Raw genomic sequence first — 53450 nt, 5'->3', positions numbered from 1 at the left:
TGAAAAATGCAAAGTATGTCCAATGAGAGAGGGCTGTTATAAAGAAGGCGCAAAAAGTAAAACATATTCTGTCACAATTAAGTCGGATACACATGCCGAACAAGAGGCATTTCAAAATACGGAAGCATTTAAGCAATTAGCCGCAAATCGCTACAAAGTAGAAGCGAAGAATAGTGAATTAAAAAACGGACACGGGTACGATACGGCATCGACTGCGGGTCTATTTGGCATGGGAATTCAAGGTGCTACAACGATATTCGCTGTCAATTTGAAACGGATATTAAAGCTACTAAATGAAAATGAATAAGGAATAGAGACAGAAATAAGGCGCTTCCTGTTCAAAATCGAACAAGAAGTGCCTTATTTTTATCTGAGAAAGGTTCGCTTTTATGAAAACGTAAGTTTTTCAGTGCCCTCACCAAACGGCCATCAGTTTTTTTGAGGAATAAACTCGAGGTTATTTTTTGTTTTTGTTTTTGTTGTTGTTTTTATTTTTACTATGTGAATCCTTTTTTTCTTCTTTTAGCACATTAGTTGTTTTTAAAGCAGTAAAATCTGCTTCATCACCGAACTCCATACTATAGTTTGGATTTCTGTCTATGCGAGTATGATGGTCATGGTCATGATTTAAATCAGGAACAAGATCTTCGTCCTCATCAAATCGCATAATAAGAACAGGTAAGGATACTAGTCCTGCTAATCCAACGAATGCATAAATCCATCGTGATAATACCGCTGTTTGTCCACCGAACAAATAGGCAACTAAATCAAATCTAAAGAATCCTATAAGTCCCCAGTTGATTGCGCCTATGATCACTAACACTAAAGCGATTCTATAAACTACGCTCACGTTTACACCTCCTTCACTTGTAAATACGAAGCAGTAATACACCGGAAGTTCATTCTTCACATGTATAATAAGCGTCGTTCTTGCAAAAAAATTGTCATAACAAGTGGTAAAATTACAAATACTTATTGTGTAAATTAACTCGCTCATTTTGACGGTCTTATTTTTAGCAGTAACCGCTTATTTATACAAAGGCATGCCTAAGGCTAAGTTATATTACAAACAAAGTTGAAGGTAATAAACCACTTTTTTAAAAGCTGCTTATTTACTGTATCTGAAAATTCCAACTCACCTTCTGCATTGTCCTTATTGGTTTACGCCATCATATCCTATTCTTGTTCTTATGGTCTTTGAAAAAATCGAAGAAATACTATCCAAATCATCTACCAATTGGCTATTTAAATAGAGCAGAAAGTTTTATAATTACCAAAAATTTCATAAATCACATATAATATAGGTGAATAGTCTATAAATAAAATTCACTACCATTCTTCTCCAAAAAACATTTGCACTTTAACACAAAAAGAAGGGGAGTATTTTATGAAAAAACTGATAATCATTAGGATTTTAGCATTTTTAGCCGTATCACTAATCCTTTTTGCAGATGGTGTCCAAACAAATGATTTACTTTTTTGTCTTCTATTGTCACTATTCTTTATTGGTATTCCCTGGTACGAATTTTTAAAAAATAAATTTAGGATTAGGGAAAATCAGTAAAAGGTACTTTTATCTAGGGGCAAACTAATAAAATTTTCACACCAAAAAAGCGTGAGACATCAACTTTAGACATTGATTTCTCACACTTTTAAGATTTTGAGCAGAAAAGAGGTTCCAACTATTTCTGCCAATTATTAAGTTCCTTTAACAACTCAGGTAGTTGTAATTTTTTAACATCAATCGGTGGTAACGCCTTGATAAATTCCTTACCATACGACTTTGTTGAAATGCGGCGGTCTAAAACGATAAAGGCTCCTTTATCCTGCGATGAACGGATTAAACGACCAAAGCCTTGTTTAAAACGCATAATGGCTTCTGGTAGTGATAGCTCATTGAAGGAATTGCGACCTTGTGCAGTAATATGCTTTGCGCGCGCCTTAAATACAGGCTCTTCTGGTGAGGAGAACGGCAGGCGTACAACAATAACCGATGCAAGTGCGTCACCCGGAACGTCTACACCTTCCCAGAAGCTGTTTGTACCAAAAAGAACGGCATGGCTAAATTTTTGGAATGATTTCAGGATTCGCATACGGCTACCACCCGTTACACCTTGTGCAAAGAGCATATAGTCATCAAGGAGTTCACTATCTTGAATAAGCTCCACTGTTTTTCGAAGCATGTCCTGTGCGGTAAATAGGACAAAACAACGTCCTTCCGTCATCCGTACTGTACGTGTAATCGCCTGGGCGACCGCTTCAATATATTCATCCTGTGACACATGTTGAATATCGGGCATATCTGTGACAATAAATGCCTTCGCTCCTGCATAATAAGATGGGGGCGCTTGTAGCTTTCTGACTGGCACACTATCAGAAATACCGAGTTGGCGCGTCACAAAACGCTCATTGCCTGGTACAGTCAAAGTACCAGAAGTCCATACTATGCTTGCCTGCTTACGAAGCGGTGCCAGTACTTTTTCAATGATCGGCGTGACATTCACAGGCTTTTTAAAGACTTGTAAGCTACCTGGAACGCTCCGTAAATCGAATTCTAACCACACTGAATTATCATCCTGTGACGCTAGGAAAATTTCCTCCCATTCAGCGATTTTCACTTTTAATTCACGGATCCAATAATGCCATTCCGATAATATATAGAGCTCATTTTTATCTAATTGCTCAATATTATTTTTAAAAGCCTGTCCTACTTCTGTTGCAAGATCAAGCCACTGCTGTGTAATCTTACTTACTTGTAATAGAGGTTCTTTTGCTAGCGTTACATCCTCTAAAAACAAAGTACATTTACTACTAGCTTGTTTCCCTTTTATTTGTTGCTGCATTTTTTGAACAGCTCGCTGAATAGTTTCATCGAATGTCCGTTGTAGACGTATAAATTGTGCATCTAGTCGCTGCAAGCTTTGCATAGAAACACGTTGTTTTTTCTTAGCGGCCTGACTAAATTGCTGGAACAAAGCAGTTTCCTCCATCGTTCCTACTTGACCGAAAATATACTTCCACTGCGTATAGGAGAAGACAACTTCGTCCTGCTGCATGGCAGATTGTATAAATTGATGTGCTTCGTCAATGATCCATCCGTCAATTTTTGTAAAGATCGGTGTTTGACGGACTAAATCACTGAGTACCATAGAATGATTGGTTACAATACAATCAGCAAATTCACTATTTTTTAACGCTTGTTCATAGAAATCAAAACCCTTTGAAGGTTTTTCATCAGGCATTTTGCGGATTTTTTCTAAAAATAGTTGGCCACCACCAGATACATTGAGCTCACTTAACACACCTGTTTCTGTTTTAGTCAGCCAAACGAGAATCTGCAAAATCGTAAAGGTATCATCATAAGTTTCATCAGCATAAGCCATACATTGCTCAAAACGTGCAACGTCAATATAGTGCTGCATGCCCTTAAGAACAGCAATATTTACTTTAGTGCCAACGATTTTTTCAATCTTCGGTAGCTCTTCTTCAACAAGCTGCTCCTGCAAATGTGACGTATATGTGCTAATCGCAATTTTTTTATCGACTGCTCGAGCATATAAAATCGCAGGAAGTAGATAGCCCGCTGTTTTACCAATGCCTGTTGAAGCCTCTATAACGCATTCCCTTTTGTCATTGAGCGCTTGCCAAATAGTGTCCATCATCTCAAATTGCGCCGGTCGTTGCTCAAAGTTCGACATAGCCTTTGTCATTAATGCTGTTTTGTCAGCTGCTGATTGTGGATATGATACAATCTCCTCATGATTTGTATACTTTTTCCTTCCATCACAAATAGCCAAATTGCGATAGTAGGAGACATTCTCATTAGCAGTTACATGCTGTCGTTTAATTTGAAGAGCTTCAAAGAAAAGTTGGGATAAATTTGATTTCAATCTGAATGAACGTTTATGCATTTGTTCAAGAGTTAGCTGAGGGAGGCTGAGTAACTCCTTCCAGCAATGTTTAAAAAGCTCAGCAGTTGCTCGGGCATCGTCATCTGCTCGGTGTGCATTTGTTAGCTCTATATTTAAATCTGCCGCTAAATCACCTAGCTTAAAGCTCAGTGACATTGGGAACAATATTTTGGCAAGCTCAACCGTGTCCATCTTTTTACCTTGCCATTTCGGTAAACCTGCTCGCTTAAATTCTGCTTGTAAAAAGGATAAGTCAAAATCCGCATTATGCGCGACAAATACACAATCAGCAAGCAGTTCGTATATGTAGTCGGCATGTGCCTCAAACGGCAAGGCATCCTTTACATCCTCATCCGTAATATGCGTTAAATCCTGAATGAACGTTGGAATAGCTTTACCTGGATAAATAAACTTCGTAAAGGTGCGCTCAATTTTCCACTCTTTCATAATAACAATTGCTATTTGAATCATTCGGTCCCCATTTGCCGGTGAATGACCAGTCGTCTCTAAATCAACAATTGCATACTTTTGACTTTCCATCATACATCTCAACTCACAGTTCACATTAGATAGATGAATTTTATCACATTTTTCGCTCAACGGCATCCCTTCTCCTCTTTAGATTAAACACAAAAAAAAGCATGTACAATTTGTACATGCTTCCTCTCTATTACATCACCGTTGCTTCTGGCTCATAGGCAATCATTTCTTTAATTATATTACCCTCGCCCATAATAGCTACTGTTGGCTTATGATCTTTTGCCTCTGCATTATCTACGTATACATAAGAAATAATGATCACAATATCTCCACGTTGCACTAGGCGAGCTGCTGCACCGTTCACACAAATAACGCCTGATCCACGTTCCCCTGCAATAATATATGTTTCAAAACGTGCGCCATTGTTGTTATTAACGATATGCACTTTTTCGTTTGGTAGCATCCCTACTGCATCTAAAATATCCTCATCAATCGTAATAGATCCAACATAGTTTAAATCTGCTTGTGTCACTGTAGCACGGTGGATTTTACTATTCATCATCATTCGTAACATATTACAATCCTTCTTTCACATTAAAGATACAATTATCAATTAATCGAGTTTTACCAATATAGACGGCTACAGCTACAAGCACTTGCTCCGTCTCAGCAGTCGCAGGTATTAAATCTGGATATGCTAATAGTTCAATATAGTCGATGTGACCGTGTGTGCGTGCTGCAATGTGTGCCTTTGCTTTTGCAAGCGCATTCGCACCATCACCATTCGTTAAAAAGCTATCACGAGCAAGCTGTAGTGCTTCATTAATTGCTGGCGCCTCAAGACGATCCGCTTCACTTAAATACACATTACGAGAGGATTTCGCTAAACCGTCCTTCTCCCGTACAATGGGTACTACTCGCAATTCCAAAGGGAAATTAAAATCGCGTACCATCGTAGCAATAATAGCAACCTGTTGTGCATCTTTTTGTCCAAAATAAGCTCGTGTCGGCTGTGCTAGGTGAAATAATTTCGATACAACCTGTAAAACGCCATCAAAATGGCCTGGACGGCTCGCTCCACAAAGAATAGTTGCCTGTTCACCCGCATGAATACGAATACCACCATCATGCGGATACATTTCTTCAACACTCGGTGCGAAAATAATATCTACACCGACAGACTCTGCTAAAGCAGTATCCCGTGGTAAATCACGTGGATAGCTTTCAAAGTCTTCGTCTGGCCCAAATTGTGTTGGGTTGACAAAGATACTCATAACGACTAAATCATTTTCGGCACGAGCTGTTTTTGCTAGCGTTAAATGACCCTCATGTAAATACCCCATTGTTGGAACGAGTCCAATTGTTTTTTGAGCTTGCTTAGCTGCCTGGATTTCTACGGTTAATGCTTGGACTGTAGTGACGACTTTCATTACTTTACGCCCCCATATAGCTGATCCAGCGCTTCCTCTTTCATCGTGAAGGAATGCTTAGGCGCAGGGAATGTACCTGCCTTGACCGCTTCTACGTAACTAACGATTCCACGGCTCGCTTCTTGACCCATATTAGCAAACTGTTCCACAAATTTTGGTACATGATGTGAACCGTAGCTTAACATGTCATGATAAACCAACACTTGTCCATCAGCCTCAACACCAGCTCCAATGCCGATTGTTGGAATAATGAGATTAGCGGATACCATCTCTGTTAGCTGATGCGGAATACATTCTAAGACGACTGCACATGCTCCAGCCTCTTGACATTCTTTTGCATCTTCAATGAGTTTCTTTGCCTGTTCAGCTGTTTTACCCTGAACTTTGTAACCACCAAGCACTCCTGCTGATTGAGGTAGTAAACCTAAATGAGCTACCACCGGAATGCCAGCTGACGTTAATTTACGAATTGCTGGTAGAACATCGTCTGCTCCTTCCAACTTTAATGCATCTGCTCCTGTTTCCTGCATCATGGATACGGCCGTTTTCAACGTCTCGTGTACATCACCGTGGTATGAACCAAATGGCATATCCACAATAACAAACGTATCCTTTGCCCCTCGGCGCACTGCTTTTGCATGGTGAACCATATCGACCACTGTTACTGGCATTGTAGAATCATAGCCAAGTACTACCATACCTAGTGAATCTCCCACTAGAATCATATCGACGCTTGCTTCCTCGGCAAATTTTGCAGCAGGATAATCGTATGCAGTGAGCATAACGATTTTCTCACCTGCTGCCTTCATCTTTAAAAAATCTGAAGTCGTTTTCATCATGTAGTCCTCCTTTTTTAAGGAAAGAAAACAGAAAAACCCCTCTGTTCCTAAAATGGACAGAAGGGTAGTGTCGTTCGTCATCAAAAATCACCTCTCGTTTTTGATTAGAGGCCATAACTTAATAAAGGGATAAGGGAATAACTCTCTTTGAGAGAATTGCCCATTCCATTGTATAAAGTTATATTTTTGAACGCTTGTTTTCTTCCGTCCCTGTCATTAAAAGATCAAGGCAGATATTTTTGTAAATTGTACTTGCGTTTTGAAGGTGCCGTTCACAAAAGGATACTGCCCTTCGCACATACTATAACAGATTCTCCTAGTAATCTTCAAATATTATTTTCTAATAATTACGATCAATAACTATTACCAAACTCAAACCATTCGTTTCTGAAAGTTTGATTTTCGATAAACTTCAAACATTGTAAATAGAAACAGAGCAAATAAAAATGTGAATAAACCAGACGTTACATTTGTAGCTGGTACAAAGACATCCCAAAATGAATTAATGAAAGCGTGGAAAATAATACAGAGAAAAATACTTTTAGTAGAGAGGTAAATGATTGTTAATAAAAAGGACAGCGCTAAAGCTGTTTGAGAAAACCATAGGAAATTCATGTTCATTTGATTTGATCCAATGACAAACCATAATGGCAAATGCCAGACTGCCCAAATAACACCCACAATCATTGTACTCGTGAAAGGAGACCATCTTTTTTGTAATGTAGGCTGTAAAAAACCACGCCAGCCAATTTCCTCTAATCCTCCACCAATAATCATGATTGGTAATTCAAGTAACGCCAAATACATTGGATTCTCCATAGTTGCTCCGTCCCATAGCGTTGGTAAAAAACAAGCCATAAATGCCAATCCGATTGCAAATATGTACCAAGATACAGGATGCTTAGGATTTTTCACATTATGGATAAATGATTTGAACTCTTCTTTAGTCGAATATTTCTTTTTCAACCAAATCTCACAAATTGCAGGAGTAATTCCGCCGAGAATAAATAACAGCATTGATATTGCATTACCAAACTTCAGCAAATTTAGCTGTGTTAATAAGGCTAAACTGCCCCATATGATCCAAGACGTTGCAAAGGTATAAAATAGAAATCTTCTTACCTCTATTCCCAACTTTAATCCTCTCCTTCTTTCGAACCCAATAGTAACAATACGGATTTGCAAAGTGTATTCATCAATCGAATCTCATCAAACTGCACTTGATCATTTGAGAACACCCCGTAACATTTTTGCAAGACAACGTCTCTCACAATGCCATCAATGGATGTCATTATAAAGGTAGATAAATCATCTATCGAAATCTCAAGCTGAAAGCATCCTGAAGAAATACCCTCATGGATTGAATGAAAAATTTGTTGCGTAAAATATTGCCCACTTTCATTCTCATAAATGCCAGATAAAATTTTCTTTTCTCTATCTGGATTGTTAGCACATAAAATCGTAAGCTCAAATTGGATTTTGCCCACTGTTGATACGTTTTCCTTCATGTACTCTCCGAGAAAATTAAATAATTTAATGATTGTTTTTGTGGGAGAATCACTCGTATACGTAACTTCATCGATAATATGTTTATAGTCTGCATTAACATTTACTTGATTAATAACCTCAATAAGTATTTCATCCAAGTCTGAATAATAACGATAAATCCCACCCTGACTTACTCCTGACGCTTTAATAATATCCCTCATCGTAATTTCATAAAGTGGCTTGACTTTACATACTGCTATAGCTGCTTCTAAAATGCTGTTTTTCTTTTCCTGTACATATTCATGACTTACCTTTGGCATTATTTCTACCTCCAAACATAAAAATGACACTATTGTCATTTTTATCGTAATCAATTTGCCTTTTATTGTCAACAACATGTTTCTCTTGAGTTTTTTTATGAAAATTGACAATTAATGATATATGTAATATACTTCCACCATACTATATGACGTATAATATGAAACCTTGTATAGGTCTTACATTGTGAGGTGAGGAAAGATGACATTTCAACTTGGCTCAGCTTTACTTGACGCTTGTGTACTCGCCATCGTCGATAAAGAGGATGCTTATGGTTACTCATTAACACAGCAAATACAATCCGTGATGGATATATCAGAATCTACGCTGTACCCAGTATTACGTCGTTTACAAAAAGCAAATTGCTTAACAACCTACGATCAGCCCTATCAAGGCAGAAATAGACGGTATTACCAAATTACCGAGCAAGGTCGAATACGATTACTAGAGCTATTAAAAGAATGGCAACAGTATAAAGAAATGGTTGATTATGTACTTTTAGGAGGGAAATATGATGAATAGAGCAAGCTATTTGAAAAAGCTTCGGGGGAAATTACAACGTCTTCCAGCGCATGAGATTGATGCTGCGCTTGCCTATTATGAGGAATATTTCGATGAAGCAGGAGAGGAAAACGAACAGCGGGTCATTCAACAACTAGGCTCCCCTTCCCATGTTGCATCACAAATAATAGCGGACTATGCATTAAAGGATTTAGAGGCAACCTCAACTTCAACTAAGAAGAATGTGTCTGCGATGTGGCTTATCATTCTAGCAATATTATCTGCCCCACTTTCATTACCGTTACTTGTAGTAGCTATAGCACTTATTTTTTCATTTGGGGCAGTTATATTCAGCGTTATTATTGCCATTATTGCAACCGTACTTAGTATCTTTTTCGGTGGAATCGCTGCACTTATTTCAAGCTTCTTCATTTTAACTCAGGACTGGCCAACAGCATTACTCTTTATGGGTGTTGGCTTTATCATAACAGGTTTGGGCATCCTACTTTTCCCAATCGTTGCTCGTTTGATCAAAACAATCGTTATTGTTTGTGTTGAAGCATTAAGTAAACTATTCCATAAAATAACGAAGAAACGGAAGGAGGGTTACTAATGACTTCCCGACATACCCATATTGCCATTACTATGATCGCTTTAGGCGTACTGTTAGCTTTAGTTGGTTATTTCTCTGGTGGAAAATGGAGTTTTGAGATAAATGATGAAGGTATCCAACTGCCCGAGAACAATAAACTAGTAAACAATTCCTATCAACTAGATGATTTCACTAATCTCAATATTATTAATCACTATGGAGATGTTGAAATTGTTACTAGTGATCGTTATGCATTAGAAACAAATGTTATTAATGATGATGATGTGACGTACAGTATTAAAGATAAGACATTAACTGTTGAAACAAAGAGTAAGAAGAAGAATCGTTTTCAATTCGGATTTGCTAGCTTTAGAACTCCTTCCATTAAAATCTATGTTCCTGCAGATGTAAAACTGGAAACCGTTGTCCTTGATAGTAATTTTGGAGATACAACCATTCGTGGTTTGAAATATCAGGAGTTAAATCTAATTGAAGATTTTGGAAACATATTTTTGAAAGACACTACTGGTGATAAAACAGAGATTACACAATCATTTGGTGATATGACGCTACAACAATTTTCAAGTAATGGCTTTGTTGCCGAAAGTGAACATGGTGATATGGACATTGATGGAACATTAAATGGTCAATCCACTATTACGTCTGACTTTGGGGACGCTACACTGCATTTACAAAATAAAAAAAGTGAATTTGGCTATGAATTACAAACTGACTTTGGGGATCTTACTGTTGATGACGAGGATCAAAACAGCAAGGTATCGAAACCTTATAACGGTGATAACCAACTAAAAGCAACTATTTCACATGGTGACTTACAATTAAGGTTGAAATAAAGTAGGCTACCGATTCAATTTTCTTCACTGATAAGGCAGAATTACATTTTGTGATTCTGTCTTTTTAATAAGATTATTATATGATTACGTTCCTCCCTTTGAATAGTAGTAAGAATTTTCCATTTATTATATAATATTTCTATACCCATATGAATGTATTAGTAAGGGATTTTATTATAGCAATCAGTTCTTGCATGTGAAGGCAGAATCTGAGGTGAATCAGGTCAGTTACGGCATCATCTTTGATATAAAATACGATTATTGAGGTGAGCAATATGAAAATTAGACAAGCAAACATTGAAGATGCTCAAGGAATCGGAAAAGTACATGTTGATAGTTGGCGAACAACATATAAAGGCATTCTTCCAGATGATTTTTTGAATAACTTATCTTACGAGCAGCGAACAATGCTTTGGAAGAAGAATATTTCAGACGCTACGAGCTATGTACTGGTGGCGGAAAATGAACAAGATGAAATAATCGGCTTTGCAACCGGTGGCACAAGAAAAACTAATTCAGTACCGAATGCAACTGATTTAACTTCTATCTATCTTTTAGAAGAATATCATGGAAAGGGAATCGGGAAACAACTTCTTAAAGAAATCTTCACCTATTTTAAACAACAAGGATACGAAAAAGTATTTGTCGAAGTATTAGCAGAAAATAAAACACGTGATTTCTATGAATATTATGGTGCACAATATGTAAATACCATCGACATTAAAATTGGCGGAAAAATAGTAGAAGAGCTTATTTATGTATGGAATGATATAAATAAGGTGATAGAAAAAAGTAAATAAAATTTTTTTATTGGAGGGCAAGTAATGAAAACGATAGCAGGAACAATCTCTTTATCTATTTCTTTTACTTTATTCATTTATTTGTTCGGACTAAAAATGGAGCACTCAGTTAAATATGACTCTGGATTCTTTTTTCTTCCAATAATTTTACTAATACTTTCTCTGATCTTCTTTAGGCAAGACTACAAACGAGAAAAAAATATACACAGCTAAATTGTAATTCTAAAAATGTGAAAGAACGTATATTTTCACATTCGAAAATATACGTTCTTGTTAGTTAAGAGAATGTTTTTGTTTCTATAAAATTTTTATATCTCCAGCATAAATTGTCCGGACTGTGCCATTATCCTCTGTTAGCTGTAGTACACCTTCATCCGTTATCCCACTGGCAATGCCTTCAAAGCGCCCTCGTAAAGTCGTGACTTCAATACGTTGCCCAATAGTACATGACATTTGTTCCCATAGCATTTTAATACTAGCAAACCCTTCCTTCACGTATAAATCGGTGAATTGTTCTAAATATTGAAGAATAGATGCAACAAGGGCTGCACGATTAATTTCCTCACCCGCTTCTAAACGTAAAGACGTAGCTATATTAGCAATTTCTGGGGAGAAATCTGATTCAACCTGGTTTGCATTAATACCAATGCCTACTAGCAGTGCTTGTACACGGTCTGCCTCAGCCTGCATTTCTGTTAATATACCGGTACATTTTTTACCGTTAATGAGCAAATCATTTGGCCATTTAATGGCTGGTTCAATTTGTTTATATAATGTTTTTATCGCCATCGTAACCGCAACTGCTACGACAAGCGTAAACGATGAAGCTTGCTGAGGAGTAACATCCGGTCTCACAATAACGGTCATCCAAATACCTGTGCCATTTGCAGATTCCCATGGACGTGCCATACGACCACGACCAGCAGTTTGCTCCTCCCCGATTATAATCGTGCCATGTGTAGCGCCTTCCTGTGCAAGCTTATGAGCGATTATTTGTGTCGAATCTACAACATCAAAATAATGAATTTCACGTCCAAAACGTTCTGTATTTAAAAATAGTTCAATTTGAGTTGGACTTAAGCTATTAGGCACACCAATCAATACATAGCCCTTTTTCTTTACCGTTTCAAATGTGTAGCCTTCCTCCTGTAGCGATTGCATATGCTTCCATACAGCTGTACGGGATACTCCAAGGGAATCTGCTAGCTCTTGACCCGAAACAGCTTCACCATTAGCAGCTAATATTCTTTTTAAAATTTCATCCTTCATGGAAATACTCATGCTTAAATCAATCCTTTATTAAAATATACTATCACTTATTTTTTATTAAATTGAAAATTTGATGTAAAGACTTACCTTAAGAATCTTGATCCACATCAGTGAATTCTTGATATTGAATTTCTGGAACTACTAACACATTATTTTGTTTATGTATTAACGTTGTTTTCTCATTTTTCTCCAAACATTCCTTCTAAAACGATGACGAAAAAGATAAAGCAAAAGCAAGCGACCTTATTTTAGATGACGTATGGTAATTGGTCACTTTTTGGTCACTTGCTATATTTTCATGAGTTCAAAACTCTTTTAATTCAAGGCTATTCATTCTTCATGGTCATATCCACGTTCAAATCATTTCTTTAAACAAATAGCTGACACTTAATAATAATTATTATCATACTGCATACAGTCACATTTGACCATAATCAATTTTTTAAATAGCTTTTTATAATTTTTCTAATTAAGGATCATCACCAAAACGTGTGGTTGATTTTCGTTCCGACTGGGCGCTTTGTTGCTGTCGCTACGCTTTCGCACAGATAAAACATTTGTAGCTGCCGCTTCGCTTTCGCTACAGAAAACATTTGTTGCTGTCGCTTCGCTTTCGCACAGAGCAAAGCTTCCTGGGGGCGTCCGATGAGCCGCTTTTGGTGTTGCTGTCGCTACGCTTTCGCACAGAAAACATCCGCTGCGCTGCAGGGTCTCGAGCCAACACGATGTTGGTCACGGAGGCGTTATCACAGGATGTGATGCTGTTAGCCTTCGTTCCTCTATCGCTGATCCCCGAGGAGTCGCCCAGTCTCCACTCCAATCAACTATTTACATAGTAGAAGTTTTAACAAAAGTCATCCACAACTTTTGGTGATAAACCCTATTTAATTATATTTTTTGGAGGATTTCACCTTATTATATTTTAACATTTTCTTATCAAATATAAAATCGTATAAAGCTTAAAACTGAAAAACATCAGTATCATGGGATTATCCATAGACAAAACATTACTATGAAATCCTTGTATAAAACAAGGGCTTTTGTTTATTTTTCTTCTGCACTTCTTTGTGTGTACAAATTCAAGAAAATTTACACAAACGTATTAGAAATTATTCAAAAAGTGACCATCCATGAAAATACTCAATGAAACTATCGAAACTCGCACCAGTTAAAGACCTGTTGAAGCACGGAAGCACGAATTAAACAGCTCGACAATGGAATTAGGAAAATTTCTAAGGCACAATAATAAGGCATGAGTCCGATACAATATCGAAACTCATGCCCCAACCGCTGCCTAATGAAATAACTATGTCTAACAACTTCAATAACCGAATTCTTTTAGTTGTTTTTTGGTAACTCTTTTCTAGAATAACTACATTTCAATTTGTAATAATTATAGTAATATTAAGTGTTTTCATGCTTACGAACATACTCACGCTCAAACCAAGCTTTTATTTGATGGTGCTCATTAGCACATTCACCATTCACAACTGCTTCAAGCATCGCCTGCAACGCTTCTTTTACCCATGGCCCACCTTTTATTCCGGACCATTTTAACAAATCTGTACCTTTTACAATAAGCTCCTGTTTATGTCTAATAGGAAGAGCTGTCTGTATTTCAAGTATACTTTGTTGTGGCATTTCAACATCAAGCTGTCTCAATTCCGCAAAATAACAAGCTGCTTCAAGTTCCTGTTGAGTATATAAAAAGTAATCCATTTTCGTCCAGCCATTTTTTAAAGCTTTTAAAGCTTCTAACACAGCTTTTACAAATGCCATCTCCTTATTCGATAAACGATAGTCACCTAGCACTTCTCGCCAATGATCACCCTGTAATACCGCGAAATATGCCCAGCCTAATAACTTGTCCCGCGTGTTAAATTCAGACCAGTCATTCGCTTGAAAAGTACCATTCAAATAATTCACTAAGCTACTTTCCTTAAGCTTTTTTATACCGTTAAAAACATCTTTCCCTACCCATAGCTTATCGAGCTCTGCCTTTATACGCTCTTTCGCGATCCAAGAAATATTATCAGCCTTGTCCTGCATTGCTTTCAAGGTTTCTAATTCAATTAGAAAACCGAGCTGTGCTGAAAAACGTATGGCCCGTAGCATTCGTAATGCATCTTCCGAAAAACGTTTCTGTGCATCACCAACAGCTCGAATTACACCAGCCTCAATATCTTGGCGTCCTCCATAAAAATCAACAAAAGAACCATCACGGCGCATCGCTATGGCATTCATCGTAAAGTCTCGGCGCTGTAGATCTTCTTTTAACGAACGTACAAATTGCACTTCCTCGGGTCTACGGTGATCCGTATATTCACCATCTGTGCGATATGTCGTTACCTCCACCGATCCAGCTGGCACGATAACAAGTACCGTCCCATGCTGAATCCCTATATCAACTGTGCGATCAAAGATAGACTTTACTTCGTCTGGCATGGCATTTGTCGCAACATCTACATCGTGGGCTGGACGACCGAGTATAGCATCTCGTACTGCACCACCGACGATCACTGCCTCAAAGCCTGCGTATTCTAGTTGTTCAATAACTGAATAGGCTGCTTGCCATTCTTTATTGTTTTGCATGATTTCTTTCAGCAACCTTTTCGTACAATTTTTCATATTGTTCTACAATTTTAGATGAATGGAATTTTTCATCAACAGCACGGATAGCTGCTTCTCGGAAATGTTGTAATTTCTCTTCATCCTTCAATAGATTTACAGCATACTCTTTCACTGCATCCGTATCACCTAATTCCACTATATAGCCATCTACCCCATGTTCAATGACTTCTGGAATACCGCCTACAGCTGATCCAATACAAGGTACACCACAAGCCATTGCTTCAAGTAAAACTAGCCCGAATGATTCCTGCTGTGATAGTAATAATTTAAGGTCACTTATCGCATACAATTCAGCTAAATTTTCTTGTTTGCCTAAAAATAAAACATCCTCCATATAAGGACTTTCCTTTACTTGATCCATTACACGATGCTTTTCTGGACCATCTCCTACAAGCAATAGCTTTGCCTTCATGTTCGCACGAATTTTCATAAAGGCGTCTATAATATGCGGAAGATTTTTAATTTTACGGAAGTTAGATACATGAATAATAACTTTTTCATCTTCTTCAATTCCAAACTGTTCCTTTAAGTTTCCTGGATTGCGTGGGAAGTATTCACGTTCATCAACAAAGTTGTAAATCGTGTTAATCGGCTTTACTGTATCAATAAGCTCGTATGTTTGTTGCTTTAATGCCTCTGACACTGTCGTTACGATATCAGATTTGTCAATGCCATACTTAATTGCCTGTGAAAGAGTGGAATCCTGCCCAAGCACAGAAATATCTGTACCGTGTAACGTTGTGACAATCCCAATATCACGACCACTCATTTCACGTGCCAAAACAGCACAGACAGCATGTGGTATTGCATAATGCACATGAAGCACATCTAGTTCTTCATCCTTAATCACGTCCGCCATTTTACTCGCTAATGCTATATCATATGGCGAATATTGAAATACTGAATAATTGCTAACTTCTACTTCATGGAAAAAGACGGTTGGATAAATTTTATTCAATCGAAATGGTACGCTTGAGGTGATGAAATGAATCTCGTGCCCTCTCTCTGCAAGCATTTTTCCTAATTCTGTTGCGATAACACCAGAGCCTCCAACTGTTGGATAACAGGTAATGCCAATTTTAAGCTTTTTCATTCGATTATCATCCTTTCTAAATCACGTCTTTTTTTAATTTCTTCTTTCTTGAATCAGTCTCCAATCCACAAAGCCTTCTTGTAGGCCTTTTAGTAATATTTCTGCTGTTCCCATATTTGTAGCCAGTGGCACTTGGTAAACATCACAAAGACGAATAAGTGCAGAAACATCTGGCTCATGTGGTTGTGCTGTTAATGGATCACGGAAAAAAATGATCATGTCCATATCATTATTGGCAATCATAGCACCAATTTGTTGATCGCCACCGAGTGGTCCTGAACGAAAACGTGTTACCTCTAAGCCTGTAGCTTCCATAACACGCTGTCCTGTTGTACCTGTAGCAAACAACATATGCTCATTTAAAATATTTCGATAAGCAATAGCAAACTGTACTAAATTATCTTTTTTACGATCATGTGCAATTAATGCGATTTTCATAATGCTTCCATCCCAATCTTTAGATGATGTTTTCTAAACCATATACAAGTTGATCCATTTTCATGACCTCTTCTACGCAAAATGCTACACCAGACATAAAAGAATTACGGTTTAATGAATCATGACGAATTGTTAATAGCTGCCCATCTCCGCCAAATAACACTTGTTGGTGTGCTACTAAACCTGGTAATCGAACAGAGTGAATACGCATGCCATCAAATTCTCCACCCCTTGCACCTTCGATCGTTTCTTTTTCCTCTGGATGTCCTTGGATCTTTTGTGTTCGCACCTCTTGAATCAATTGTGCCGTTTTAACAGCTGTTCCTGATGGAGCATCCAGCTTTTGATCATGATGCATTTCAATAATTTCAATATCAGGTAAATATTTTGCCGCTTCCTTAGCAAATTTCATCATAAGGATAGCCCCTATCGCAAAGTTAGGAGCAATAATACAGCCTAGCTCTTTCTCTTTAGCCATTGCTGATAATTCCACTAGTTGTTCATCTGTAAAGCCTGTTGTACCAATTACAGGTCGTACATTTAAATTCAAGGCCTCTTTAGTATGTTTGTATACTGCATGCGGGCTTGTTAAATCTACTAATACGTCTGGTGCAGTCGCCTCTACAAGGTCAGACATATCTGTAAAGATTGGAGCCGTATAACTTGCCGGAAACATCTCCAAATCAGCTAATGTTTTTCCTACATCTTTATAATCTAATACAGCTACTAATTCCATTTTGTCATGCTTCATGACCGTATGTACAGCCTCAGCCCCCATTTTTCCCCTAGGTCCTGCTATTGCTACACGAATTGACATTATTCTCCATCCTTTCTAGTCCAGCGATCTTTATCTCTTGTTTCAAATTTATGTATAACGCGTAAAAGTGCTTCATCTAATTTAATGCCCTGCGCATTTGCAAAGCACACTAAAACAAAGAAAAAGTCACCTAATTCTTCTTCAATACTGTTCGCTTCCTCAGTACTCTTTTTCTTCTTTTGCCCGTAAACATCCTGCACCTCACGAGACAATTCACCAAGTTCCTCGGTTAGACGTGCCAGTAACTCAAATGGCGGGAAATAGCCTTCCTTAAATTGTCCTATATAATCATCTACACGCTGCTGTAAAGCTTGCATTGTCACTTGTTCAGTCATCTAAATCACACTCCTACTTACCATCGTATAAAATTTACACCATTGTTGTCAAAAACAATAAAATGTCAGATAATAGATAGCACTACTTCATTTGTTAGGAACTTCAGGAGGTCATATGCTAAAACAGATCAAAATTAGCAATATTATCGCAATAATGCTCGGGGCTGCAATTTTTAGCTTCGGCTTCGTCCACTTCAACATGCAAAATCACCTTGGTGAAGGTGGCCTAAGTGGGATTACACTTATACTTTATTTTACACTTGGCTGGGACCCTGCTTTAATGAATTTACTATTAAACATTCCTATGTTTATTATTGGTTATCGTTTACTTGGGAAAAAATCATTTATTTATACGCTTGTTGGAACTTTATCTGTTTCAGTTTTCCTAAAAGTTTTCCAAAAGTATCAATTTACTATTCATTTAGAGGACGATCTGTTACTTGTTGCTCTTTTTGCAGGGGTTTTTGTTGGACTAGGGCTCGGTATCGTCTTTCGCTTCGGTGGTACAACTGGTGGTGTAGATATTTTGGCTCGCCTTGGGCATAAATATTTTGGCTGGAGTATGGGTAAAACGATGTTCATCTTTGACGCAATCGTCATTATCCTATCATGGCTAACATTTTTAGATGCACGCTCTATGATGTATACCCTTGTTGCGGTATTTGTTGGTGCGCGCGTCATTGATTTTGTTCAAGAAGGAGCATATGCTGCACGTGGAGCACTTATTATATCTGAAAAATCTAGCGCCATTGCTGAGATAATCGCATTACGAATGGAACGTGGTATTACTATACTTGAAGGTCATGGCCATTTTACTAAGCAACAAAAAGAAGTGATTTATTGTGTCATTGGCCGTAATGAGGTTGTACGTTTAAAATCTATTGTACATGAGGTTGATCCACACGCATTCGTATCTATAATAGAAGTACGAGACGTAGCAGGAGAAGGCTTCACGCTAGACGACGAAAAACAACCGCTCCAATAACATTATATCTGCCTGCTCTCCTCGAATAAAACATTTTACTTTTTCGTTGAAGGTAGGCTTTTTTTTACATAGTAAATTAACGGATTAAAAAACTTGCTATAGTGAATTACCACTACAACAAGTTTTTTATTAGTCGTCACTTCGCATATTTGTAAAGATTAATACTAAACGTAATAATTCTAATACGGCTACTGCTGCCGCGGCAACATATGTTAATGCTGCAGCACTTAACACTTTGCGTGCTGGGCGCTCTTCTTCATTTGTAATAATTCCTAGAGAGTTCATTTGCACTAAAGCACGCTTTGATGCATCAAACTCTACCGGTAACGTAACTAATTGGAAAACTACACCTGCTGCCAATAATACGATACCTAAAAGTAACATATTCGCACTACTTGCAAAAATACCAATCATGACAAATATCCAAGACATATTTGATGAAATATTTGCAACTGGCACTAACTTACTGCGTAATGTAAGCATCGAATAAGCTTCTTTATGCTGGATGGCATGGCCAACCTCGTGGGCAGCAACTGCAGCACCAGCAATACTCGCCTCGTAGAAGTTACTTTCTGATAAAGCAACTGTTTTTGTTGCTGGATTATAGTGATCAGACAACACACCTTGTGTTGGAACAACTCGTACATCATATAAGCCGTTTGCATCTAAAATCGCACGCGCTACCTCTGCACCTGTTTGTCCCTTCATTGTACGTTCTTTTGCAAACTTATTATACGTGCCCTTTACTTTCATCTGTGCGTAAAGTGGTAGTAGCATTATGATTGCAAAATAAACAATATACATACTTGTTGACAATTTTCTAACCCCTTTCTACTTGGATACTATAATTCTATAATCATTTACCTAATTCGGCAAATATTTGCGCCATCTAATTGAGAAGATGGCTAAAAAAATGCATGTAACTGATAACCAAAAAGTAAAATAGCCGATATAGCTTGTATAATCTGCTAAATCACGATACATCGGCATTTGGCCAAATACATAATCAATCACATCGTTATGCAATGTCCATACCGCTGCTACAGCAATATGCCAATATGAAAAAACATATTTACCGAGATACAAAATTACTTGGACAGCCATTGCAAAATGTGAGCCTACAAGCATCCAGCCTTGCCAACCTATAGATCCAGTTTCAATCAGCGTCCAAATATTCATTACATCAGCCCAAATTCCATATTTCACCGATGTAACAAGTGCTAGTACTTCCATAAGTGGCCATTTTTTATCCATAATCCAAGCTATCAATACAAAGCAAAAGAATAAGCTAGCTGTTGGGCTATCCGGCACAAAAATATAAAAAATGGGCTTCGTGATGGCAAGCTGCCATCCATACCAATAATAACCGTAAATAGTGCCTAATAGATTAATAATAAGTAATAGTATTAAAAATGATTTATGTGTAAGGAGAAACCAAATATTTGCACGTGTAATTTGCATAATTAAAACTCCTTTTTCTTCTGTCTTTACTAAGATGCCTTTTTTAATTGTTATTATGTATTTAATATGCCACAAACTATTATCCTTAACGTGAGGTTGATTTCATTTTAACCAATGTCATCCCTATCTTTTGTTGATGAGCTTTTTTCTAACATTTCCCTTAAAAATAGACCACATCAAATGGTTGGGTATTGCACACGGTTAGTACCACTAATTTCCAGTGACTGCCCAGCCACTTTCGAATACTTAAATTTATTCTCGTAGATATTATAATTTTGCGGGAACTTTTTTGAAGTTGTAACAGTCACATTATTATACTAGAAGAAAAAAAGAGCCAGTTTCCTGACTCTTTTAAACTATACTTATTTATCTTCTTTTAAGCTCGCAACAAATTCAGCTATTTGCTTCGCTTCTTCATCTGTACCCTTGAATACACCAGGTGGCATTTTGCCTCGACCGTTATGGATAATATCTTCAACTTCGTCAGCTGTTAGTGTATTACCAAGTAATTTTGGAGCAGCTGGGCCACCTTTTAAGTCAGCCGCATGACAACCGATACAAGATTGAGCTGCGTCACTTGTTTCACCAGTCCAAATTTTATAACCTGGTAGTGATTCATCAATAGTAACATTAACTTCTTGTTCAATTGCGCCCATTACTTTTTGAGCTTCCCAGTCATGGTTAGCAACTGCTTCCCATGTTAAGTAAAACATAGCTGCTAGAGTCAATAACATAAACGCTGTTGGTAACGGACGTTTAGATGGACGACGTTCTGGACTTTTATCTAAAAATGGCATTAATAATAGCGCTCCAAATGCAAGACCTGGAATTATAACAGTTCCAATAACATTATATGGACCTGAAGCATATGTGTATTTTAATAATTGATACAAGAATAAGAAGTACCAGTCCGGTAATGGAATGTACGCTCTTGTCGGATCAGCTGGTCCTTCAAGTGGTGATGGATGTGCAACTGTTAATATTAAATATGCAATTAAAAATACAGCACCAACCATCCATTCTTTTAGTAAGAAGTTCGGCCAGAAAGCTTCCGTCTTACCTGGATATTCGGAATAATCCTTTGGAACGTTCGGCATTCTGTGATTCGCTTTAATACGAGAATCACCAACAAATTTCATTCCTTTTCCGCGATGCATTATGTCCCCTCCTTTAAAAAATCATCGAACCGTCAAGAACTATTACAACGGCCCTGAAATTCCTTGACGACGAATCATGATAAAGTGTGCTGCAAGTAATGCAAACAATACTGCAGGTAAGAAGAATACATGAATCGCAAAGAATCGTGTTAACGTTTGAGCACCAAGAATAGTTGAGTCACCCGCTAATAAGATTTTAATCCATTCACCGATAAACGGTACGGATGCAGCAATTTGGATACCTACTTTTGTAGCGAATAATGCTTTCATATCCCAAGGCAATAAGTATCCTGTAAAACCAAGACCCATCATTACACCAAAAATACCTACACCAACCATCCAGTTTAATTCACGAGGTTTCTTATAAGAACCTGTAAAGAATACACGAAGTGTATGTAAGAACATCATAACGATTACTAATGAAGCTCCCCAGTGGTGCATACCGCGTACGATTTCACCAAATGCTACTTCGTTTTGTAAATAATAAACTGATTTCCAAGCATTCACTACGTCTGGTACATAGTACATTGTTAAGAACATACCTGATAGAATTTGAATTACCGTGATGAAGAAAGTTAATCCACCGAAACAGTAAACGAATGCTGAAAAATGATGTGCAGGGTTCACGTGCTCTGGCACTTCGTGGTCGGCAATATCACGCCAAATCGGTGTAATATCTAAGCGTTCATCGACCCAATCATAAATTTTATTTAGCACTGTTTTGTACCCCCTTACTTAACTAGAGTATTTGGATGAATTGGCCCAAGCGATAAGTAACCATCATCTTCTTTAATTTCATATTCATCCAATGGACCTAATGGTGGTGTTCCTGCTACGTTATTACCATTCTTCTCATAGCGTCCACCATGACAAGCACAGAAGAATTGATCTGGGTGTGTTGAATCTGTTCCCCAGTCCACCATACATCCTAAATGCTTACAAACAGGAGATAATGCAACGATTTGATCGCCTTGTTTGAAAACCCATGCTACGTTTGTTACGTCTGATTTGTACCATGCATCAACTTGTTCAAATGTTAAGTCAACTTTAACAGGTTTGTCAGTAATATCAGCGATTTTATGCTCTGTTTTTACAAAGTTACCACCAGCATGACTTTGTAGTACTGGGTCAATCGCAAAACGAAGCATTGGCATCAGCATACCTGCCGCCATAAAGCCACCTACACCAGTTAGTGTATAGCTTAGGAATTGACGACGTGAAACTCGATTATTACTCATTTTTTTCCCCCCTCTAACTTAAAGGTCAGTCCAACGGACATTCATTTACAAATAGTAATACTAGGACATATCTATGATATATCAACTCCATAGCTTGGTCAATATAGCATTCTGTGGAAAGCTGGAGAATGTGAACAATTATTGAAACTAATTGTTAAATCTGTGTCCATTTGGTCGAAAAAATCGGAATCACTTGTCGCAATTGATCTTCGAGAATGGAGTTTTTCACGCCTTTATCCATGCTTTCTAGCGGAATAGCTGGTAGCCAAATAACATTTACTTCATCTCCAATATTTGTCCAAAAATGGTCACAAGTAATGAAGAACACATGCTTAAAACCAGCATTATGTAATTGTGCCTCTAATTGCTTCGGCATATCTTCGTTTTTTAATGTTGCACTATACGTAAATGGTGGCATCAGTAATAAACGACCTTTAAACTGCTGTTCGATAAAAGATGTAAGCGATAACAAAAAATCCACCTCTGTACCGCTCTGTTTCATTTTTTCAGGAGTTAAATCGACAGTTACGAGTGGAACAATTGCTGTATCGATAAATTCCTTCTGTGCCATAAACAATGTCACATCACTTGCATTAAAATACATCTCACAAACCTCCTCTAGTTGCATAAATCCATTTCGCCTTGGCGTAATTCCGTCCGGATTTTGAATTGTGCCTGCACAATTCCTTCCTTTCAAAATCTGTGACATCCGCCGGGGCTTTATCTTCATGCAGTTGGGTTTGGTACCCCACTGCATGAAGATAAAAAAAATGCCCTTCTCCACTCTTCAAATAGGATAGCCAATAAAAAGTGAAAACAATCATTCACTTGTTATGTTATCATATTGAGGTAGATAAAGGACATTCCATTTTTACTTATAACTAACGTAAATTAGCCGTTTCCTTTAAAGCTTGTAACAAATTAGACAATTCATAAAAGCGCTCTTCATTTCCCTGATCGAGGGCTTCATCAATTTGCGCGAGTAATTTTTCTTCTTGGAATACGAGTAAGCTGTTGGAAAGCAGCTCTTCTGCCAGTAAGCGATCTTTTTCACTAACAATCAGTGCTTCTGGCATATAAGGGTTTTCTTCAAGAACTGCTAAGTATTGTGCACTTGGTGGTACATTTGGAAAATTCAATTGTATATACATATCTTCATGCTCGTGTAAACGTAAATCATGGAAGGATTTCTCAGCATCTGCTGTCATTACATTGCCTTTGTAAAAACGAAACGGCACTCCTGTTGAATCGACCGTTGACATTACCATTGCTCTAGGGCAATAGTGAGCTTCTTCAACAAATCGAATTCGTTTTAATAACTCATCGTTACTTAATAAGTAATTCAAAATCCATACACACTCACGACGTTTCAATTGATAATTTTTTAAAAACCATCTAACAAATGCTTTTTTATCGACAACTGATACAGAAGCAGTCATACCCACTCCCTCCTTTACTCAAATTCTAAGGTTTCTAACTTCTCTTGCCACTCTAGTTCACCCGGCTGAATAGTTATTAATTGACCGAGCACTTCTTTAGCTTCTGAACGTTTTCCTTCCTCTAACAAGAAATAAACATACTTTTCTAAAAATGCTGCGTCTTCCTTAAAATCATTATATGCCAAACGGTAAAATTCGTATGCACGGTCGTACAATTCTAAATTTTCATATGCAACCGCAGCAAATGGATATAAGGTGCTCCATTCAAAATCATTTTTTTGCAACGTTTCAAATAATTCTATTACATCCTCATGACGCTCTTGCTGTGCCAACACGGAGATTAATGCTAATACTGCCTCCATGTATTCAGGATCTAAGGCAATGGCTTCACGTAGATGCTGCTCGCCCTCATCTGGTAAACCAGTTTTTAAAGCCATTTTACCGGCGAATAAAAATAAGGATTTATCGTATTCGTCACGCTTTAATCCTTCCAGAATGGCAGCGTATGCTTTTTTATTGTCCTCCGTCATGGTATAGCTTTCAGCAAGCAATAAATAGGCTGAAAAATAATCCGGGTCTAATTCTTTTAATTCCTCTAATTGTTTAATGGCCATTTCATATTTTTGTGATTGAAAGGCTGAATACGCTGCACCAAATAAAACATCTGGCTTTACTTCATCTTCCAGTGCTTTTAAATAGTAATCTAAGGCCGTTTCATAGGCAGCTCCTGCACGATACACCTCAGCAAGTCGTTCAGTAAGACTAACCCCAGCAAATTCAACTTGTTGTTCATACAATTCTTCATATAGTCTCGCAGCCTCTAAGAAGCGACCAGTTTCAAATAAAAGCTCCGCTTTAGCAAATTGTAATAATGGCTCATCAGGTAATATAGATAGTGCCTCATTGATGCGCATTTCTGCTACTTCAAACAATCCTTGCATTTGATAATAATCCGCTAATACTAATAATGCTTGAGGATATTCTGGAGCTGCCTCCTCTACTTCTAATAAAAAATCTAACGCTTCATCTTCATCGCCAAGTTCCATTAAGACGTTTGCACGATCAATTTTCAACTGTGCCTCTTCTGGGAATAAAAATTGTAAATGCTCCAGTACACGGTCAGCTTCCTTCATATATCCATACTGCATAAAAATTTCAGCTAGCGCATAAATGTCCTCAGGTAGCTCTTTCGTTAAAAATGTTTCAAGTAGCTGTTCAATTAATGCTAAGTCCCCTTGTTCAAGTGCTTGCATCATTTCAGTCATCGCATTGTTCACAGTCATTCACCTATTCTTTCATTAATACCTTTATGCTACAAAACATTTTCTCTCGAAACAAGAAAAAACTCCCCAAAAGACTTGGAGAGTCAAATATCAATTTCGCCTTGGCGTAATTGTAGCTGACGCTTTGCTTTCACTACAGATAAACAATGCTTCCGGATTTTGAATTATGCCCAGGCATGCACGAGGGCCGACACGATGTCAGTCATTTCGGTAATGCCACAGGACTTGGCTTTTTACCGATGCAGGTCAGTTAGCCTTTTTCGCAGGATACGAAGGTTTTAGGCTAACTGACTTTATTCATTATTTGAAAATCCGTGACATCGGCCGGTGGCTTTAGGCCAACAGATGTTTTTTGCGCGAATGCGTAGTGCCCGTAGACCAGCAGCGCGATGTTGGTCACCCAGTCGTATGTTGTTCTTGTTGTTGTTGCTGTCGCTTCGCTTTCGCACAGATAAAACCGTGTTGCTGTCGCTTCGCTTTCGCACAGATAAATTGCTACAGGACATGGCGTTTTTAGACTGAGTTCCTCTATTTCAGTAGGTGCTTGCAGCAGCATTCATCATACTACCTTTAGAGGTGGATTCTTCTACTGAATGAAGATATGACATTACTTTACTTCCTCTATATGCTCGAAAAACGATGGATAAGAAACAGCAATACATTCTACGTCATCTAAAGTTACAGCCCCATCTGTTATTAGTGCTGCAACAGCACCCATCATTCCTATACGATGATCACCATAGGTTTTAAGGCTAGCACCACATAATGGAGTTGGTCCTTCAATAATCATTCCATCCTCAGTAGCTTCAATATTAGCACCTAGTTTTTTCAATTCATCCACAACAGCCGTTATCCGGTCTGTTTCCTTCACTTTTAACTCCTCGGCATCCTTAATAATAGTTTTACCGTTTGCCTGCGTTGCTAATAAAGCCAGGATCGGGATTTCATCGATAAGACGAGGAATAATATCTCCCTCAATTGTAGTGCCTCTTAATGTCGACGTTTCAATTGTAATTGTTGCCGTCGGCTCTGATTGGCTATCTTCATTTGGCATAAGTGTTATAGATGCGCCCATATTATGAAGCACTTCGATGATACCATCCCGTGTTGGATTAATTCCGACATTTTCTAGCGTTATTTTACTATCCTCACAGATGGCCCCTGCTACTAAGAAAAAGGCCGCAGATGAAATATCACCTGGCACAGACACATGTGTCCCTGTTAAAGTTTGTCCTCCTTTTAATGAAATAACACCATCCACTTCATCAACCTGTGCACCAAACTGACGTAGCATTCTCTCCGTATGGTCTCGAGATACTTCCATTTCTCGTACAATTGTAGTACCTTCAGCGCGTAAACCAGCAAGTAAAACAGCTGACTTCACCTGCGCACTTGCAACAGGCATGTGGTAATCAATAGCTTGTAAGGCTGTACCTTGAATGGCTAATGGCGTATATTGTCCATTTGCCCTTCCAGTAATGTGTGCACCCATTTGACGTAACGGATCAATAACACGGCGCATTGGTCGTTTTCCTATGGACGCATCCCCTGTCATTACTGAATGTACAGTAGATCCGGCTAGAATCCCTAGCATTAAGCGTGTCGTTGTACCAGAATTTCCTGTATATAGTACGTCTGTAGGTTCTTGCCACCCCCCTATACCCGGGCTGTCGATGGATACATTGGTTCCTTCTACGTCAATTTTCACACCGAGCTTGCGGAAGCAATCAATTGTACTTAAACAATCCTCACCTAATAAAAAGCCGTCAACTGTTGTTTTACCCGTTGCAATGGCTCCAAACATAACGGAACGGTGTGAGATAGATTTATCACCTGGAATCGTTAAAGTCCCTTGTAAGGAAGGTTTATCATATTGTAATACTTTTTCACTCATCGTTTTCTTCCCTCCAATATTATGAAGATAGAAAGCGCCGTAATGCCGACGCTTTCTTTTAAATAGGCATTTCCTAGGATGCCTATGAAATATATGTTTCATAATTAGCACGCTTTTGTATACACGCTGCCGCACGTTCACGATCACTTTCACTTTGTAAGCTAATAACAAGAATCCCGAAAACGTCTTCTCGTGACTCGACGATACGTAAATTTGTAATACTAATCGCTTCGTCTGCAAGTAAGCCTGTCACCTCAGAAATAACCCCCGGATAGTCAGGAACATCCACATATAAGTCAAATGATGTGAACATTGCTCCAGCACTAATCGGTAATTCATCTCTTAGCTCTTTAGCAACAGCAAAGTATGTTTCTATGTCATCTGAGCTACCATTGAAAAGCAGCTCCTTCACACGACTCATTTCCTTTTCCCAGCCTTCTAGCTGTGCAATTAACTCTTCTCGATTTTGTAATGTAATATCTCGCCATAAAACTGGATTGGACGAGGCAATACGCGTTACATCACGGAAGCCACCTGCAGCAAGTGAGCGTGTCATCGGATATTCCCCGTTTTCTCCGCCCAATTGATGCACAAGAGAAGCAGCAACGACATGCGGAAAATGACTTACTACAGCTGTCATATGATCATGCTCACGAGCAGATACACTAACAACCTTTGCATGTGTAAATTTTAAGAGACTTTCAAGCTGTGCCATATTGACAATTTCTTCACCGGCGAGCGGTGTTAGCATATAATACGCATTTTCAAAAAGGTGAGCCTTTGCAGCTAAAACACCGCTTTTATGTGAGCCTGCCATTGGATGTCCTCCAATAAAGGTAATACCTAACTCACGTAGTTCCCCAGCCTTTTGCATAATCTTCTTTTTTGTACTCCCTGTATCTGTTACGATGACTTTATTTTTTAACGGCCATGTTTTTAATTGTTCCATCCATTCAAGCGTTGCGTTGACAGGAGTTCCAAAAATGATTACATCCACGTCGGCCACCACTTCTTTTGGATCTGTCACAATATCATGAACAATATTTAATGTTTTCGCATGTTCACGAGTTTTCGGATCCATATCATAGCCAATAATTTTTGTTTCTGGTGCCTTTTGCAATGCCAATGCAATCGAGCCTCCAATTAGGCCTAGCCCAATAACAAGCACGTTGCGTATCATGCGAAAACTCCTTGCTCTTTTAGGACGTTTTCAAGGTGGCGTAACAACGCTGCATTTTGATCCTCTGTTCCGATTGTCACGCGGATAAACCCAGGTAATCCTAAAGCATTTCCACTGCGGACTATAAAACCTCGTTTCATTAGCTCATTGAAAACAACATCACTATCAGTATTCGTATTAAAGAAAATAAAGTTCGTATCAGAAGGGAAGTATTTTAAATTATGTTTCTTACAGAATTCAATATATTGTTTTTTACCTTTTTCATTTGCTTCACGGCAAGCATTTATATATTCTTGATCACTTAAAGCGATTGCCGCAACTGCTTGGCTTAAAATTGTATTATTAAATGGCGCTCTTACTGGATCAAGCTTTGCAATTACTTCTGGTTGCCCAATTGCATAACCAACTCGGAAAGAAGCAAGACCATATGCTTTTGAGAATGTACGCATTAATAGTACATTTGGAAACTCGTCTATTAAAGGTAGAGTATCTTTGTGACCAGGATGCGTTACGTATTCGATATATGCCTCATCTAAAACTACTAGCACATCATTTGGAACCTTAGCTAAAAATGCTCGCAACTCAACATCAGGTATCACCACACCTGTTGGATTATTTGGACTACAAATCCAAACGATCGATGTATTACCATCAATTGCTTCTGCCATTGCATCTAGATCATGTGCACCTTCGATACACGGAACTTTGCGTACCTCTGCGCCTTCTATTTCAGCATTGTGCCGGTATTGGGAGAAGGATGGGTCTGCCATCACTGTGTTTACACCTGGATACAACAATGCACGAGTAATAATTGCAATAATATCGTCAGAGCCGTTACCAAAAAGAAGCTGTGTTTCTTTGACACCTAGATGATTTGCAACAGCTGTACGTAAATTTTGCGCATAGCCGTCTGGATAGATCGCATGATTTACTGAATTATTTTGTAAATAAGCAGTTACCTTAGGTGAGCACCCAAATGGGTTTTCATTAGATGCTAATTTTACGACTTCTTGTAAGCCATATTCACGTTGTACTTCTTCAATTGGTTTGCCAGGCTTATATGCTTGCATACCGTCCAATTGTTGTTTCCATTTCATCTCAAACATCTCCTCTATTATTTAGCTTGGGCTAAATCTGGTCTTAATTTCACTGCATCATTGAGATACAAGTGTTTTACATCCTTTTGTGCTACTTCCACATTTGCATGGATTAATACACGAATACAAAGTGGTAATGCGTTTGGCACGTCCATTTCATGCGTACACATGACAGGCACATATTGCCATCCGTCCATTAACCGTACAGCACGTGCCGGAAATGCTGACGTAATATCAGGTGTTGTAGATATTAATATAGAAGCAATATCATCTATTTCTACATTATTGGCTGCTACTACTTCACTCACTAATCTTGCTGTCTCATTCCATACAAGCTCTGGCTTGTCAGATTCAATTGTAATTGCTCCTCTAAGTCCACGAATCATACAAGCACCTCCGCTAATAGTTGTCGGAATTCGGCATCTACTTCTCTACACTCCGCTAAATCAATTGGTTGCACGAACGGTTTACCAATTTTCTCCAACAACACAAATTGTAAAATACCATACTCCGCTTTTTTATCTTTCATTAAATACTCTGTTAACTGTTCAAATGAATATTCTTTTACAGCTTCAAATGGATAGCCATTCTTCACTGCAAACTGCAAAAATGCTGTAGTGAAGTTACGATCTAATTCACCGTATCGTTCACTTAATAATAAACAATATACTAGACCAATCATGACAGCCTCGCCATGTGCTACTTTTCCATAACCAGCGGCCGCTTCAATGGCATGCCCATAAGTATGGCCTAGATTTAAAAATTTTCGCACGGATTGCTCAGTCTCGTCTTCTGCTACTATTTGCGCCTTCACTTCAATACCTTTTCTAAGCTGTTTCGCTAATTCTTCGGTCGTGAAATGAATAACTGTCTCAGCAGCCATTAATTCCTCTAACCACGCTGCATTAGAAATCATCGCATGCTTGATCACTTCTGCTGTTCCTGAACGTACCTCGCGTTCAGGTAAGCTTTCGATAAAGACAGTATCGTAAATAACTCCCTCAGGTTGATAAAACGCACCAATCATATTCTTACCTAGCGGATGGTTAATAGCTGTTTTACCACCTACTGCTGAGTCATGTGCCAAAATCGTCGTTGGGATTTGAATAAACGGCACCCCTCGCATATAAGTAGCTGCAACAAAGCCTGTTAAATCACCTACAGCTCCCCCACCAAATGCAAAAACAAATGATTTACGCGAGCATTTTTGTTCAAGTAAAAATGTTTGCGCTGCATTATATTGTTCAAAGGTTTTACATGCCTCACCACCTGGTAAGACAAAGACCTCAAAATGATAAGGGAAATTAGCCTTGAAATAATCTCCTTGTGCTGCCCACACATTAGCATCCGTAAAAACAATGAGCTTATCCGCTTTTTGAAGCTTATCATCAAATGATTTTACTGCTTCTACTAAAAATTTATGACCAAGGACAACCTCATATTGATGCGATTTCGTCGCTACTGGTACCCGCATATTAGAACCCCTTTGTATAACGACGGTGTTCGTCGATTTGAGCTTTTAGTTGAGGTAATTGATCGCTATGGAATTGTTCTAATATTGCATTCGCTATTTCCCAGGCAATAACATGCTCTGCAACAACTGATGCTGCTGGTACTGCACAGCTATCCGAACGCTCTACACTTGCTTTAAATGGCTCTTTCGTTTCAATATCTACACTTTGCAACGGTTTATATAAAGTAGGAATTGGTTTCATGACACCACGTACGACAATTGGCATTCCAGTAGACATTCCCCCTTCTAAACCACCAAGTCGGTTGGTTGCACGTGTATAGCCTTCTTCCTCTGACCAAATGATTTCATCATGAACTTCAGAGCCTTTACGGCGCGCCATTTCAAAGCCAATTCCAAATTCAACACCTTTAAATGCATTGATAGATAACATGGCAGCTGCTAATTTTGCATCTAACTTACGGTCATAATGAACGTATGAACCGACTCCAGCTGGCATTCCTTCAACGATGACTTCAACAACACCACCAATTGAGTCACCCGCTTTTTTCGCTTCATCAATTGCCTCCACCATTTTTGCCGAAGCCTCTGGATCAACGCAATAGCAAGGATCTGCTTCAACAATGGCACGAATTTCATCTGCAGATTTTCCTTCCACTACGGAAGTATCTGCCTTAATACCAACGATTTCTGTTACATGTGCCACAATGGAAATGCCTAATTCATTTAATAGCGCTTTAGCAACAGAACCTACTGCTACACGAACAGTTGTCTCACGCGCCGAAGAACGCTCTAGTACATTACGTAAATCACGGTGTCCGTATTTCATGCCTCCTACTAAATCTGCATGCCCTGGTCGAGGACGTGAAATTTGACGTTTAATATCTTCAGGATTCACATCTTCCGCTAACGGTTCTGCTCCCATAATTTTTGTCCAGTGCTTCCAGTCATCATTTGTGACTACGAGTGCTACGGGAGAACCAAGTGTTTGTCCATGACGAACACCAGCGACCACTTCTACTGTATCTGTTTCGATTTGCATACGGCGGCCGCGTCCATGTCCTCCTTGACGACGTTTTAAATCGTGGTTAATTTTTTCTGCTGAAATTGGTAAGAGCGACGGTAGGCCCTCAATAATTGTTGTTAATTGGGGTCCGTGTGACTCTCCCGCTGTTAAGTAACGCATAAACGCTTTCTCCCTTCAACTCGCTAAAGTATGTATTTTTCACTATAACATATATTCTCTAAAAAAACAGTCCTTTTGCAATTGTCTTTTAACACTCATTTTAATGATTCGCAAATTCCGAATCATTGAAGGCAACTCCTATCGTTTTCGAAGTTAGTTTAGATTGTAATGTTAAATTTGAATATTCTGAACGATTTGTTCGAAAAAAATTTCATCATATCCACTAATTGTTAGTCTTCACCAATCGGTTAATCCCCTACCTGGCTTTCGTTAAATTTTGTGGTTGGAGTCTTACTGCCCGAGATGCGAGATAACTAAAAAATACGCTTTTTGCTTATATCAAGCGAAAAGCGCACGATTCATCTATGTCTAAAACTTCGGAAATATGTACATGACATTCATATTGTCTCTGTACGAATGCTTTTCTCATATTATTAATTATTTTCGTTTATAAAAGAATGTATCTTCGACTTCAAACTCATAACGAGATGGATTAAAGATTTGCTCTGTTGATCCAACAAATAAAATTCCATCTTTACGCAATGCTTTACTAAAATTCGTATAAATCTGATCTTTCGCTTCTTCAGTAAAATAAATCATCACGTTGCGGCAAACAATTAAATCAAAATTAGAATCGTAATGATCATTAAGCAAATTATGCTTCTTAAAAGTCACACAACGTTTAATCTCATCTTTGACTCTATAAAAGGAACCTTCTTGCTCAAAATATTTGGCTTTAATATCACTCGGCACTTCTGCTAATGAGCGCTCTGGATAGACACCTAATTTCGCCTTTTGAATTACATTTTCATCTAAATCAGTAGCAATGATTTGAATTTGAGATAATGGCACTAATTGAGATAATACCATGACTAAAGAATAGGGTTCTTCACCCGTTGAACAAGCAGCACTCCAAATTTTCAGACGCTTATTAGATTGCAGTAATTTCGGAAATATTTTTTTCTGCAACACTTCCCAGCGCTTCCCATTGCGATAAAATTCGGAAACATTGATCGTCATGCGATCTAAAAACTCATTCATTAAATCACGATCTTGTTCAAGTGCCTTTAGAAAGTCCATAAAATTACGATATCCCTTTTTCTCATACAGAGATGTTAATCGTCTTTTCATTTGCGCTTCTTTATATAGCGCTAAATCTATTCCTGTTTTGCGCTTTATACCTTCTATAAATTGTTCATAATCAGACATGCGGTCTTCTTCCCCTCTAGCTTCGTATTTCCATTATAGCGGAAAAGTGCCATTTCTGAAATAGTCTTTCACATGTAATCCAAGTTACTTAGTTGAGTTTTGTTTTTCCTCTAACAATAACACTTTGGAATGCTCTAATTCTAGACGTAATTTTTCTGTCTCCATCGTATACGTTTCTAATCTTAGCTTCTCTAGCTCTACTTCCTTTTCAATTGCCTTCAATTTAATATTTTGTTTTTTTGTATGTGTATCTGTAAAAATACCTGCTAAACAAATAACTACTCCTGCAATAATCCCCATCTCCGCTATCAATACGTCCACATCCTTTCATTAATAATGATTATACGGCAAAATGGAAAAAATAGTTTCATTTTTCTTTTCATTAATTCAGCTAAAATATTCTCTTTACCATTTGTTAAACGTAGCTAGATCAATTATGTCTCGGCATAATAGCGTATAGACTTTGTGCTAGTACAAAGCCGGAACCCCACGTTATGGGTATAAGCCTATATCCCTTATATTTTTACGTGAAAAATGAAGGTAGTTAGTCACCACCTTCATTTTTTATAGTTTCCTAAACCTCTACACGATATTCCCTTAAATCTTCTCGCAATTTCACCTTCATGAATTTTCCTACAGAAGTTTTCGGTATTTCATTTAAAAATACTACATCATCAGGAATCCATGTTTTATGGAATTGCGATCGTAAAACTTCTAGTAGCTCGGATTTCGTAATGGAATCCTTATATTCAGGCTTTGGTACAACACATGCTAAAGGTCGTTCAATCCATTTTTCGTGGGGAATGGCTATTACAGCAGCCTCAAACACTTTAGGATGTGACATCAAAGCATTTTCAAGCTCTACTGAAGAAATCCATTCTCCACCGCTTTTAATTAAATCTTTTGTACGATCTGTAATTTTAATATAACCATCTACTGTCACTACAGCAATATCACCAGTGTAAAGCCAGCCATCTTTAAAGGCTTCCTTTGTTCGTTCATCGTTATAATACTCGGCTGCAATCCACGGGCCCCTAATTGTCAATTCACCCATTGTTTTGCCATCCCAAGGGACTTCACCGTTTTCATTGACTACGCGTGTTTCAATAAGCGGTACTGTTATTCCTTGCGTAATACGAACATCCATTTTTTCATCCATCGTATAATCTTGCATATGTCTTAAATACGTCGATATACTAACAAGTGGCGATGTCTCGGTCATACCGTAGCCCGTCATGTAAGGAATTTTAAGTTCCTCCTCAAAGCCACGAGTTAGACCGAGCGGCGATGCTGAGCCTCCACATACAATCAACCGTATCGAAGACAAATCACGAGGATTTTTGCGTTGCTCCTGCAATACCCCAAGCCAAATTGTCGGTACTCCTGCAGTCAGTGTTACCTTATATGTTTCGATTAAATCAAGTAATAGCTGTGGTGTAAACATTGGCCCTGGTAGTACCTGGGTAGCACCAAATAATACACCAGCAAACGGAAATCCCCACGCATTCGCATGAAACATCGGTACGACAGGTAGTAAAACATCAGCCTCGCCTATTGCAATACTATCGGAGAGTCCTGCTGCCATAGTATGGAGAACAATACTACGATGCGTATACACTACACCCTTTGGCATTCCTGTAGTGGCACTTGTGTAGCACATGCCAGCAGGTGTATTTTCATCTAAATCATCTGGGAATCTAAAATTCTCATTCGCTTCTTCGAGTAATGCCTCATAAGATAGAGCATTCGGTAATGGGATGTTTTCTAACACAACAGCATCTCCCATTACGATAAAACACTTTACCGATTTAAGCTGTGAGACTATCGGTGCAAGAAGTGGAACTAAGTTATCATCAATTAGTAATATTTCATCTTCTGCATGGTTAATAACATAAGCAATGTGCTCAGGTGCTAATCGAATATTTATCATATGCAAGACAGCTCCCGCGCATGGGACTGCAAAATATGCTTCTAAATGACGGTGGTGATTCCAAGCAAAGGTACCTACCTTCATACCTCGCTCCATTCCTAGCTTTGTAAGGGCATCTGCTAGCTTACGAGTTCGTTTTACATATTCTTTATATGTAAACTCGTGAATTGATGTAGAGCTTGTCCGCGAATATATTTTTTTCGCATGAAAAAATCGTTCTGCTCGATCCAAAAAACTTGTTAATAATAAAGGTGTATCCATCATATGCATAGAAACTCTCCCCTTTGTTTATATAAATTTTTGAATCGTCCAAGGCTAACTGCTACTACCAATAATTACATATAAAAGGATCATCACCAAAACGTGTGGTTGATTTCCGTTCCGGCTGGGCGCTTTTTTGCTGATGTTTCGCTTTCGCGCAGAGCAAAGCTACCTGGGGGCGTCCGATGAACCGCTAATCCCCAAGGAGTCGCCCAGCCCCCCTCCTTAACAAAAGTCATCCACAACTCTTGGTGTGAACCATATAAAACAAGTCATTTTTTCGCTCGCTGCCGCAGACAAATACCTTTTAACTTCCGTGCTTCACAAATGCGTAATCACAGGAGCCTTTCTCTCTTTGCTCTGTGAACAGCCTAGCTTATTTAGTTTGAGGCGAGCACCTTGAAGTTTCCCCTATTTTGGCTGCATACGAATCGCGCCGTCCAAGCGGATTACTTCACCATTTAATAAACCATTTTTGATAATACTTTCGACTAATAGCGCGTATTCTGATGGCTTCCCAAGTCGTTTAGGGAACGGTGTCATTTGGGCAAGTGCTGTTCTTGCTGGCTCTGGTAACGATGCAAACATTGGTGTCTCTACTAACCCTGGAGCAATAGTCATAACACGTACCCCAATTTCAGCAAGCTCCCTAGCAATCGGCAAGGTCATCGCTGCCACACCACCCTTTGACGCGCTATATGCTGCTTGTCCTATTTGTCCATCAAATGCTGCCACAGATGCAGTATTAATAATAACGCCACGCTGACCATCCTCGTTTGGTTCATTATGTTGCATCTTCTCAGCTGCTAGGCGAATAACATTGAAAGTACCAATTAAATTTACAGAAATCACTTTTTCAAATAAATCAAGGGCATGTACACCACGCTTTGAAAGTACTTTACTTGCATCAGCAATTCCAGCACAATTCACTGTGACATTAATGGCCCCAAACCTTGCAACTGCTTGCTCAAGACCTGCTGCTACATCAGCTTCTTTTGTGACATTTACACGTGCATATTGGACATTCTCCCCTAACTCCTCTACTAGTGCATGTCCTCGTTCGTCATTAAGATCAAAAATTACTGCTTTGCCACCCTCCGCAACAATTTTACGAACCGTCGCCTCTCCTAAACCAGATGCTCCCCCTGTTACAACTGCTATTACTTCATTCATCAAACACAACCCCTTTTACATTTTTTCAATAATAGTGGCATTCGCCATTCCCATACCTTCACAAATTGCTAGTAAGCCATAACGTAAATTTTCTCGTTCCATTCTGTATAGCATCGTTGTTAACAGTTTTGTACCTGACGCTCCTAATGGATGCCCTAAGGCAATTGCTCCTCCATATGGATTTAATTTATTTGGATCTGCTCCAATTTCATGTAACCAAACAAGTGGTACTGGCGCAAAAGCCTCATTCACTTCATACGTATCAATTTCCTCTATCGTAAGACCTGAACGTTTTAGCGCTTGTCTAGTTGCTTCAATTGGACCAGTTAGCATTAACGTCGGATCTGAGCCAACAACAACTCTTGAAACAATTTTAGCAAGCGGTTGGATGCCAAGCTCTTGTGCCTTTTCTAAAGACATTATAACTACCGCTGAGGCACCATCACTCATTTGACTAGCATTACCGGCTGTAATCACGCCATCTTCCTGGAATACTGTTTTAAGCCCATTCAATTTATCAACTGTCGTTTCTGCCCGAGGACCCTCATCAACAGAAAACGTTGTAACTGCGCCGTCTTCTTGCGTAATATGGACAGGCAATATTTCCTTTTTAAAATGGCCCGCCTCAATTGCAGCTAATGCTCGTCTATGACTATTGTAAGCATAGTTATTTAGCTGTTCTTTTGATAAGTTCCATTTTTCCGCTATTTTCTCGGCTGATAACCCTTGATGTATAATTGTGTAGTTGTCTTGTAATCGTTTACCTGTATGGGCACCCTTCATGTTAGAACCCATTGACACCCTCGTCATGCTTTCAACCCCACCAGCAATAACAATGTCCATATCCCCTGCTAAAATAGCCTGTGCTGCAAAATGTACAGCCTGCTGACTTGAGCCACATTGACGATCGATTGTCACACCAGGGACACTATCCGGAAAGCCTGCCATTAACAATGCAGTACGCGCTATATTTGCTCCCTGTTCAGCAGTTTGCGTTACACAGCCAAAGATTACATCCTCCACCTGATCCTTATTGATACCTGCTCGTTGCACTACTTCCTGCAGAACATCTGCAGCTAAGTCATCTGCTCGAACATCGCTTAATGCCCCTTTACTCCTGCCAAACGCTGTACGAACAGCTGATACAATCACAACTTCTCTCATAAAAAATATCCCCTTTGTACTGTCATCTCTCATTTCCTATCATCCAATGTATTTAGATGTTATGAAATATATTCTTGATTATTAAGTTAATCAATTATGCCGAGGCATAATTGTAGCTGACGCTTTGCTTTCGCTACAGCAAATATTTACCGCTGTCGTGCAGATAAACAATGCGTCCGGAATCGGCTTTGTGCTTTAGCCTGCAGATGTTTTTTGTGCGAAAGTGCAGCGGCAGAAACATAAGAGCCTACACGATGTCGGTCATTTTGGTAATGCCACAGGACGTGGCGTTTTTACCAATGCAGGTCAGTTAGCCGTTATCGCATGAATGCGATGATTTTAGGTAACAGATCTTTATTTCTCTTTTCCGATTCCAAGACATCCGCATTAATTATCAGAATATTATATCTTTTATTTTACATGACTAAGAAGTATTTAACAATTCTATATATGTATCTATGAATTTATGAATCTAGAAAATTATATCCACTGTTTTAATTCATGGATTCTATCTGTTACTTTAATGAAACTAACTAACCGGCACGCCTTTTAGAACAAAAAAAAAAAAAGCAATCTCAAATGAAATTGAGATTGCTTTTTAAGTTTGCGAATTAAACTAAATCTTCACCGAAGAATAAAGCGATTTCACGCTCAGCAGAAGCAAGTGAATCCGAACCGTGAATGATGTTGTGAGAAACAGTTGTTGCATAGTCACCACGGATTGTACCTGGGTAGCTACCAAGAAAATAGATTTTAATTATTGTCTACGAAATCACTAATATCAAGGGTTCTCCAAAATAAACGAAAATAACTAAAATATAACCAAATTTTTACCTTCTATAAATAGTAAATATACATTACTTATAGCTAAGTTAGCAAGTTTTAAATTAGAAGATAGCCCTCAGCCCTACTTACATTCGTTCACTTAAAATAATGATTTTATTCAATACGAAAATACAAATTTATTTATAATTCCTATCTTGTCAAAATCACTGAGTATTATTTCTCCATGAATCGAACTACGTGGAAGTTCAATTACTTTTTCTTCATATGCCATTGAAAGCCTTGTATCCTTAATTCCTTCGATTTCGCCCAATACTACTTCAATAGTATCAGGTGTAAGTTCATCATATATTAATTTTTCAGGTATATTACCGTTAATTATAAATATATCCCGTTCATGCTTTACATATTTTAATACAAAATAATACGATTTATCATCTTTCACCTCAAGCTCAAATGCTAAATCATTTACAGCAAATTACACCATTAAATCAGTTGATTTTAAAAAGTACCATACAACATCTAATAATTCTATACATCGCTCATATGAAGGTGGTTTTTCGTCATTATGTTCTATACCATTTCTAATTGTTAACAAACGCTTCATTAAAAACGGTCTAACAACGCCAAAAATTTCTAGTATCTCCATATAGCCCTTAGGTTTATTATTTATTTCTACAAACTTAAAACCATAAATTTCTTCAATTAACTTTAATCGATGATTCAAAGCTCTTTTCAAATTGGTTATCCCATCAGCCAAGTGAAATTCCGTTTCATTGTTCTCGATAAGGTTCTTTGCATGCTCCCAAATTCGAAACGCTCTTTCACCCTTCTCTTTTTCAAGGACTGTACTACTTTCACTATAGCTTTCCCAATTAAGTATTTCATTACTAATCCATTTACGCTGTTTGAACACTAATTCACCCACCTCAAAAATTTTTCATATTATCTATGTACGCCTTCTTTGAGATACACACTACACTAATTTGCCCACAGCATGGTCACGCCTACATGAAGCAACCTATGATAAAAATGACTTGAGCGTATTCTTACTAGACTATGTAAATGAATGATTTTACATTCTTAGTGCAACAAAAAAAGAGAGCTAATATAGCCCTCCTTTCATGTAACATCATGCGGTTATTTTACGTTTTTCTCCACTAGGGAGTAATACATATTTACGAACTTGGTTCAAAGACCTTACTAAAGCCATTGTATATCAATTTATTGTTAAATGGTATCGTTTCAAAAAAAAATTAATAGTGCATAAAAAAGATTTCTATTGACTTTTTTATTTATCTTGCACTACCTAATAACGGCACGAACTGCTTCCGCAAAAGTCGTTCTAAGGGATAAAGAATATAAGATACATTCTTTTCATTAGAATAAATATAACAAACGTCTATTTCATATTTATTCCTCTTCTTTTTCTTTTGAACATACTCATTAAATTTTTTTAACCTTAAACAATATGTAGAATCACTCCCATATTCTATATGACTCTTTAATCTTTCTGACAGATTTTCTGATTTCCCTATATACAAGATATGTCTAATTTCATCTTTTCTATTTATCTTCTTATAATGATGTGAGCCGCTATCATTTCCTCTTACAGCAGGCATACTTAATCTAGGATTCTCCTGCTTAAAACTTTGCCAATCTGATTTAAAACCTTCAATACTTTCCTCTTCCTTCAATCTAAGTGAAAAAACATAAAGTCCTAACTTGTTCTCATTCGCCTTTTCTCTAAACTTCTCTATATCATCGTTTACCACATTAAAAAAATTAATACTTTTATTCGTAGCAGATGGGGCTATACCTCTAAAAAAGGTATTCTTTATGTTCAATATAGTTTGATGAAAACCACTTTCAGAACTTACTTGTGTGTCTATTAACGTATTCATTTTTTTGTGAATTTCAACTAATTCTGCTAAAAGTTCTTCGCCCTTTTCATTCATTGCACATAAACCTCCTTCTCAAATTACTTACCATATCGGTTGGAATTGGTTCTCAGGGTGAGTGGAATGTGAAGGTGAAACAATTCCTTTTATACCACTTACTAAAATATCGGAAAAACACCGCCCCCTCTTACAATATACAAATTAGATAGGTAATCTCATTCAAGTTAGAGAATAGACTTCACCTAACTGATATATGCTGAATAGTCCTTTAAAATCTATATCTTTTCCGATGTTCTTTAAGAAATTTTGGGGCAGGTGAATCTTTTGAAGGTTTACTAAAGTTCAAATTTTTATCTATGCTTTGGTCATCAAATTCATAGCCATCCTTATAAAGTACGGTAAAGTCATCCTTTAAACTAATAATGCCATTTTCAAACATTGCATCGTGTAATTTACATAGTAGTATAGCATTTTGTGGATTCACTCTATCTTCTTTAGTTGTATTCTCATCATTCCACCCTATAATATGACTAGTAATCAAAAGATTTTTATCCTTAATATTACACAATGCACATCCATTATAATTTTTCAAAAGAATTTTCCTTAGTTTATTTTGGCCTACTCTCTTTTTTACAGTTCTAAAAACATCATTTCCATCAGTTTCATTCATAACTTCTTCCGAATCGTCTTCATCTATTATTGAAGCTTCTTTGTTCAAGTATAAATCTGCAATATCAGTTTCATTAAGTTCATTTAACTTTTCAGTAATAAATTTTTGTGTATATTTATATTTCTTTTTATGCTCTTTATCAAATCCATAAAAATGTATTACTGACCATGCTTGCCAACCGTCTTCTTCATTTAATCCTTTAATTTTCTTTTCACATTCTCTATTACTAGTACCTTTAACTAGATACTCATAAAGTACCTTCGCCTTAACCTCTATCGGTAAATTTAATACAAAATTAATTCGCCTATTGTCTAGTTTAGCCATATTTACATTCCTTCTTTCATAATATCCCTCTACTACCTTATCTATTAACTTTTCTATAATCAGAATAAAAGAATGATTTTATTTTAAATTCAACTTATCTTTTTGGTATAAACTTTTCTGAAAAGATACTCAATAGTCCACCTAACATTATGTAACCTAATATTACTTCTGTTGAAATTAATATTTCTCCTATCTTTAGGAGTTATATCTCCATAACCTAGCGTAGTAAAGGTTACTATACTAAAGTAAAAATATGAAAATGGGGTTAATTCTCTACCACTTGAAATCAGAAATGAACTATTAAAAAAAGTAAATAGTAATGAATATATAATTGAAATTATTCCTGAAACTAAAAACCATCTTGAAAAACTTTGACCGCAATCACTAATTAAATACCAAATATAATAGACTACTTTATTAGATTTACTTTTGCTTTTAAAATGTTTCAAGAAATGCTTTTTGTTTATAAAATCAATAAACAACGGATTGGACGAACCATTAAACGATTCTTTATCAATATTATGAAAATCTGTTTTATTATCATATTTTACATATCCTAATTTAGCATTATTAAACCTAACATCCGATATTCTAGCACCTTTTAAATTTGCACCTTCTAAATTAGAATTATTGAATTTTGCAAGTGTTAAATTAGAATTTTTGAAATTACACCCTAAAAATGTGCTATTCATAAATTCACCATATAAAAGATACGAATCTTTAAAGTCTTATGACAATAAGTTAGCATTATTTATTTTTGCATACTTTAAATCACAGTTTGAGAAATCAAAGGGATAAATAGTATTGTCTAAAAGATTACTTATTCCTTCAAGGTTAATGCCTCTCAAATCATACTTAGCCGTGCCATTTATACTCGTTTTTACAGTACCAATAAAGTCTATATAATCATAATTAACCCTTTTAAAATTTACAGCAATAATTTTCGCAATTATTTCTTTGCCTTCATCGATTCCCCAACGTTCAATGAGTTGTTCTTTTGTTAAATTTGAATAATATTCTCTTTCCTCGTCATTTAACAATGCCCAATCTTTTCTAGGAAACACCGCTATCACAACCTTATTTAAATTTACATTACATACTAATTATGTTTCCTCTCTTAGAAAAATGAAATACTTTTTATACTATTTTCTATTGATTCCTCTGTAATTCCAATGTAGCGTAATGTTGTCTTTTGTGATGAATGATTAAAAATTTCCATCAGCGTAGCAACATCTTTTGTTTCTTGGTAGTAGGTATAGCCAAACGTTTTACGCATCGTATGTGTTCCTATTGAATGATTGCCTATCATATCACCAGCTTTGGCAATGATACGGTATGCCTGCGTTGTTGTGATGTGACTATCACCTTTACGACTAGGGAACAAATAAACTGTTTCTTTTGGTAGTGTTTCGATATAATCTGCAATATCAGCCATAAGATTGTTCAAATAAACCGTTCTTTCCTTCTTCGTTTTGCCTTCACGAATTTTAAAATTGGACTTTCCTTTTACTTGTTCAATTTTGAGCGCAACTAAATCCCCACATCGTAATCCTGTTGAAACACCCAATTTAAATAATAGCTGGTCACGCAATCCATTTTGTGACATTCCTAACGCTTCTATAAATCCATTAATTTCCAGCTTCGATTTTAATGGTTGAACATCAATTAACATGCCTTTCTTTTCATTCAAATTAGCCATTATTTTACCACCTCTTTCATGTATGCTATTTTAATTATTTTTACATTACCATACATTCAATAGAGCATCAATAATAAAATGGCTTTATATCAACATTTCATATGTATGCTAATTACAAAAAGCATACATTAGTTAACAGTTCCTACTATCGTAAAAAATAATTTAAACAAACAAAAATCTCTATGACATTCACAGAGATTTGTAATATTTTTTTTAATTAGTTACTTCTTTTAGAAAAATAGCACTCTAGATTTTCTATATCTCATTACAAGCTCGTTTACTGTTAATGACTAAAAATAGGTAGTTCAAAATTATACCAATTACAAACAAGTTAATTATTTTATTTATAATAACCTGTAGTATTTGAAATAAATATATATATGTATGCTCACCAATAACCGAGATATATTTTGTATATTCTGCACCAATCGGCAAAGTGTTTGAGATAATTATACTTAAATAAAAACTCTCTAAGATACTCAAATCATCAACATTTTCAATAGGAACAAAAAACAAACTATATATAAATGCAAAAACTAAATCAGGTGCAATGGAAATAAAAATAATACCAAAACAAATAAACGCAACAGCCTTTAAATTTAAAGCATTCGCTTCTGTTGCAAGTTGTTTAATTTTTAAAACTAAAGACAATATATTCCTGCATATACCGTAAAGCATTATTAAGGCTGTTAGCCAACAAATGAATATTATTAAAGCAACTGACTGATTATACTTTGTACCAGCCATCAAATATGTAATAATTAAAATCACAAAGAAGAAAAATACTATTTGTAACCAAGGGATAGTGAGCTTATATGCTCCCCAATCGCTTATGTTATTAAATTCAACTTTAAAATTAAAGATATCACAATATATCAAAGATACTAATATGACCAAACTACTTAATAAGAAAAACGATGGTTCACTAATTGAGTACAATGGATTTGAAATAGCTACTAACGCCAACATAACTGATTTAAAAAAATTACTTTTAAGAAAAGATAACTTCATCACTTTCTCCTTATAATGGTTACTTCCATGGGGATATTTACAGCACTTTAGTAATATATTCCAACTTAGAACTAAAAGGTTTTGAAGATTTTCCCACATTTTAATAAGAAATATTTTTTCAATAGGAATATTAGATATTTTGAAAATTTTTATCTATGTTATACACCAATCACTCAAAAATAAAAAAAGAAGTTATTATGAATTAAGAATCTTCTCTAACTTATTAAACTCTACATTTATTATCTCAAAATTGGTATTTATATTATACTCTCTTACTGCTTTTCTTCTAAGCTCAATATCTTGATTCTGAATGCTCTCTATTTCTTTTATTAATCCCTCTTCCTCAAAAAATTCAGTAGTATTTATTTCGGGGATTGGATAAAACTCAAAAGTTTCTTTATGTAATATAAAACCCCTAATCTTAAACAACGTTATGAGTTCTTTTAGCTTTTTGTCATGTGATAAAAACAAGGGTATAAAATAAGAATTCTTTTTATTAGCGGTAATATTAAATTCCATAACCCTTGGAACCAAAAAATCCCATACTATATTTTCAATTTTCCATAGTAAATCCTTCTGTTTCCCCCCTTTATTAATTTTATTAAGCATCGCTACCGATTTTGGGTTTTTGAAATATTCGTAAGCGACAATCATTTCTCTTTCGTAGTAGATACCTACTTTCTCTATCATGTAATCAATGAGTTTTTTCATTTTGTTTTTTGGGCTTGCTTTACTTTCAAATTGAATTTGCCATATCCCAATTAAAAGTAATTTTATATTTTTATGAGTTTCTATAAATATTCTTAAACCATCTTTTTCCTTATAAATACTCTCAATTAGATAATCTGTATTTAATTGAGCCTCAATAGGAGTAATTTGAAACTCAATTTTTCTTTCATTTAAATATACTTGTGAGTTAATACTTTTAAATAGTTCTAAATGGTATAAATTTCTATATAAAGCTAAATGACTTTCATTGGTAACCGAAAATTCTCTCTCACCGGCTAAAAATAAATTATGATAATTCTCGATTAAGTAGAATGTATAATCATAATTGAAATTATTTTTAAGCATGATATCTATAGTTTTATAAACACTTTCTTGCGTGAAATTAGGATTGTTTTGTTGATTTAAAAAGTCATCAATATAGCTTGTATAATTTGTATCTAACATTATTGAATAATCATATTTAATCTGTGTTTCTGGAAACTCTAACATATCATTTATAATATCTTTATCTAAAAACAATATTTTTTCTGATTGAAAATAGGGAACAAAATCAGTATTTTCTTGGTTCAAGATATTAGTAAGCCCTTCAGGATAAATATCTTTTTCATAATTCTCCATTGTTATGATTAATCTAAAGTCTTTTGTTAAGTCTTCATAAATCTTCCAAGCTGCCATAACCTCTAAAGGATTTTCTGCATCAATCAACTCATATAATAATTCTCCCATTGCCATTAATCTATCCCCTCCTATGATAAGTAACTTTTAAATCGTCATCAAAATCAATTCGGACTAAACAACTAATATTTCGATTTCTCAATCTTACGATTTTACGTTACTAATTCCCTTTAAGTTTAATCCCACCTTTAAATTTGTATTTAAACTCTATATTTTGATTGAATAGTTTTCTCTCCCTATCCAACCCATAGTATTTGTATAATTTTCTAGTCAATTCAATTAAGGTTAAAGAGCAATAAGTAATCACATGTTCTATATTTTTTTCTGTTATATAAATAGATGAAATCCGTTCTTCATCTTCTTCAAAAGCAAATTGTTTACCCCCATCTTTAGCATGTGTTTCTGTAGAAAACAACTTAAACAGAAGATAATGTTCTTCACCTAATCCTAATGATTCACACAACTCTCTGAAATTATTATTCCCCTTCTCACTTTGATACCAGTTTTTCTTTTTTTTGCCTACATATTTGATAAACTTTTCGTGCATTTCATTTACTTTGTCCTCAAATTCTTCTATAAATTTTTCTTTAGAAATATTTAAAAACCGTCTTAGTTCTATACCTTTTGCATCTTCTGCAATTATTCCTTGATATATATCTAATTCTTTTTTCTTAACAGAATAAAAATAAGCTTTAGACCTTTTAACAATATCTTTTTCTAAAATATAGATTAAATACGCATGTGCTTCTAAAATTCCTCTTGCAATTGCCTCTATTCCAAAAAGTTTGTCTGCTTCTGCTAAATATAAAATAGAATCAAATCTTGATACAATGCCATCAAATAATCCTAAGATTACGTAATCTTCTACATCAAAATCTTTTGGATATTTCGGATTAGTAAATTTTTTATCAAGAACTTTCTTCACTACAACATCAACTTGTTTTAATAGTTCCTTACCAAACTTGATATCCATATTTCCCTCCAAGAAAATTCACCTCAATAATTGGATAAAAATATAAAAAATGTTTTTAGTACCCTATTTAAAATAGGTCATTTTACAGAATTGAATCAATAAGACTATTATCTTATTGAAGACAAGTATACGGTACTATTTGGAAGTTTTTCAACTAATTTATTATATCAGTTATAATATTATTTAAATATATTACCCTCTCTTTTTTTACATTTTTTCAAACTGATTTTTTCTAATTTTGAAACAACAATGGTCTTCATAATGTCACTTCTTTGAAATCTTAATTAGATATAAATAAAAATCTCTGCAACATTTACAGAGATTTTTATTAATTATTGTAAAGTTGATACCATTTTTAAAGCTTAATTTTAGGATTAATAAACTTATCTTATCAACAAGGCATATTCCGTCTTAAAGCATTTTTTCATATCCCTTTTTCTATAAGGCACATTATACTTTCTCCTTATGTACTTTAACTCATTTAAAAATAAATCGACTTTTCTATTTCTTTCTACACTCTTAACTGCTGCTATTAAACCCTGTAGTCGATTTAATTCATCTACAAATTGAATTTTGGTAAATTCACTAGGATTTTCATCCATCTCGTTAACCTTTTCGTAAGATATTTGTAGTTTATTTAATAATTTTTTAGGAGCTTTTAAATTTCCTAACTCATCTAAAAATACCCCAGTTACTTCTACACCCTTCTTCACTATTAATTTTGATTTTGTAGGGTGAATTTTAAATTGATATTTTTCTATTGTTTGAGCACACTTACGCTTCACAGATTTATCAATAAATTTATTAGAAGAAAAAGTTAAATCATCATAATAGCAACTAAAGCTTAGACCATTTTTTACTGCCAAATCCTCTAATTCATTATACATATCTACATATGCTAAGTAACTTAAAATGGGACTGGTAGGAAAGCCTTGAGGAAGATATCTTCCCGCTTTTCTTTCGCATTGAATTGTAACGAAATCCGTTAATATTTTTGCTAAATCATCCCCCATTTGAAATTTCCTTTTAAATAAATCATAAACATATGAATCTGAAGTAGAAGGAAAAAAATTCTTAATATCTATAAGCATTATATATTTATTTTCTTTATGAACAAAAGCATTTTGTATATGACTTTTCTCTTGAATGCCTCCAAATACATAGGAAGGTAAATTGACCTGCATCAATAATTTCACTAATTTTCTTAAAGCTTTTTTATGTTTATCATTAGGGTTATATAAATCACGTTGCTTCCCATTGATAGTTGAATATTCTGGTGGGAGTTTAAATGGTACAAACTCAATTGATACATTTTTCAAGCTCTTTCTATCTACATTTAAAATATCTGCTAATAATTTCTTGTTGGATAGCCTATATAGCTTACTACTGTTATACTCCATAAAAAAACCCCTTCTTATTTAATGAATAAGAAAGAGTAGAAATTAGACCTTCAATGAAGTGGATAACGTAAGGAATAATGTAGTGAAGAATTTTAAGAATCCACACAACTTTGTCCAGCAAAAAAGCAAGAAAAGTAGGTGCTCCATACCAGCCTGACAAGAAATAGAAAGTCTTGACACGACTAATTTTTCCATCTTCTCCTCGCATACTTTCCGATACCCAAGATTTCAACTGAATAGCTTTGCGTTTAATGTGATTCATTTAACTTTACCTCCCATAAGTATTAAGGCTTTCGCCTCCCCCTTGCGTATACTTACTAGGATTTTTAAAGGTTGAAACCGTCTAATAAAGATTTCTACTCTTCATAACTGGCTAAATGTAGCCATCCCCCTTGCATTAGTCATCGAATTACGTATATAGGATGTACGATGTTATACGATTGACATATACATGATATGCGATGGCGATATGCCACAACATTGTCGTGGAGGGGTTTATATTTCCCGTTGGTATACACCAACAAATTAAATTGCAAGGAATTATAGGCAACTATTCAATGTCATTATATCATATTCAATTACCATATCATAGATAGTTTATATGACATACTATCTATCCATTAAAGTTTTTCATATTTTTTTAATTCATAGATAGTTGTAAACGTAAATTCAATTACTTCTAAAACTTTTTCCAATGTACTTTTTGAAGGGGCAACTAACTCATGAGCACTTTCATTTCCAATATCCCTAATAGAATGCAAAATATCTGTTTGATTTTTAGTTAATATTCCTCCAGTAAATAGTCCGTTTATTTTACCTTCTAAGTTTTGTCTCAATACAACTTGACCTTGTTTTTCTCCTTTAGCATATCTCACTATTTCATTTGTAGTGGAATCTACTACAAATCCTTCCATCACGCCTAATTGTCTACATAATCCCTCAATAATCATTCTTATTCCTACTGAAGCTAATATGTAATGTCCCATTTCATAATTATCTACAACCTGCACATATAAATTTTCTAACATGTCTGGAACATATGAAAATTTTTTTCGCTCATATTCAATCTTTTTTTTAGGTTCTGGGAATATTTCTATATGCTCAAAGTGCACTGTATTTCCATTTTCATCAAAAGTCCACATTTGAGAGTTTTCAAATTCATAAACAAAACATACAGTTTCACACCCTAAACACCTACAAACTCTGTAGTATTCATTTTCATAGTATCTAGCCTCATCTTCCTCCCAACTTACAACAGTATTAAATAACACCTCATGATTTGTTTCAATTTTACATTTTCTGCAACATACTTTAATTTTATTCACACTAATCAACTCCATTAAATTTTCAAATAAATCAACTTTAATTAGCAACATAAATTTCTTTCAATACTGAATAAACTATCTCCATAACAAATAAAAAAATAATATCTACACAAATATAACAAAAAGCGAATGGAACTTTATTCATTCCATTCACTCTTCTTATTCCTTCGTATCTTCAAAGATGTTTCTTAAATATTTTTGTCGCTCTTCGCTCAAATTATTAAAAATTTCTTTGTTAAAATATCCCTTCATTTCTTCCACTGTACAAATACCTTCAATCTCGTCAGAAAAATCATCCACATCTATTTCACATTCTTTAAATACTAAAACAATAAAACCCTCTATCTCCAAAGCTCTATCAAGTGCTATGCCCGCAAATAAAAACGTATCATTGATTTTCTCTTTAATGCTGTAAAAATCAGTTACTTTCAACAAGCCATTGGCATTATTAATATAATGCCATACTACGCCTGCTTCTCTTTCAATAATTTTTTCTAATGCAGTTTTTTCTTCCGCTACATTTTGATAATACGCTTCTAAAGACACCTTAAAATCACGCTCTATAAACCCCTCATAGTCACATGAAAAGCCTTCTAAATCAATCTCATTGCCACTAACACCGAGCCATTCATTCAATTCCTCAATAAAAATACCCTCATCCTGTTCTTGACCTTTCTTAGCAAAATCCACTTGAATCACTTTATTTTTATCATTTTTCATAAAATAGCTCCTCCATATTTAATCATGTTTATCCCATTAAATCCTTTAAATTCACCACATTGCCATTCGTATGACCTTGCTCTACTTTATTTTCTATAAAATCTTCCAACTCGCCATTAATTACACCAAAGCATTGTTGCACACGCTTCGATTTACCATTCTTCTTAATTGGTTTCTTCACAACTCGCCCTTCAAATCCATCTATATCCGCAAACAAATCTATTGCAAAATTCCCTTTATTTTTGGCTCTATAATTATTATTTTTACACCATTCAAAATATAATTCATACAGCTCATCCAGCGTCATATAATCGCTTTCTAATAGTTTCAATACCTCTATTTCATTCTGCTGATTTTTATAAGTCAATTCCGTCATCAATTCGTGCTTACCATGACGCATTTCATAATCTAGCAGCGTGACATTTTCCATCATAAATTTTTTCACAACTTTTAAAGAATCAAGATATTCCCCAATGAGCCTTTCCATTGTTGGCGTAACTGTTAATTGCTTCGTATTGTTGATAACATCGCTGTAAGCCTTCACACTCAAATGTATCAAACATTGAATAACCTTTTCATCTGCTACGTGCATTGCTATTTCTTCACTATTATAAACAGCTTTTTCAGCGACTTTATACGGGCAATTCACAATTCTTAATCGCCTTTTAATTGCTTCACCGCTTTCATTAAATGGTGGAATAAAGTTACAAGAGAAAATCAACTTTGCATAACTACTTTTAAATTCACTATCCTTAAATTTCTTTTCCATTCTCACCTTATCTTCACCTGTTAATAGCTTTAGATTTTTCATATCCACGACACCGTTCTTACCTAGCTCACCGCCAATATTAGCTAACTTTCCTTCTAATAAGCCAAGTGTAAAACTTTTATCATTGGATAAATCCTCTAAGCTCACATTGCTGACATTAGTAGCACCCAATAGATTTGTGATAAGACTTAATAATGTGCTTTTACCATTACCGCCTTCACCGTATAAAATCACAAATTGTTGATATAATATCCCCACTGTCATACACATACCAATATACTCTAATAAAACAGGAATGGACTCCTCTTCTACAATCGTATTTAGAATATTCATCAAAATCTCCATAGATTGCTCATCATACTGTTCATTATAATTATATGGAATTTGATTTTTTGATAAAAAAGCAGGTGTATGAGGCTTTAGCTCATTCGTTTTAAAATCATATAATCCATTCATAAAATTAATTGTCGTAGCAAGCTGATTTTTATATTGATAATTTGTGTGTTTTTCGCTATCATTGTATTGTGTTAATTCAATGTCCAGTTGATTTAGCACTTCTCTACTATTCTTAATATCGCTATATAGCACGCCTAATTTATCTTTGATTTTCTTATTCATTATCTTGTTATAATCCACGTAAACTCCTTTATCATAGATATAATTCGCATTGCCCTCTCGCATAAAATGCTCTTCTTTTAGCAGTTCCTCCGCTACAAGCCAATAATTTAACCGATTATCTATCAAATATTTTTTCATACGATTTTTTTCAGCGTTGATTGTTTCCATATTGCTATCCTTCAAATTTTTATAATAATCTGTTAATAATTTGCTGATAGATTGATAGACGATATCAAAATCCTTCGCTTTCACATCCAACTCTCTCAACATTTTATTTTTATATCTTATAAAATAATGAGCGCAGCCACTCTCTCGCTCCACCACATATAACAAACTGAGCAAATAATAATTTAATAGCTCATCTTCCTCAAGGCTCATAGCAGACTTTAATTGTTTTAAAGCAGCTATTTCCTTATCAATTTTTAAACAAATATCGCCTATTTCCAAAACATTCTCTACTCCATCATCAACATGTTGTAAATTGATGAAAAAGTCTTTTCTATAGCTATTGTCTACTTCTTCATTAGCCAATTCACCATTTACTTGTTGTTGCAATAAAGCTAATTCATTTTCCATTGCAAGCAATTCTTTCATTTCATCATCACTCAAATTATTAATCCCTTTATTCACCATCCTTTCTATAAATATCTCCATCACTTTCATTTTTTCTTTTAAATTCAAAATATCATTCCTCCAATTTATATTATTTTTACTGCTATTTCATCTTATAATACAAACACTCTTCTCATCAACCAATTTTTGTACATTTTAAATTTTATTTTAAAAATCATATCAATTATACAAACATATCATCTTTTACACTCATCATATTAACCTAAATGAATAGGTGATTTACCTTGATTAAATAAACTACAACCTTTACATAAACTACTGCTATTTACTTTGTCACATAAAAATGGCTTAAATCCTTTTTCAGCAAACTCTTCATATTTCTTAGTGACTTCAGTTGCCTTATACCTAGCATCATCCCTACTCCACTCATGCGCCTTATTAAAGCCATCCTTTATATTGGCGCACAACATCAGCAATAGATTCCATTCCTCATAACTACATTCGTGCTGGTTATCTACCTTGTCCCGTACCCAATTACAGTGTTCATAAATTAAATTACCATCAGCCTTCTTATCAGATGGATAGCAGCTTTGTTGCTTGGCATGAGCTATCTTGCGTTGTTCCCTCTCAATCGCTTCTTTTAAAAATCCTTTTACATCATCATATTTTAATTTATTGACATCCTCAAAATACTCAATCGTAACCAACTTCGGATTTTTCTTATTTTTAAGGTTGTAAGTGAATGGCACACGCATCATTTTTAACACATTGGACTTATCAATTTTCTTCCCTATCTTGTTAGCCTCCTGATTGACGTACTCACTAAATAGCCTATAAATCAAATTGATTTCTTTACGTTCCTCAAACGTTTCAAAGCATAGTCCCTCATCAAATTTGTAGTACACATGTAGACCGCCTCCACTGTTTACAATTATCGTTGGCTTAATAGGTAAAGACATCATAAAGTCAGTTGCTTGCTGGAAGCTATCAAAATATTGATGATGCTGCTCGCTATGATGTCCGTCTACTTGGACATCAACATCTAGCCATAACCCAAATACCTCGCTAATGGTTTCTAAAGTACCTTTTACATACTTTAAAATATTTTGAGTAAGTGCCTCAATATCAGCCCTAAAATAACCATGAAAATCGTGATTACTGTACTCATTTAACTTTTTCCACATGGCATCAAAGCTAACTAAACCATTTTGTAATTCAGCTTTCTTTTTATTTAAGTTGATACCTAGCTCTCTTTCCTTTTGTTCAATGCTACGCAACGCTCGTTCCGCTTGTGCGGCTTTATAGCCATACCCTTGATTGATGTACTTTTTATAGAGTGCTGCTACTATTTCATGC

At 36.0% G+C, this 53450-nt stretch carries 55 protein-coding genes and 1 pseudogene (1 of these 56 running past the window's edge); 6 read left to right on the top strand and 50 right to left on the bottom strand.

What is annotated here, in order from left to right:
* Positions 1-307: transposase (locus tag ACIQZA_RS03780; RefSeq protein WP_402879658.1), on the top strand; the 307-nt coding region annotated here is incomplete at its 5' end.
* 150 nt (positions 308-457) lie between these two features.
* Here ACIQZA_RS03780 and ACIQZA_RS03775 read toward each other — a convergent pair.
* The 7 genes from ACIQZA_RS03775 to ACIQZA_RS03745 form a co-directional block, all read right to left on the bottom strand.
* Positions 458-850 carry a DUF378 domain-containing protein gene (locus tag ACIQZA_RS03775; RefSeq protein WP_400937416.1) on the bottom strand — a complete coding sequence of 131 codons (393 nt, stop codon included), beginning with the start codon at positions 848-850 and terminating at the stop codon, positions 458-460.
* An 832-nt stretch (positions 851-1682) separates the two neighbouring features.
* The gene (gene dinG, locus ACIQZA_RS03770; RefSeq protein WP_402879660.1) at positions 1683-4454 is read right to left on the bottom strand and encodes an ATP-dependent DNA helicase DinG; all 2772 of its coding nucleotides are present in this window, start codon (positions 4452-4454) and stop codon (positions 1683-1685) included.
* A gap of 127 nt (positions 4455-4581) precedes the next feature.
* The gene (gene panD, locus ACIQZA_RS03765) at positions 4582-4965 is read right to left on the bottom strand and encodes an aspartate 1-decarboxylase (RefSeq protein ID WP_142508342.1); all 384 of its coding nucleotides are present in this window, start codon (positions 4963-4965) and stop codon (positions 4582-4584) included.
* A 1-nt stretch (position 4966) separates the two neighbouring features.
* The gene (panC, locus tag ACIQZA_RS03760) at positions 4967-5821 is read right to left on the bottom strand and encodes a pantoate--beta-alanine ligase (protein ID WP_402879661.1); all 855 of its coding nucleotides are present in this window, start codon (positions 5819-5821) and stop codon (positions 4967-4969) included.
* The gene (gene panB, locus ACIQZA_RS03755; RefSeq protein WP_402880249.1) at positions 5821-6657 is read right to left on the bottom strand and encodes a 3-methyl-2-oxobutanoate hydroxymethyltransferase; all 837 of its coding nucleotides are present in this window, start codon (positions 6655-6657) and stop codon (positions 5821-5823) included. The genes panC and panB overlap by 1 nt, the downstream gene beginning before the upstream one ends.
* A 375-nt stretch (positions 6658-7032) precedes the next feature.
* On the bottom strand, positions 7033-7794 hold the full coding sequence (locus ACIQZA_RS03750; RefSeq protein ID WP_402879663.1) for a CPBP family intramembrane glutamic endopeptidase: 762 nt from the start codon (positions 7792-7794) through the stop codon (positions 7033-7035).
* A 2-nt stretch (positions 7795-7796) separates the two neighbouring features.
* Positions 7797-8468, bottom strand: coding sequence for a TetR/AcrR family transcriptional regulator (locus tag ACIQZA_RS03745; RefSeq protein ID WP_402879664.1), 672 nt, complete (start codon positions 8466-8468; stop codon positions 7797-7799).
* A gap of 199 nt (positions 8469-8667) precedes the next feature.
* On the opposite strand from ACIQZA_RS03745, the gene ACIQZA_RS03740 reads away from it, so the two are divergent.
* From ACIQZA_RS03740 to ACIQZA_RS03725, 4 genes are all read left to right on the top strand, one after another.
* Entirely contained in the window at positions 8668-8988 is a 321-nt protein-coding gene (locus tag ACIQZA_RS03740) for a PadR family transcriptional regulator (RefSeq protein WP_400937403.1), read from the top strand.
* On the top strand, positions 8978-9580 hold the full coding sequence (locus tag ACIQZA_RS03735) for a DUF1700 domain-containing protein (RefSeq protein ID WP_402879666.1): 603 nt from the start codon (positions 8978-8980) through the stop codon (positions 9578-9580). Before ACIQZA_RS03740 ends, ACIQZA_RS03735 begins: the two co-directional genes overlap by 11 nt.
* Positions 9580-10413: a DUF4097 family beta strand repeat-containing protein gene (locus ACIQZA_RS03730; RefSeq protein WP_402879668.1), complete on the top strand. Its 834-nt coding sequence runs from the start codon at positions 9580-9582 to the stop codon at positions 10411-10413. Before ACIQZA_RS03735 ends, ACIQZA_RS03730 begins: the two co-directional genes overlap by 1 nt.
* A gap of 275 nt (positions 10414-10688) precedes the next feature.
* The gene (locus tag ACIQZA_RS03725) at positions 10689-11213 is read left to right on the top strand and encodes a GNAT family N-acetyltransferase (RefSeq protein WP_400937396.1); all 525 of its coding nucleotides are present in this window, start codon (positions 10689-10691) and stop codon (positions 11211-11213) included.
* Positions 11214-11510: 297 nt separating this feature from the next.
* Here the strand turns inward: ACIQZA_RS03725 and ACIQZA_RS03720 are convergent, their stop codons facing one another.
* The 6 genes from ACIQZA_RS03720 to ACIQZA_RS03695 all read right to left on the bottom strand — a co-directional run bounded on the left by ACIQZA_RS03720 (position 11511) and on the right by ACIQZA_RS03695 (position 17796).
* A complete protein-coding gene (locus ACIQZA_RS03720; RefSeq protein WP_400937394.1) occupies positions 11511-12494 on the bottom strand; it encodes a biotin--[acetyl-CoA-carboxylase] ligase in 984 nt (327 codons plus the stop codon).
* Between the two features lie 1392 nt (positions 12495-13886).
* Positions 13887-15074, bottom strand: a complete 1188-nt coding sequence (locus ACIQZA_RS03715) for a CCA tRNA nucleotidyltransferase (RefSeq protein WP_400937392.1) — start codon at positions 15072-15074, stop codon at positions 13887-13889.
* A complete protein-coding gene (gene bshA / locus ACIQZA_RS03710; RefSeq protein WP_142508353.1) occupies positions 15061-16206 on the bottom strand; it encodes an N-acetyl-alpha-D-glucosaminyl L-malate synthase BshA in 1146 nt (381 codons plus the stop codon). Before bshA ends, ACIQZA_RS03715 begins: the two co-directional genes overlap by 14 nt.
* A gap of 33 nt (positions 16207-16239) precedes the next feature.
* Complete coding sequence (gene mgsA, locus ACIQZA_RS03705; protein ID WP_400937388.1) at positions 16240-16644, bottom strand: methylglyoxal synthase; 405 nt, start codon at positions 16642-16644, stop codon at positions 16240-16242.
* A gap of 19 nt (positions 16645-16663) precedes the next feature.
* Entirely contained in the window at positions 16664-17461 is a 798-nt protein-coding gene (gene dapB / locus ACIQZA_RS03700) for a 4-hydroxy-tetrahydrodipicolinate reductase (RefSeq protein ID WP_400937385.1), read from the bottom strand.
* On the bottom strand, positions 17461-17796 hold the full coding sequence (locus ACIQZA_RS03695) for a nucleotide pyrophosphohydrolase (protein ID WP_132359220.1): 336 nt from the start codon (positions 17794-17796) through the stop codon (positions 17461-17463). The genes dapB and ACIQZA_RS03695 overlap by 1 nt, the downstream gene beginning before the upstream one ends.
* 115 nt (positions 17797-17911) lie before the next feature.
* Here ACIQZA_RS03695 and ACIQZA_RS03690 point away from each other — a divergent pair, with 115 nt between their 5' ends.
* Positions 17912-18781 (top strand): YitT family protein, encoded by an 870-nt coding sequence (locus ACIQZA_RS03690; RefSeq protein ID WP_402879670.1) that lies wholly within the window; start codon positions 17912-17914, stop codon positions 18779-18781.
* A 129-nt stretch (positions 18782-18910) separates the two neighbouring features.
* Here the strand turns inward: ACIQZA_RS03690 and ACIQZA_RS03685 are convergent, their stop codons facing one another.
* The 37 genes and pseudogenes from ACIQZA_RS03685 to ACIQZA_RS03505 form a co-directional block, all read right to left on the bottom strand.
* On the bottom strand, positions 18911-19585 hold the full coding sequence (locus ACIQZA_RS03685; protein ID WP_248719165.1) for a zinc metallopeptidase: 675 nt from the start codon (positions 19583-19585) through the stop codon (positions 18911-18913).
* Between the two features lie 60 nt (positions 19586-19645).
* Positions 19646-20242 carry a lipoprotein heptaprenylglyceryl N-acetyltransferase LhaT gene (lhaT, locus tag ACIQZA_RS03680; protein ID WP_400937383.1) on the bottom strand — a complete coding sequence of 199 codons (597 nt, stop codon included), beginning with the start codon at positions 20240-20242 and terminating at the stop codon, positions 19646-19648.
* Between the two features lie 362 nt (positions 20243-20604).
* Entirely contained in the window at positions 20605-21399 is a 795-nt protein-coding gene (locus ACIQZA_RS03675) for a menaquinol-cytochrome c reductase cytochrome b/c subunit (RefSeq protein WP_402879672.1), read from the bottom strand.
* 42 nt (positions 21400-21441) lie between these two features.
* Complete coding sequence (qcrB, locus tag ACIQZA_RS03670) at positions 21442-22116, bottom strand: menaquinol-cytochrome c reductase cytochrome b subunit (RefSeq protein WP_053482547.1); 675 nt, start codon at positions 22114-22116, stop codon at positions 21442-21444.
* A gap of 14 nt (positions 22117-22130) precedes the next feature.
* Positions 22131-22637, bottom strand: a complete 507-nt coding sequence (locus ACIQZA_RS03665; RefSeq protein ID WP_400937378.1) for a Rieske (2Fe-2S) protein — start codon at positions 22635-22637, stop codon at positions 22131-22133.
* A 154-nt stretch (positions 22638-22791) separates the two neighbouring features.
* On the bottom strand, positions 22792-23241 hold the full coding sequence (locus ACIQZA_RS03660; protein ID WP_142508360.1) for a DUF2487 family protein: 450 nt from the start codon (positions 23239-23241) through the stop codon (positions 22792-22794).
* Between the two features lie 277 nt (positions 23242-23518).
* The gene (locus tag ACIQZA_RS03655; protein WP_132359230.1) at positions 23519-24076 is read right to left on the bottom strand and encodes a ReoY family proteolytic degradation factor; all 558 of its coding nucleotides are present in this window, start codon (positions 24074-24076) and stop codon (positions 23519-23521) included.
* 14 nt (positions 24077-24090) lie between these two features.
* Complete coding sequence (locus tag ACIQZA_RS03650; RefSeq protein ID WP_400937374.1) at positions 24091-25359, bottom strand: tetratricopeptide repeat protein; 1269 nt, start codon at positions 25357-25359, stop codon at positions 24091-24093.
* Positions 25360-25642: 283 nt separating this feature from the next.
* The gene (locus ACIQZA_RS03645) at positions 25643-25915 is read right to left on the bottom strand and encodes a hypothetical protein (protein ID WP_400937371.1); all 273 of its coding nucleotides are present in this window, start codon (positions 25913-25915) and stop codon (positions 25643-25645) included.
* Between the two features lie 51 nt (positions 25916-25966).
* Positions 25967-27253 carry a 3-phosphoshikimate 1-carboxyvinyltransferase gene (aroA, locus tag ACIQZA_RS03640; RefSeq protein ID WP_402879675.1) on the bottom strand — a complete coding sequence of 429 codons (1287 nt, stop codon included), beginning with the start codon at positions 27251-27253 and terminating at the stop codon, positions 25967-25969.
* An 82-nt stretch (positions 27254-27335) separates the two neighbouring features.
* On the bottom strand, positions 27336-28433 hold the full coding sequence (locus tag ACIQZA_RS03635) for a prephenate dehydrogenase (protein ID WP_142508364.1): 1098 nt from the start codon (positions 28431-28433) through the stop codon (positions 27336-27338).
* Positions 28430-29530 carry a histidinol-phosphate transaminase gene (gene hisC / locus ACIQZA_RS03630; RefSeq protein WP_400937366.1) on the bottom strand — a complete coding sequence of 367 codons (1101 nt, stop codon included), beginning with the start codon at positions 29528-29530 and terminating at the stop codon, positions 28430-28432. The genes ACIQZA_RS03635 and hisC overlap by 4 nt, the downstream gene beginning before the upstream one ends.
* A gap of 17 nt (positions 29531-29547) precedes the next feature.
* Positions 29548-29916 (bottom strand): chorismate mutase, encoded by a 369-nt coding sequence (aroH, locus tag ACIQZA_RS03625; RefSeq protein ID WP_400937364.1) that lies wholly within the window; start codon positions 29914-29916, stop codon positions 29548-29550.
* Positions 29913-31004, bottom strand: coding sequence for a 3-dehydroquinate synthase (gene aroB, locus ACIQZA_RS03620; protein ID WP_142508367.1), 1092 nt, complete (start codon positions 31002-31004; stop codon positions 29913-29915). Before aroB ends, aroH begins: the two co-directional genes overlap by 4 nt.
* Before the next feature lies 1 nt (position 31005).
* Positions 31006-32187 carry a chorismate synthase gene (gene aroC / locus ACIQZA_RS03615; protein WP_142508368.1) on the bottom strand — a complete coding sequence of 394 codons (1182 nt, stop codon included), beginning with the start codon at positions 32185-32187 and terminating at the stop codon, positions 31006-31008.
* A 438-nt stretch (positions 32188-32625) separates the two neighbouring features.
* Positions 32626-33396 (bottom strand): CheR family methyltransferase, encoded by a 771-nt coding sequence (locus ACIQZA_RS03610; protein ID WP_142508369.1) that lies wholly within the window; start codon positions 33394-33396, stop codon positions 32626-32628.
* 84 nt (positions 33397-33480) lie between these two features.
* A complete protein-coding gene (locus tag ACIQZA_RS03605) occupies positions 33481-33696 on the bottom strand; it encodes a hypothetical protein (protein ID WP_402880251.1) in 216 nt (71 codons plus the stop codon).
* A gap of 274 nt (positions 33697-33970) precedes the next feature.
* Positions 33971-35596: a long-chain fatty acid--CoA ligase gene (locus ACIQZA_RS03600; RefSeq protein ID WP_402879678.1), complete on the bottom strand. Its 1626-nt coding sequence runs from the start codon at positions 35594-35596 to the stop codon at positions 33971-33973.
* Positions 35597-35998: 402 nt separating this feature from the next.
* The gene (locus ACIQZA_RS03595) at positions 35999-36760 is read right to left on the bottom strand and encodes a 3-hydroxyacyl-CoA dehydrogenase (RefSeq protein WP_400937357.1); all 762 of its coding nucleotides are present in this window, start codon (positions 36758-36760) and stop codon (positions 35999-36001) included.
* Between the two features lie 15 nt (positions 36761-36775).
* A complete protein-coding gene (locus tag ACIQZA_RS03590; RefSeq protein ID WP_402879680.1) occupies positions 36776-37924 on the bottom strand; it encodes a thiolase family protein in 1149 nt (382 codons plus the stop codon).
* Positions 37925-38535: 611 nt separating this feature from the next.
* Positions 38536-38661 (bottom strand): annotated as a pseudogene (locus tag ACIQZA_RS03585) (nucleoside-diphosphate kinase); the annotation flags it as partial.
* A gap of 206 nt (positions 38662-38867) precedes the next feature.
* A complete protein-coding gene (locus ACIQZA_RS03580) occupies positions 38868-39152 on the bottom strand; it encodes a hypothetical protein (RefSeq protein ID WP_402879682.1) in 285 nt (94 codons plus the stop codon).
* A 33-nt stretch (positions 39153-39185) separates the two neighbouring features.
* Positions 39186-39623, bottom strand: coding sequence for a hypothetical protein (locus ACIQZA_RS03575; protein WP_402879683.1), 438 nt, complete (start codon positions 39621-39623; stop codon positions 39186-39188).
* A gap of 379 nt (positions 39624-40002) precedes the next feature.
* Positions 40003-40665 (bottom strand): hypothetical protein, encoded by a 663-nt coding sequence (locus ACIQZA_RS03570; RefSeq protein ID WP_402879685.1) that lies wholly within the window; start codon positions 40663-40665, stop codon positions 40003-40005.
* 211 nt (positions 40666-40876) lie between these two features.
* A complete protein-coding gene (locus ACIQZA_RS03565) occupies positions 40877-41602 on the bottom strand; it encodes an HNH endonuclease (RefSeq protein ID WP_402879686.1) in 726 nt (241 codons plus the stop codon).
* Between the two features lie 89 nt (positions 41603-41691).
* Positions 41692-42294, bottom strand: coding sequence for an ion channel (locus ACIQZA_RS03560; RefSeq protein ID WP_402879687.1), 603 nt, complete (start codon positions 42292-42294; stop codon positions 41692-41694).
* A gap of 36 nt (positions 42295-42330) precedes the next feature.
* Entirely contained in the window at positions 42331-42666 is a 336-nt protein-coding gene (locus ACIQZA_RS03555; RefSeq protein WP_402879689.1) for a hypothetical protein, read from the bottom strand.
* 53 nt (positions 42667-42719) lie between these two features.
* Positions 42720-43301 carry a tyrosine-type recombinase/integrase gene (locus tag ACIQZA_RS03550; protein WP_402879691.1) on the bottom strand — a complete coding sequence of 194 codons (582 nt, stop codon included), beginning with the start codon at positions 43299-43301 and terminating at the stop codon, positions 42720-42722.
* 255 nt (positions 43302-43556) lie between these two features.
* Positions 43557-44312: a hypothetical protein gene (locus ACIQZA_RS03545; RefSeq protein ID WP_402879693.1), complete on the bottom strand. Its 756-nt coding sequence runs from the start codon at positions 44310-44312 to the stop codon at positions 43557-43559.
* 195 nt (positions 44313-44507) lie between these two features.
* Positions 44508-45773: a hypothetical protein gene (locus tag ACIQZA_RS03540; protein WP_402879695.1), complete on the bottom strand. Its 1266-nt coding sequence runs from the start codon at positions 45771-45773 to the stop codon at positions 44508-44510.
* A 103-nt stretch (positions 45774-45876) separates the two neighbouring features.
* The gene (locus tag ACIQZA_RS03535) at positions 45877-46689 is read right to left on the bottom strand and encodes a DUF5677 domain-containing protein (protein ID WP_402879696.1); all 813 of its coding nucleotides are present in this window, start codon (positions 46687-46689) and stop codon (positions 45877-45879) included.
* Positions 46690-47072: 383 nt separating this feature from the next.
* Positions 47073-48089, bottom strand: coding sequence for a reverse transcriptase family protein (locus ACIQZA_RS03530; protein WP_402879698.1), 1017 nt, complete (start codon positions 48087-48089; stop codon positions 47073-47075).
* Positions 48079-48351 carry a hypothetical protein gene (locus ACIQZA_RS03525; RefSeq protein ID WP_402879700.1) on the bottom strand — a complete coding sequence of 91 codons (273 nt, stop codon included), beginning with the start codon at positions 48349-48351 and terminating at the stop codon, positions 48079-48081. Before ACIQZA_RS03525 ends, ACIQZA_RS03530 begins: the two co-directional genes overlap by 11 nt.
* Before the next feature lie 358 nt (positions 48352-48709).
* A complete protein-coding gene (locus tag ACIQZA_RS03520) occupies positions 48710-49414 on the bottom strand; it encodes a DUF4145 domain-containing protein (RefSeq protein ID WP_402879701.1) in 705 nt (234 codons plus the stop codon).
* A 159-nt stretch (positions 49415-49573) separates the two neighbouring features.
* Positions 49574-50134 (bottom strand): hypothetical protein, encoded by a 561-nt coding sequence (locus ACIQZA_RS03515; protein WP_402879703.1) that lies wholly within the window; start codon positions 50132-50134, stop codon positions 49574-49576.
* A 28-nt stretch (positions 50135-50162) separates the two neighbouring features.
* A complete protein-coding gene (locus ACIQZA_RS03510; protein WP_403009844.1) occupies positions 50163-51359 on the bottom strand; it encodes a DNA primase family protein in 1197 nt (398 codons plus the stop codon).
* Positions 51360-52351: 992 nt separating this feature from the next.
* Positions 52352-53450 carry the 3' portion of a PriCT-2 domain-containing protein gene (locus tag ACIQZA_RS03505; protein WP_402879705.1) on the bottom strand. The gene runs 242 nt beyond the window's last position, so 1099 of the gene's 1341 nt are visible here — the last part of the coding sequence; its start codon lies beyond the right edge, outside the window; its stop codon occupies positions 52352-52354.

It is taken from the genome of Lysinibacillus sp. NPDC096382 (assembly GCF_044762845.1).
In the GTDB taxonomy this organism is placed as follows: domain Bacteria; phylum Bacillota; class Bacilli; order Bacillales_A; family Planococcaceae; genus Lysinibacillus.
Note: the sequence above shows the minus strand (reverse complement) of the source record. Positions and strands in the feature narration are given on the sequence as shown.

What these genes read in the sequence shown, in the direction of transcription:
- dinG (WP_402879660.1), bottom strand. Translation starts at nt 4,454, where the DNA reads ATGATGGAAAGTCAAAAGTATGCAATTGTTGATTTAGAGACGACTGGT.
- panD (WP_142508342.1), bottom strand. Translation starts at nt 4,965, where the DNA reads ATGTTACGAATGATGATGAATAGTAAAATCCACCGTGCTACAGTGACA.
- panC (WP_402879661.1), bottom strand. Translation starts at nt 5,821, where the DNA reads ATGAAAGTCGTCACTACAGTCCAAGCATTAACCGTAGAAATCCAGGCA.
- panB (WP_402880249.1), bottom strand. Translation starts at nt 6,657, where the DNA reads ATGAAAACGACTTCAGATTTTTTAAAGATGAAGGCAGCAGGTGAGAAA.
- ACIQZA_RS03745 (WP_402879664.1), bottom strand. Translation starts at nt 8,468, where the DNA reads ATGCCAAAGGTAAGTCATGAATATGTACAGGAAAAGAAAAACAGCATT.
- ACIQZA_RS03740 (WP_400937403.1), top strand. Translation starts at nt 8,668, where the DNA reads ATGACATTTCAACTTGGCTCAGCTTTACTTGACGCTTGTGTACTCGCC.
- ACIQZA_RS03735 (WP_402879666.1), top strand. Translation starts at nt 8,978, where the DNA reads ATGATGAATAGAGCAAGCTATTTGAAAAAGCTTCGGGGGAAATTACAA.
- ACIQZA_RS03730 (WP_402879668.1), top strand. Translation starts at nt 9,580, where the DNA reads ATGACTTCCCGACATACCCATATTGCCATTACTATGATCGCTTTAGGC.
- ACIQZA_RS03725 (WP_400937396.1), top strand. Translation starts at nt 10,689, where the DNA reads ATGAAAATTAGACAAGCAAACATTGAAGATGCTCAAGGAATCGGAAAA.
- ACIQZA_RS03720 (WP_400937394.1), bottom strand. Translation starts at nt 12,494, where the DNA reads ATGAGTATTTCCATGAAGGATGAAATTTTAAAAAGAATATTAGCTGCT.
- ACIQZA_RS03715 (WP_400937392.1), bottom strand. Translation starts at nt 15,074, where the DNA reads ATGCAAAACAATAAAGAATGGCAAGCAGCCTATTCAGTTATTGAACAA.
- bshA (WP_142508353.1), bottom strand. Translation starts at nt 16,206, where the DNA reads ATGAAAAAGCTTAAAATTGGCATTACCTGTTATCCAACAGTTGGAGGC.
- mgsA (WP_400937388.1), bottom strand. Translation starts at nt 16,644, where the DNA reads ATGAAAATCGCATTAATTGCACATGATCGTAAAAAAGATAATTTAGTA.
- dapB (WP_400937385.1), bottom strand. Translation starts at nt 17,461, where the DNA reads ATGTCAATTCGTGTAGCAATAGCAGGACCTAGGGGAAAAATGGGGGCT.
- ACIQZA_RS03695 (WP_132359220.1), bottom strand. Translation starts at nt 17,796, where the DNA reads ATGACTGAACAAGTGACAATGCAAGCTTTACAGCAGCGTGTAGATGAT.
- ACIQZA_RS03690 (WP_402879670.1), top strand. Translation starts at nt 17,912, where the DNA reads ATGCTAAAACAGATCAAAATTAGCAATATTATCGCAATAATGCTCGGG.
- ACIQZA_RS03685 (WP_248719165.1), bottom strand. Translation starts at nt 19,585, where the DNA reads ATGTATATTGTTTATTTTGCAATCATAATGCTACTACCACTTTACGCA.
- lhaT (WP_400937383.1), bottom strand. Translation starts at nt 20,242, where the DNA reads ATGCAAATTACACGTGCAAATATTTGGTTTCTCCTTACACATAAATCA.
- ACIQZA_RS03675 (WP_402879672.1), bottom strand. Translation starts at nt 21,399, where the DNA reads ATGCATCGCGGAAAAGGAATGAAATTTGTTGGTGATTCTCGTATTAAA.
- ACIQZA_RS03665 (WP_400937378.1), bottom strand. Translation starts at nt 22,637, where the DNA reads ATGAGTAATAATCGAGTTTCACGTCGTCAATTCCTAAGCTATACACTA.
- ACIQZA_RS03660 (WP_142508360.1), bottom strand. Translation starts at nt 23,241, where the DNA reads ATGTATTTTAATGCAAGTGATGTGACATTGTTTATGGCACAGAAGGAA.
- ACIQZA_RS03655 (WP_132359230.1), bottom strand. Translation starts at nt 24,076, where the DNA reads ATGACTGCTTCTGTATCAGTTGTCGATAAAAAAGCATTTGTTAGATGG.
- ACIQZA_RS03650 (WP_400937374.1), bottom strand. Translation starts at nt 25,359, where the DNA reads ATGACTGTGAACAATGCGATGACTGAAATGATGCAAGCACTTGAACAA.
- ACIQZA_RS03645 (WP_400937371.1), bottom strand. Translation starts at nt 25,915, where the DNA reads ATGCTGCTGCAAGCACCTACTGAAATAGAGGAACTCAGTCTAAAAACG.
- aroA (WP_402879675.1), bottom strand. Translation starts at nt 27,253, where the DNA reads ATGAGTGAAAAAGTATTACAATATGATAAACCTTCCTTACAAGGGACT.
- ACIQZA_RS03635 (WP_142508364.1), bottom strand. Translation starts at nt 28,433, where the DNA reads ATGATACGCAACGTGCTTGTTATTGGGCTAGGCCTAATTGGAGGCTCG.
- hisC (WP_400937366.1), bottom strand. Translation starts at nt 29,530, where the DNA reads ATGAAATGGAAACAACAATTGGACGGTATGCAAGCATATAAGCCTGGC.
- aroH (WP_400937364.1), bottom strand. Translation starts at nt 29,916, where the DNA reads ATGATTCGTGGACTTAGAGGAGCAATTACAATTGAATCTGACAAGCCA.
- aroB (WP_142508367.1), bottom strand. Translation starts at nt 31,004, where the DNA reads ATGCGGGTACCAGTAGCGACGAAATCGCATCAATATGAGGTTGTCCTT.
- aroC (WP_142508368.1), bottom strand. Translation starts at nt 32,187, where the DNA reads ATGCGTTACTTAACAGCGGGAGAGTCACACGGACCCCAATTAACAACA.
- ACIQZA_RS03610 (WP_142508369.1), bottom strand. Translation starts at nt 33,396, where the DNA reads ATGTCTGATTATGAACAATTTATAGAAGGTATAAAGCGCAAAACAGGA.
- ACIQZA_RS03605 (WP_402880251.1), bottom strand. Translation starts at nt 33,696, where the DNA reads ATGGGGATTATTGCAGGAGTAGTTATTTGTTTAGCAGGTATTTTTACA.
- ACIQZA_RS03600 (WP_402879678.1), bottom strand. Translation starts at nt 35,596, where the DNA reads ATGCATATGATGGATACACCTTTATTATTAACAAGTTTTTTGGATCGA.
- ACIQZA_RS03595 (WP_400937357.1), bottom strand. Translation starts at nt 36,760, where the DNA reads ATGAATGAAGTAATAGCAGTTGTAACAGGGGGAGCATCTGGTTTAGGA.
- ACIQZA_RS03590 (WP_402879680.1), bottom strand. Translation starts at nt 37,924, where the DNA reads ATGAGAGAAGTTGTGATTGTATCAGCTGTTCGTACAGCGTTTGGCAGG.
- ACIQZA_RS03570 (WP_402879685.1), bottom strand. Translation starts at nt 40,665, where the DNA reads ATGAATGAAAAGGGCGAAGAACTTTTAGCAGAATTAGTTGAAATTCAC.
- ACIQZA_RS03565 (WP_402879686.1), bottom strand. Translation starts at nt 41,602, where the DNA reads ATGGCTAAACTAGACAATAGGCGAATTAATTTTGTATTAAATTTACCG.
- ACIQZA_RS03560 (WP_402879687.1), bottom strand. Translation starts at nt 42,294, where the DNA reads ATGAATAGCACATTTTTAGGGTGTAATTTCAAAAATTCTAATTTAACA.
- ACIQZA_RS03550 (WP_402879691.1), bottom strand. Translation starts at nt 43,301, where the DNA reads ATGGCTAATTTGAATGAAAAGAAAGGCATGTTAATTGATGTTCAACCA.
- ACIQZA_RS03545 (WP_402879693.1), bottom strand. Translation starts at nt 44,312, where the DNA reads ATGAAGTTATCTTTTCTTAAAAGTAATTTTTTTAAATCAGTTATGTTG.
- ACIQZA_RS03540 (WP_402879695.1), bottom strand. Translation starts at nt 45,773, where the DNA reads ATGGCAATGGGAGAATTATTATATGAGTTGATTGATGCAGAAAATCCT.
- ACIQZA_RS03535 (WP_402879696.1), bottom strand. Translation starts at nt 46,689, where the DNA reads ATGGATATCAAGTTTGGTAAGGAACTATTAAAACAAGTTGATGTTGTA.
- ACIQZA_RS03530 (WP_402879698.1), bottom strand. Translation starts at nt 48,089, where the DNA reads ATGGAGTATAACAGTAGTAAGCTATATAGGCTATCCAACAAGAAATTA.
- ACIQZA_RS03525 (WP_402879700.1), bottom strand. Translation starts at nt 48,351, where the DNA reads ATGAATCACATTAAACGCAAAGCTATTCAGTTGAAATCTTGGGTATCG.
- ACIQZA_RS03515 (WP_402879703.1), bottom strand. Translation starts at nt 50,134, where the DNA reads ATGAAAAATGATAAAAATAAAGTGATTCAAGTGGATTTTGCTAAGAAA.
- ACIQZA_RS03510 (WP_403009844.1), bottom strand. Translation starts at nt 51,359, where the DNA reads ATGAATGGATTATATGATTTTAAAACGAATGAGCTAAAGCCTCATACA.